This window comes from Pseudidiomarina terrestris (assembly GCF_030466405.1).
Taxonomy (GTDB): Bacteria; Pseudomonadota; Gammaproteobacteria; order Enterobacterales; family Alteromonadaceae; genus Pseudidiomarina; species Pseudidiomarina terrestris.
On sequence record NZ_JAGGJF010000006.1, the window covers coordinates 1 to 57,671 of the forward strand.

50 protein-coding genes and 1 other RNA gene (1 of these 51 running past the window's edge) are annotated in these 57,671 nt (G+C 51.1%); 15 read left to right on the forward strand and 36 right to left on the reverse strand.

Going from position 1 to position 57,671, the window contains the following annotated elements; genetic code table 11:
- Positions 1-335 precede the first annotated feature (335 nt).
- Positions 336-1,082 (forward strand): MauE/DoxX family redox-associated membrane protein, encoded by a 747-nt coding sequence (locus tag J6J34_RS10795; RefSeq protein WP_126785264.1) that lies wholly within the window; start codon positions 336-338, stop codon positions 1,080-1,082.
- Positions 1,083-1,108: 26 nt separating this feature from the next.
- Here the strand turns inward: J6J34_RS10795 and J6J34_RS10800 are convergent, their stop codons facing one another.
- From J6J34_RS10800 to J6J34_RS10840, 9 genes are all read right to left on the reverse strand, one after another.
- Complete coding sequence (locus J6J34_RS10800; RefSeq protein ID WP_301721949.1) at positions 1,109-2,419, reverse strand: APC family permease; 1,311 nt, start codon at positions 2,417-2,419, stop codon at positions 1,109-1,111.
- A gap of 21 nt (positions 2,420-2,440) precedes the next feature.
- Positions 2,441-2,875, reverse strand: a complete 435-nt coding sequence (locus J6J34_RS10805; RefSeq protein WP_006956244.1) for a YybH family protein — start codon at positions 2,873-2,875, stop codon at positions 2,441-2,443.
- A gap of 17 nt (positions 2,876-2,892) precedes the next feature.
- Complete coding sequence (locus J6J34_RS10810; protein WP_301774119.1) at positions 2,893-3,741, reverse strand: copper resistance D family protein; 849 nt, start codon at positions 3,739-3,741, stop codon at positions 2,893-2,895.
- Positions 3,738-4,088 carry a copper resistance CopC family protein gene (locus tag J6J34_RS10815; protein WP_011234483.1) on the reverse strand — a complete coding sequence of 117 codons (351 nt, stop codon included), beginning with the start codon at positions 4,086-4,088 and terminating at the stop codon, positions 3,738-3,740. Before J6J34_RS10815 ends, J6J34_RS10810 begins: the two co-directional genes overlap by 4 nt.
- A gap of 26 nt (positions 4,089-4,114) precedes the next feature.
- Positions 4,115-4,858 (reverse strand): copper resistance protein B, encoded by a 744-nt coding sequence (locus J6J34_RS10820; RefSeq protein ID WP_301774118.1) that lies wholly within the window; start codon positions 4,856-4,858, stop codon positions 4,115-4,117.
- A gap of 11 nt (positions 4,859-4,869) precedes the next feature.
- Positions 4,870-6,633 (reverse strand): copper resistance system multicopper oxidase, encoded by a 1,764-nt coding sequence (locus J6J34_RS10825; RefSeq protein WP_006956251.1) that lies wholly within the window; start codon positions 6,631-6,633, stop codon positions 4,870-4,872.
- Positions 6,623-6,841, reverse strand: coding sequence for a twin-arginine translocase TatA/TatE family subunit (gene tatA / locus J6J34_RS10830; protein WP_006956252.1), 219 nt, complete (start codon positions 6,839-6,841; stop codon positions 6,623-6,625). Before tatA ends, J6J34_RS10825 begins: the two co-directional genes overlap by 11 nt.
- Positions 6,842-6,843: 2 nt before the next feature.
- On the reverse strand, positions 6,844-7,335 hold the full coding sequence (locus tag J6J34_RS10835; RefSeq protein WP_301774117.1) for a DUF411 domain-containing protein: 492 nt from the start codon (positions 7,333-7,335) through the stop codon (positions 6,844-6,846).
- Positions 7,336-7,401: 66 nt separating this feature from the next.
- Positions 7,402-7,746 carry a hypothetical protein gene (locus tag J6J34_RS10840; RefSeq protein ID WP_301774115.1) on the reverse strand — a complete coding sequence of 115 codons (345 nt, stop codon included), beginning with the start codon at positions 7,744-7,746 and terminating at the stop codon, positions 7,402-7,404.
- A gap of 76 nt (positions 7,747-7,822) precedes the next feature.
- Between J6J34_RS10840 and J6J34_RS10845 the strand changes: the two genes are divergently transcribed.
- Positions 7,823-8,023 carry a hypothetical protein gene (locus J6J34_RS10845; RefSeq protein ID WP_173921192.1) on the forward strand — a complete coding sequence of 67 codons (201 nt, stop codon included), beginning with the start codon at positions 7,823-7,825 and terminating at the stop codon, positions 8,021-8,023.
- Positions 8,024-8,339: 316 nt separating this feature from the next.
- On the opposite strand, the gene J6J34_RS10850 is transcribed toward J6J34_RS10845, so the two are convergent.
- The 6 genes from J6J34_RS10850 to J6J34_RS10875 form a co-directional block, all read right to left on the reverse strand.
- Positions 8,340-9,563, reverse strand: a complete 1,224-nt coding sequence (locus tag J6J34_RS10850; RefSeq protein WP_105307756.1) for an integrase domain-containing protein — start codon at positions 9,561-9,563, stop codon at positions 8,340-8,342.
- A gap of 193 nt (positions 9,564-9,756) precedes the next feature.
- Positions 9,757-10,116, reverse strand: a transfer-messenger RNA (tmRNA) gene (gene ssrA, locus J6J34_RS10855).
- A gap of 90 nt (positions 10,117-10,206) precedes the next feature.
- On the reverse strand, positions 10,207-10,860 hold the full coding sequence (gene elbB, locus J6J34_RS10860; protein WP_301899024.1) for an isoprenoid biosynthesis glyoxalase ElbB: 654 nt from the start codon (positions 10,858-10,860) through the stop codon (positions 10,207-10,209).
- 55 nt (positions 10,861-10,915) lie between these two features.
- Positions 10,916-11,326 (reverse strand): VOC family protein, encoded by a 411-nt coding sequence (locus J6J34_RS10865; protein ID WP_301774112.1) that lies wholly within the window; start codon positions 11,324-11,326, stop codon positions 10,916-10,918.
- The gene (locus tag J6J34_RS10870; RefSeq protein WP_301774111.1) at positions 11,326-12,426 is read right to left on the reverse strand and encodes an oxidoreductase; all 1,101 of its coding nucleotides are present in this window, start codon (positions 12,424-12,426) and stop codon (positions 11,326-11,328) included. Before J6J34_RS10870 ends, J6J34_RS10865 begins: the two co-directional genes overlap by 1 nt.
- Before the next feature lie 153 nt (positions 12,427-12,579).
- Positions 12,580-13,722, reverse strand: a complete 1,143-nt coding sequence (locus J6J34_RS10875; protein WP_301899025.1) for a peptidase C39 family protein — start codon at positions 13,720-13,722, stop codon at positions 12,580-12,582.
- A gap of 115 nt (positions 13,723-13,837) precedes the next feature.
- Between J6J34_RS10875 and purM the strand changes: the two genes are divergently transcribed.
- Both purM and purN read left to right on the forward strand, forming a co-directional pair.
- Positions 13,838-14,884 (forward strand): phosphoribosylformylglycinamidine cyclo-ligase, encoded by a 1,047-nt coding sequence (purM, locus tag J6J34_RS10880; RefSeq protein WP_301721909.1) that lies wholly within the window; start codon positions 13,838-13,840, stop codon positions 14,882-14,884.
- Positions 14,881-15,519, forward strand: a complete 639-nt coding sequence (gene purN / locus J6J34_RS10885; protein WP_301899026.1) for a phosphoribosylglycinamide formyltransferase — start codon at positions 14,881-14,883, stop codon at positions 15,517-15,519. The genes purM and purN overlap by 4 nt, the downstream gene beginning before the upstream one ends.
- Here the strand turns inward: purN and J6J34_RS10890 are convergent.
- Positions 15,516-16,220 carry a DUF3108 domain-containing protein gene (locus J6J34_RS10890; RefSeq protein ID WP_301834771.1) on the reverse strand — a complete coding sequence of 235 codons (705 nt, stop codon included), beginning with the start codon at positions 16,218-16,220 and terminating at the stop codon, positions 15,516-15,518. The two genes, purN and J6J34_RS10890, sit on opposite strands and share 4 nt — an antisense overlap.
- 165 nt (positions 16,221-16,385) lie before the next feature.
- Between J6J34_RS10890 and fadE the strand changes: the two genes are divergently transcribed.
- Positions 16,386-18,842: an acyl-CoA dehydrogenase FadE gene (gene fadE, locus J6J34_RS10895; RefSeq protein ID WP_301899027.1), complete on the forward strand. Its 2,457-nt coding sequence runs from the start codon at positions 16,386-16,388 to the stop codon at positions 18,840-18,842.
- 74 nt (positions 18,843-18,916) lie between these two features.
- Here the strand turns inward: fadE and J6J34_RS10900 are convergent, their stop codons facing one another.
- A complete protein-coding gene (locus J6J34_RS10900) occupies positions 18,917-19,546 on the reverse strand; it encodes a peroxiredoxin (protein WP_301721905.1) in 630 nt (209 codons plus the stop codon).
- Positions 19,547-19,593: 47 nt separating this feature from the next.
- Complete coding sequence (locus J6J34_RS10905) at positions 19,594-20,490, reverse strand: MBL fold metallo-hydrolase (RefSeq protein ID WP_301899028.1); 897 nt, start codon at positions 20,488-20,490, stop codon at positions 19,594-19,596.
- A gap of 145 nt (positions 20,491-20,635) precedes the next feature.
- Between J6J34_RS10905 and J6J34_RS10910 the strand changes: the two genes are divergently transcribed.
- The gene (locus J6J34_RS10910; protein ID WP_301899029.1) at positions 20,636-22,198 is read left to right on the forward strand and encodes an AbgT family transporter; all 1,563 of its coding nucleotides are present in this window, start codon (positions 20,636-20,638) and stop codon (positions 22,196-22,198) included.
- Here J6J34_RS10910 and J6J34_RS10915 read toward each other — a convergent pair.
- The 3 genes from J6J34_RS10915 to J6J34_RS10925 are packed head-to-tail and all read right to left on the reverse strand — an operon-like array spanning position 22,195 to position 26,064.
- On the reverse strand, positions 22,195-23,385 hold the full coding sequence (locus J6J34_RS10915; RefSeq protein WP_301721902.1) for a multidrug effflux MFS transporter: 1,191 nt from the start codon (positions 23,383-23,385) through the stop codon (positions 22,195-22,197). The genes J6J34_RS10910 and J6J34_RS10915 overlap by 4 nt on opposite strands.
- Positions 23,382-25,130 carry a bifunctional metallophosphatase/5'-nucleotidase gene (locus tag J6J34_RS10920; protein ID WP_301834767.1) on the reverse strand — a complete coding sequence of 583 codons (1,749 nt, stop codon included), beginning with the start codon at positions 25,128-25,130 and terminating at the stop codon, positions 23,382-23,384. Before J6J34_RS10920 ends, J6J34_RS10915 begins: the two co-directional genes overlap by 4 nt.
- Position 25,131: 1 nt before the next feature.
- Positions 25,132-26,064, reverse strand: a complete 933-nt coding sequence (locus J6J34_RS10925; RefSeq protein WP_301899030.1) for an isopenicillin N synthase family dioxygenase — start codon at positions 26,062-26,064, stop codon at positions 25,132-25,134.
- Positions 26,065-26,234: 170 nt separating this feature from the next.
- Here J6J34_RS10925 and J6J34_RS10930 point away from each other — a divergent pair, with 170 nt between their 5' ends.
- Both J6J34_RS10930 and argE read left to right on the forward strand, forming a co-directional pair.
- Positions 26,235-26,825 (forward strand): hypothetical protein, encoded by a 591-nt coding sequence (locus J6J34_RS10930; RefSeq protein WP_301834764.1) that lies wholly within the window; start codon positions 26,235-26,237, stop codon positions 26,823-26,825.
- A 51-nt stretch (positions 26,826-26,876) separates the two neighbouring features.
- Positions 26,877-28,046: an acetylornithine deacetylase gene (argE, locus tag J6J34_RS10935; protein ID WP_301774098.1), complete on the forward strand. Its 1,170-nt coding sequence runs from the start codon at positions 26,877-26,879 to the stop codon at positions 28,044-28,046.
- A gap of 8 nt (positions 28,047-28,054) precedes the next feature.
- Here argE and rnhB read toward each other — a convergent pair whose 3' ends face one another.
- Positions 28,055-28,621 carry a ribonuclease HII gene (rnhB, locus tag J6J34_RS10940; RefSeq protein ID WP_301774097.1) on the reverse strand — a complete coding sequence of 189 codons (567 nt, stop codon included), beginning with the start codon at positions 28,619-28,621 and terminating at the stop codon, positions 28,055-28,057.
- A gap of 79 nt (positions 28,622-28,700) precedes the next feature.
- On the opposite strand from rnhB, the gene J6J34_RS10945 reads away from it, so the two are divergent.
- Both J6J34_RS10945 and J6J34_RS10950 read left to right on the forward strand, forming a co-directional pair.
- Positions 28,701-30,239: an AbgT family transporter gene (locus tag J6J34_RS10945; RefSeq protein WP_301774096.1), complete on the forward strand. Its 1,539-nt coding sequence runs from the start codon at positions 28,701-28,703 to the stop codon at positions 30,237-30,239.
- 3 nt (positions 30,240-30,242) lie between these two features.
- The gene (locus J6J34_RS10950) at positions 30,243-31,028 is read left to right on the forward strand and encodes an SDR family oxidoreductase (protein ID WP_301834760.1); all 786 of its coding nucleotides are present in this window, start codon (positions 30,243-30,245) and stop codon (positions 31,026-31,028) included.
- Here J6J34_RS10950 and J6J34_RS10955 read toward each other — a convergent pair.
- The 13 genes from J6J34_RS10955 to dnaE all read right to left on the reverse strand — a co-directional run bounded on the left by J6J34_RS10955 (position 31,025) and on the right by dnaE (position 50,974).
- Complete coding sequence (locus J6J34_RS10955; RefSeq protein ID WP_301721892.1) at positions 31,025-32,191, reverse strand: energy transducer TonB; 1,167 nt, start codon at positions 32,189-32,191, stop codon at positions 31,025-31,027. The genes J6J34_RS10950 and J6J34_RS10955 overlap by 4 nt on opposite strands.
- Before the next feature lie 116 nt (positions 32,192-32,307).
- On the reverse strand, positions 32,308-33,888 hold the full coding sequence (locus J6J34_RS10960; RefSeq protein ID WP_301834758.1) for a dihydrolipoyllysine-residue acetyltransferase: 1,581 nt from the start codon (positions 33,886-33,888) through the stop codon (positions 32,308-32,310).
- Positions 33,889-33,902: 14 nt separating this feature from the next.
- Entirely contained in the window at positions 33,903-34,880 is a 978-nt protein-coding gene (locus J6J34_RS10965) for an alpha-ketoacid dehydrogenase subunit beta (RefSeq protein ID WP_301721889.1), read from the reverse strand.
- Positions 34,880-36,079 (reverse strand): thiamine pyrophosphate-dependent dehydrogenase E1 component subunit alpha, encoded by a 1,200-nt coding sequence (locus J6J34_RS10970; RefSeq protein WP_301721887.1) that lies wholly within the window; start codon positions 36,077-36,079, stop codon positions 34,880-34,882. Before J6J34_RS10970 ends, J6J34_RS10965 begins: the two co-directional genes overlap by 1 nt.
- 86 nt (positions 36,080-36,165) lie before the next feature.
- Positions 36,166-37,203 carry a succinylglutamate desuccinylase gene (gene astE, locus J6J34_RS10975; protein ID WP_418055183.1) on the reverse strand — a complete coding sequence of 346 codons (1,038 nt, stop codon included), beginning with the start codon at positions 37,201-37,203 and terminating at the stop codon, positions 36,166-36,168.
- Positions 37,196-37,936, reverse strand: a complete 741-nt coding sequence (locus J6J34_RS10980) for a DUF599 domain-containing protein (RefSeq protein WP_301721883.1) — start codon at positions 37,934-37,936, stop codon at positions 37,196-37,198. The genes astE and J6J34_RS10980 overlap by 8 nt, the downstream gene beginning before the upstream one ends.
- Positions 37,937-38,033: 97 nt before the next feature.
- Positions 38,034-41,216 carry an efflux RND transporter permease subunit gene (locus J6J34_RS10985; RefSeq protein WP_418055182.1) on the reverse strand — a complete coding sequence of 1,061 codons (3,183 nt, stop codon included), beginning with the start codon at positions 41,214-41,216 and terminating at the stop codon, positions 38,034-38,036.
- Between the two features lie 17 nt (positions 41,217-41,233).
- On the reverse strand, positions 41,234-42,397 hold the full coding sequence (locus J6J34_RS10990) for an efflux RND transporter periplasmic adaptor subunit (RefSeq protein WP_301899031.1): 1,164 nt from the start codon (positions 42,395-42,397) through the stop codon (positions 41,234-41,236).
- 174 nt (positions 42,398-42,571) lie between these two features.
- Complete coding sequence (locus J6J34_RS10995) at positions 42,572-44,539, reverse strand: monovalent cation:proton antiporter-2 (CPA2) family protein (protein WP_301899032.1); 1,968 nt, start codon at positions 44,537-44,539, stop codon at positions 42,572-42,574.
- A complete protein-coding gene (locus J6J34_RS11000; RefSeq protein WP_301774090.1) occupies positions 44,536-45,435 on the reverse strand; it encodes a DMT family transporter in 900 nt (299 codons plus the stop codon). The genes J6J34_RS10995 and J6J34_RS11000 overlap by 4 nt, the downstream gene beginning before the upstream one ends.
- Positions 45,436-45,448: 13 nt before the next feature.
- Entirely contained in the window at positions 45,449-46,456 is a 1,008-nt protein-coding gene (gene tilS, locus J6J34_RS11005) for a tRNA lysidine(34) synthetase TilS (RefSeq protein WP_301899033.1), read from the reverse strand.
- Positions 46,457-46,462: 6 nt separating this feature from the next.
- Positions 46,463-47,419 carry an acetyl-CoA carboxylase carboxyl transferase subunit alpha gene (accA, locus tag J6J34_RS11010; RefSeq protein ID WP_301721874.1) on the reverse strand — a complete coding sequence of 319 codons (957 nt, stop codon included), beginning with the start codon at positions 47,417-47,419 and terminating at the stop codon, positions 46,463-46,465.
- 42 nt (positions 47,420-47,461) lie between these two features.
- On the reverse strand, positions 47,462-50,974 hold the full coding sequence (gene dnaE, locus J6J34_RS11015; protein ID WP_301721873.1) for a DNA polymerase III subunit alpha: 3,513 nt from the start codon (positions 50,972-50,974) through the stop codon (positions 47,462-47,464).
- Between the two features lie 182 nt (positions 50,975-51,156).
- Between dnaE and J6J34_RS11020 the strand changes: the two genes are divergently transcribed.
- From J6J34_RS11020 to J6J34_RS11040, 5 genes are all read left to right on the forward strand, one after another.
- Entirely contained in the window at positions 51,157-52,029 is an 873-nt protein-coding gene (locus J6J34_RS11020) for an SMP-30/gluconolactonase/LRE family protein (protein WP_301721872.1), read from the forward strand.
- Positions 52,030-52,063: 34 nt separating this feature from the next.
- Positions 52,064-53,476 (forward strand): serine hydrolase domain-containing protein, encoded by a 1,413-nt coding sequence (locus J6J34_RS11025; protein WP_301899034.1) that lies wholly within the window; start codon positions 52,064-52,066, stop codon positions 53,474-53,476.
- A gap of 13 nt (positions 53,477-53,489) precedes the next feature.
- Positions 53,490-54,179 carry a HEPN domain-containing protein gene (locus J6J34_RS11030; protein ID WP_301774085.1) on the forward strand — a complete coding sequence of 230 codons (690 nt, stop codon included), beginning with the start codon at positions 53,490-53,492 and terminating at the stop codon, positions 54,177-54,179.
- A complete protein-coding gene (locus J6J34_RS11035; RefSeq protein WP_301899035.1) occupies positions 54,176-54,781 on the forward strand; it encodes a YqiA/YcfP family alpha/beta fold hydrolase in 606 nt (201 codons plus the stop codon). The genes J6J34_RS11030 and J6J34_RS11035 overlap by 4 nt, the downstream gene beginning before the upstream one ends.
- A 72-nt stretch (positions 54,782-54,853) precedes the next feature.
- Positions 54,854-56,869 (forward strand): GGDEF domain-containing protein, encoded by a 2,016-nt coding sequence (locus J6J34_RS11040; protein ID WP_301899036.1) that lies wholly within the window; start codon positions 54,854-54,856, stop codon positions 56,867-56,869.
- Between the two features lie 57 nt (positions 56,870-56,926).
- On the opposite strand, the gene J6J34_RS11045 is transcribed toward J6J34_RS11040, so the two are convergent.
- A protein-coding gene (locus J6J34_RS11045; protein WP_301721864.1) for an NADP-dependent isocitrate dehydrogenase crosses the window boundary here: on the reverse strand, positions 56,927-57,671 show its end. The gene runs 1,481 nt beyond the window's last position; only the last 745 of its 2,226 coding nucleotides appear in the window; its start codon lies beyond the right edge, outside the window; it ends in the stop codon at positions 56,927-56,929.

Sequence of the window (57,671 nt, forward strand, 5' to 3'; positions counted from 1 at the left end):
ATGACTATAACAAGAGTCGACCTCATCGGGCTTTAAATAACCTGCCACCCTTGCAGTTCGTGGCATCCATTGAAAATTGAACAGCTCAATTCATTCAGGGAGTGGTTCTAATAATGGGGGCCTGTCATAAAACTGAAATTTCATCGATAAGATGGTGTTAGTTCAGGGGAAAGGTCACTAGAAAAGCAATAAAAAAAGTTGTCCACTTTTTTCAAAATAAAAATAATTTTTCATTTTTAATGAATTTTTACCCTCTTCTGATTATTGATGCTTTTAATCTTTTGCCGACTATAATGCGTACATGAATACATAACTTTTACGTAAGGAACTTGGCTATGAGTCAGTCAACTCAAAAAGCTACGCTTTACAGAATGTCAACGCCTGATCACCAGTGCCCTTTTGGGCTAAAAACCCGGCACTTACTTAAAGCCAATGGCTTCGAAGTAGACGACAATCTGTTAGAGAGTCGTCAAAAAACCGACAAATTCAAGGAAAAGCACGACGTCGATACCACTCCACAAGTGTTTATTGGTGATAAACGTATCGGTGGGTACGAGGAGGTTCGAGCCTTTCTTGGAAAGCCTCTTCCTGACCCTGACGCAACCAGTTACCGACCCGTTATTGCATTATTTACTATGACGGCACTCCTCTCTGTAGCCACGTCGTGGTTGTCTTTTGGTCGCGTATTTACCGTACAAACCATCGAGTGGTTCATCAGTTTCTCTATGGTGGTTCTGGCCTTGCTCAAACTCCAGGACGTAGAGAAGTTCTCTACCATGTTTCTCAATTACGATCTTCTCGCCAAAAAATGGGTGCCTTATGGCCGTATTTATCCCTATGCCGAAGGCTTGGCGGGTCTGTTAATGGCAGCCGAATTCGCCCATGTCATATCCATACCCGTCGCATTATTCATCGGCATCGTAGGCTCTATATCGGTGTTTAAAGCCGTTTATGTCGACAAACGCGAGCTAAAATGTGCCTGTGTCGGTGGCTCCAGTAATGTGCCGTTAGGCTTCATTTCGCTCACTGAAAACCTCATGATGGTCGCTATGGCTGTCTGGATGTTTTTTACAATGAACTAGAAAAAGAGCGCTATGCGCTCTTTTTCTTAACGCTTTTTACGTAAAAACAAAATCTCACCAGCGGCAATCAATGCCATACCGATAAGAGACGCCCAAATCACCAGCGGATCGCTCGTCCATTTCACCCATATAAAAGCGACTAAAACGATGACGTCTAGCGTGATTGCGCTGACAAGTATGTAAATATTGGCATTCACCTTTTGCCTTAGATGCCGTAATACGCCCCAGTGGATCGCAATGTCCATCACGATATAAAAAATAGCGCCCAGTGACGCAATTCGACTCAAATCGAAGAATGCCGCTAAGATCATAGCCATAACAATGGTGTAAACCAGCGTATGCTTCTGAATGGAACCTGGCATGCCAAAATGACTGTGTGGAACAAGCTTCATATTGGTCAACATGGCTAACATTCTTGAAACGGCAAACGCGCTGGCAATCACTCCTGATACCGTTGCTACAATTGCAAACGCAACCGTCACCCAGAGTCCAGTTTCACCGTAGACGGGTCTGGCTGCTTCAGCAAGCGCATAGTCTTTCGCTGTCACAATCTCATCAATCGACAAGCTCGAACCAACGGCCAGGGTGACTAGCACATATATTAGCGCGCAGATAACCAGCGAAATAATAATGGCACGCCCGACGTTCTTCTTAGGCTCAACAATTTCACCGCCACTATTCGTTATTGTTGTAAACCCTTTGTATGCAAGTATGCTTAAAGCAATACCCGCTAAAATACCGCCACCCGAAGCTTCTTCTGGAATAGCAGATATCGATTCAAACTGAATGCCTGAAGCCCACAAACCACCAGCGGCTAAAATCACCAATCCTAAAGCCTTCACAAAGGCCATAAAAAACGAGAACGTTTGAATAAACTGATTACTCAAAATATTGATAGAAAATGCGAAGAGCAGCAACCCAACCGCCAACAACGGAATAAGCCACTGCGCTTCAAAAGAAATTAACTGGCTTGTATAGGACGCAAATGTGCGAGCGACTAGACTTTCATTAATGACCATAGAAAAGTACATCAAGAGTGCGAATATCGCCGTCACACTTCCTTTTCCATAAGCTTTACTGAGGAACATCGCAATACCGCCCGCTGACGGATAGGCTTTCGCCAACTTAACGTAAGAGTAAGCGCTAAAGCCGGCAATGATACCGCCGCACACAAACGCCAGGACAAACCACTCTCTTGCCAGCTGAGCAACTTGTCCGGTCAGTGCAAAAATACCAGCGCCAATCATCACACCAGTCCCCAGCGACACCGCCCCCCAAAGACTCAGGCTGCTTTTCTGATAATCCTGATGTCCGTGTTCATGATCGTGTTCTGCCATAATCAGCTCCTGTGATTGAACTCAGTTGGACCAATGGATCCGGATAATTTTCCAGCCAGACTCAGTCGTATTTGATACGGTTACGGTTTCATTCATCGTTAAATCAACCTCACGCCCGTTATACTCCCCGGAAACGCTATACCGAGAAGTGATCACAGCAAGGCCATCGGCTTCTTGTACTGTCCTTTCAAGCAACTGTGAAGGAACCGCCTGGCTAAACTTAATATCTGACTTAAGGTGATGAGCACTGTACTCGGCCAAGGATCGTTCAACACCACCACCTTCAAAGATAAACACATCATTGGAAAGCACATCTTTAACGACTTCCGTGTCACCTTCAGTCAAAGCCGTTCGAAACCTATCAAGCACAACTGTCGGTTCAGATACTTCCTCGGCACTACTAGGCGCTGAAATAAACAGCACCGAAACCATAAAAACACTCATGAATAATTTCATTCTTATTATTCCTTACATTAACTAGGGGAAAACGCGCTGCTTAGCGCAGAGGCCAGGGTAAAAATAGTGACAGCCAATACCATTTCCGCCGTTATGGAGTTTTTGAGTCGCTTGGCGGCCGCGTTATCATTTAATTGCGGTACGAACTTTAATTTATGCAATGCGGCAACAAGGAGAATCAGCGCCACAAACACAAGTTTCGCTAGTAGTACCGTGTCATACGACGTAAGCGGCAGCTCTGGCATCCATCGCCCTGTTGCACTACGATACATAACCAAGCCCGCAATAAGGAGTATTGGAACCGCTGCAGACATATGCACACCAAAACGCTCCATAATGGCTTTCGCTTTAGCAAGCGGTACCGACGTTGCCAGCTTTCGCAATGAGTTAAGACTGCCGAACCAAACCCAAGCGACTAACAAGTGTGTTAAAAGCGCTAGCTTTCCCCACCAGACGGCGTCACTGCCGTGACCAATACTTAAAAAGCTCCATCCCATGAGTCCAATGGCGACAACATATAGCACCCACTTTATACGTTTTAGCTTAACAACGGAGTAAACAATCCAAGCAATAGCAACCGCTATCTGAAGTTGCATGAACAACCCAACAGGGCCGGTCCATATAAACTGCATGTAGGTCGTGTCAATCATGCCGGCAAAGCCTTCAGCAGCAAAACTACCGACTTTCAGAAAAAAATACAGAAGGCTTGCCAGTAATAGAAGCAACGCAACAAGGCTATTCTTTCGTTCAGACTGCTTTTTTAAACCGGACAAATAAACGATATAAGGCGAGGCGGTCATCACCGCGTTAAGCCAGAATATAAAGGCCAACGTTAAAACGCTGGCCACACTCCAAAGGGTCATCATTTCACCTCAAAGCTAAAATCACCCGATATTTTATGACTGTCCCCACCCATTGCCGTCCAATAAACCGTATAACCACCTGACGCCAAATTGTTTTTAACAGCAATTTCGTACGCTGCTTTGGGAGTCATGCTCATCGAAAAGTCCAGCGGATGCATTTTACCGTCATCTGAGTGCAGCATAATTTTAGCCAGACGAACATCACCGGAAAAATTCATCGTAATTTCCGTTGGTGACTCGGACAAAGTCGCACCGTCCTCCGGGCTACTGGATGTTAGGCCGACGTGAGCGCTGGCCCATGCACTAAAAAATAACGTGGTACCGAAGGCTAACTTAAGTATGTTTTTCATGTTGTTTCCTCTTTGTTTATTATCAATTAAAACCAAACTCTGGCCCCTAAGACCACGCCTGTTTCAGTCGTATCTTCACCCATACGTTTCAGCTGGTCCGCCGTGTTTCCTAACGCACCGTTCCAGTAAATACCGATATAAGGAGCAAATTCACGACTCACCTCGTGTCGATAACGCAAACCCACGCGCAAATTACTCAACCCGCTCTCCCGCTCATATTTGTCTGAATCTGTTAGGTTAGCTGTTAACTCAATACGAGGCTGCAAGTACGATGTTTGCGTTAACTGCCACTCATATTCAGTTTCGCTGACAAACTGGACATCACCTTCTTCGTTCACCATCAACGAGTTGTCCATTTCAAACCAATACGGAGCCAGCCCCATGAAGCTAACAACGGCATAATTTTCCATAGAGGCATCGGACGATAAGGAGCCTCGCGTACCAACACCGGCCTGAAACGACCAAAACGGAGACATCAGGTAGCCGTATAACAACTCAGCACTTTCCAAGTCAGTGGGCTCTCCGTCATCTTGAACGTTTTCACCTTCACTTTTGAAGACAACCCGGTGATAATCGCCGCCATACCAAGCCATCATGTCCCAGACAGCAAGGCTCTCCTCCTCATTGGTTCGCGTTAACTCCAACCGATCGAACAGCACTTGCCCGGTGTAATATTCTTTGACGGGCTCGGGCCAGTCCTCTTCCGCATGTCCCGCAACAGCGAATCCTGGCAGCAGCGCCGCACTCATTAATAATGATTTACCGTACATAATCGTCCTCCTTATGCGACATTGACCACACGGAACATACCCGCTTTCATGTGATACAACAGATGACAGTGGAAGGCCCAGCTCCCCGGCGCGTCCGCCGTTATTAATAACGACACCTTTTCACTGGGTTTGAGGCTAATCGTGTGCTTACGAGGACGGGGGTACTGTCCGTTTTCAAGTTCCATCCACATACCGTGTAAGTGTATGGGGTGATCCATCATCGTATCGTTTACCATCACCAACCTCAGTCGTTCTCCATGATGAAACTGAACTGGGCCATCCACCTCGGTAAACTTCTTCCCGTCGAAAGACCACATGTAACGCTCCATATTACCCGTTAAGTGCAGCTCTATCTGTCGCTCAGGCTCTCGCGTATCCGGCCATTCATGCGCGCCGATCAAGTCGGTATACACCAACACTTTATGATCAACGTCTTCCAATCCAATCCCGGGTTCATGCAAACGGCTTATCGGATTAGTAGCAATCATAGCCGCCCCGGCGCCATGTCCGGATTCACGGTGTTTGATTTTAATGTTTTCGACCGGGAGCTCTTTTTTGTGTGTCATTTTATGCGTCATATGGCTGTTATTGCCGCCCATATGCTTCATATTCATGCTATTGCCTTTCATATCACCAGACATTGCCATCGCTCCCATGCCCATAGCGGCCATGCCTCGCTCAGGAGCTTGCCGTAGTTCAGGCACTTCAGCCTCAAGACCAAGTTCTGGCGTTAATGTTCCTCTGACATAACCACTTCGATCAAAGCTCTCAGCATAAATAGTGTAAGGCTTGTTTTGCTTAGGCTGGACAATTACATCGTAGGTTTCCGCCACACCAATGCGGAACTCGTCAACTGGCACTGGCTTCACAGGCTGCCCGTCAGCGGCCACAACCGTCATCTCCAATCCAGGGATTCTCACGTCGAAGAAACTCATTGCCGAACCGTTAATGATACGAAGGCGTACTTTTTCACCAGGCTTAAACAATGCTGACCAGTTCATTGCTGAATCGCGACCATTCATCAGGTAGGTATAAGTACTGCCCGTCACATCCGCAATATCACGGGGGCTCATTCGCATTTGCCCCCACATTTCTCGTTGCTTCCAGGTTTTCTCTAACCCTTGCTGTCGCACGTCCTCGAAGGTCTCAAATATCGTACGTTTTTGATAGTTATAGTACCCCTCCGCAACTTTCAAGTTACGAAACACGGTATCCGGATCTTCGAATGTCCAGTCGCTGAGAATAATGGTATGTTCTCGATCAGCACCAATGTCTCCGTCTTTGGGTTCAATCACTAACGGCCCCAGGTGTCCCAGTTGCTCCTGCAAACCGGAATGGCTGTGATACCAATAAGTTCCGTTTTGCTCGACATCGTAGCGGTACTTGAACGTTCGTCCTGGCTTTATCCCTTCGAAAGATACGCCTGGCACACCATCCATGTTCTCGGGCAATATAATTCCGTGCCAGTGAATTGATGTGTCTTCCGACAACCGGTTAGTCACGTTTAACTTTGCTCGCTGCCCTTCTTTTAAACGAATCAAAGGGCCCGGCATTTGGCCATTGATGGTTATTGGTGTTCCTACTTTATTTCCCACGAGCAGTGGGGACTTTGCAATGGTGAGATCAATCTCATCGTTTGTCAGGATCTGATCTTTAAAACTGCGTCCCTGAGGAGCAGCCCAAGTTGGGGCTACTTTGGCGATTGCTAAAGCAGACGCCACAGTGAATGCAGATTTAATAAACTTTCGACGCCCTTTGTTAAACTCATTGCTCATTATGACGCTCCTCTTTTGAGGTTAAATTTTGATGACGTTGAATGTCCTTTTCCCTATCAGACGGTTCATCAGTGATCGATGATTTAAACCCTTTTATCGCACTACCAAGATCGGATCCCAGGGTTCGTAGCTTTTTGCTACCAAAAAGAAGAATGACAATAACCAGTAAAACTCCTAACTGAACCATACTCATGCCGCCAAATCCCATAGCTAAAGCCCTCCATTTGAGAGTGCTTGCTGCTGCTCTAAACTTGCTATCTGCTGATAAGGTGTAATTGAACCGTCCTTTTTGATTTCATAGACCGTATACGGTTGAAACCGAGTACCCATTTCCATACCAACAGACCCTACCGGCATGCCAGGAACAGTTAATCCAATGCCATTTTCTGACTTTTTCCCAGCTAAATAATGAGAAACCAATGTAGGAGGAACGTGCCCCTCAAAGACATAGCCATTACTAGAAATAGCGGTATGACAGGATTGGACCTCGGCACTAATACCGGAGTCACGTTTTCGTTGGGTCAGGTTGTTCGGATGTTGTACGGACACACTAAAGCTATCGGGTAAAGCTTGTAACCACTTTTCACAGCAACCGCAGTTGGGATCTTTTAGAACGGTTAGTTGCTGCTCGTCTACATCGGTTGCAGATACAGACACGGAAAACAGCATCGCCAAAACAGCGATATTGCGTTTGATAGACATAATTATTCACCGATTAATAAGTTTTAAGGAAACACGCCGAGCGTGTGTTAAATTTCTAGTAACTTATTAAGCGGTAATTATTGGGGGACGGAATAAATTAGACGCGTGTTTAGCACGAATAGAGGTGTCAACGGGTGCGTCGACTTTAGTAGAGAAGTTAACTGCAGCAGCATTAACCGAGGGAGACTGTCCGACAAACAAAACTGAGCCACCGGAGCAATGTCGAATGGTCGTGTCAGCACAGCACGAGTTGTGCTTTTGCTCTTCATGCTCACAATCGCTTGCGTCTGCTTCCTGCATCATGCTGTGCTGCATCTGCCCGTCATCATGGCAAGCGTGAGCGTCTGCCGTTTGCGAAAACGACATCGACACTAATATCACTGCCATTACTAACAGAATTCGAATCTGCACGAGCACCCTGCTTTTTTGCAATTTAATAAATTTCAGTTTAACGTCATTTAAACGCATGTCAAATAAGGAGCAGATAATGATGAATCACGAAATGTTCGCAGGTATGGGGTTCCTATGGATGCTGATCGTGGGGGCTATTTTCATTGTTCCTACCTGGCGTATCTGCCAACGAGTTGGCTACCCTGGTCCATTGGGTTTATTAATCGTCGTCCCTTTTGCAAACATAGTGCTTCTGTATTTTATTGCTTTTGGACCTTGGAAAAATGTTGATAAATAGCTAATTCAATTTAACCAAAGCAACACGTATGGCTTTTCATCTCTGATTAGGCGCACGAATGTATATGCCACTATACGTTCACAAGTTGCAGACACTTTAGCTATGTTCAACGTGTTAGCGAATATTGGGCATAGCCAAAAAGTTAAAAGATTCATTTGTGAAAAAGCTTTCAATCAAAAAACTAAAGCTGAAGTTTTAGTAACAAGGTAAGTAACACGCTTGAATCTTAATATTTTTTATCCACTATAAAACAATAAGTTATTAGATCTTATCGATTCCGCCTCTGGCAGCTAAAAAACAGCAGACACCTTCTAAGTTAAAAGCTGCCGGCATCTTTTCTAAAAGCCTCATCCAAATACCCCCCCCACCACTGCATCAATTCACGGCGACGCTCAAGGTAATCCGCACGGTTATAAGCACTTCGCACTTGGTTAGGATCACCATGCGCCAGCGCTGATTCGATCAGGTCAGGATCTTTGCCCTCCTCGTTCATAATGGTGCTGGCTAAAGCCCTCAAACCATGGCTAACGAGTTTATCCTGGTAACCCATACGTCTTAACGCCATATTGGCTGTTTGGCTGTTAATGGACGTTTGTGGCTTTCGCAGTGAGATAAATATATGTTCGTATTGATCGCTTACGCTCTTCATGTCCTCCAGCACCCTCAATGCCTGTTCACACAGTGGAACTGTGTGCTGGCGACGCTTTTTCATCCGTTCAGCCGGAATCAACCAATTAGCTTGGCCGTCATCAAGCCATTGGATCTCACTCCATTTAGCGCCAGCAGCCTCAGATGGCCTGGTCATTGTTAGTAACTGCCATTTAATAACCTGCCGAGTAATATACGTAACGTTGGTTTCATGGAGCTTTCTTAGGAAGTCAGGGAGCTCTTTTGCGGTAATTGTCGGTAAATGCTGCTTCTTGGGCTTCTTGAAAGCAGATTTGATGGCAGCGATTGGATTTCCAGTAATTAATTTTTTAATGACAGCGTAATTCATTATCTCGTTTAACCGCTGAATTACACGTTTAACGGTTTCCAACCGCCCTGTTTTCTCAACCGGTCGTAATACATCAATGACCGTTTGAGCACTTATCTGGCTAACCGGCGTTTCACCTAAACGGTTAAATACATGTAGCTCTAACGATCGCCAAATATCATCAGCGTAGTCAGCAGTCACCTCACTTTTTTTGACCTCGAACCATTCTTCAGCAACTTTTCTCAAAGTCGCGTTCTCTGAGTAGCGTTGTGCCGCTCTTTCTTCCTCTCTGGCAAGCTTAGGGTCTACCCCTTCAGCAACTTGGCTTCTAGCAGCTTCTGTGAGCTCACGGGCTTTTTTAAGGCTCATATCGGGGTAGCTACCCAGCCCCATATTCACGCGCTTCTTTGTCGTCGGGTGAATGTAATTGAAGTTCCAAAGCTTAGAACCATTCACTCTCACTCGCAGCTGTAAGCCTTTCCCATCGGACTTAACGTAGTCCTTGTCTTTAGGTTTGAGTTGTCTGACGGCTGTATCCGTGAGCCCAATAGTAGAGCGCGCCATAAGCATATCTCCCTTCGATGTATTCCAAAGAGTTTACCCAAAATCGCTTGGAATACAAATTGGAATACTAAAAACTCAGGCTGGGGCTGGTTTTCTTGGGATAAGCTGGGAAAGCAAACGCCTATGAAAACCTTATTTTACGTGGCTTATAAAGAAAAAAGGGGATGTCGTGAGACATCCCCTTTTATGGAATTGGTGGAGCTGGCGGGAGTTGAACCCGCGTCCGCAATACCTACATCCTCGGTACTACATGCTTAGTCTGTCATTTAGTTAATCACCAAGTCGCCGACAGACAGGCTACTTAAGGTGACGATCCCGATTGGTTTTAACGCTTTGGCTACGGGCGAAGCCTCCACGCGAGTCTACTTTGGGGTGAACCGACTGATCCTAGTCTCGCAGACAAAGCGCTAGGGGTCGGGCGTAGCGGGTTATTAAGCCGCTAGTGCGTAGTTGTCGTCGTTTGCAACTATTAGTTTGAGGCTTTTTACGAGGCCAGCCTCACCTCGGCATGCACCTTGGGTTTCGTGTATCCCGTCGAATCCAGATCAGCCCCAGGGTTTTCTTTCAAAATCGTGCTTACTATACATCAGACACCGCTTAAGCGCTAGAAGTTCCCTGCCTGAACAAGTAAATTTCGCGCGCCTCAGGTGGCCATATAAAGCACTTTCTCCACTAACTTGCTGATGCCCTGCTCGGCATCGACTAAGTTCTCGGCCAGCATGTACGCTGGCGTGGTGACCAAGCGGCGTGAGTCATCCGCGACGATATCATCAACCGGACATTCTACGTGAATTCCGCCCATTTTCTCAATGGCGTTAGCCACTTCCTTATCATTGCCGACGGTGACACGCACACCCTCACCGTAAATATGTGGCAGTAGTACTGGCGCGATGCATAAATAGCCTGCCGGTTTGTTGGCCTCGGCAAACGCTTTACCAATCGCCAGAACCTCGCCGTTTACTCGCATGTCTGCGCCGTTCTCAGCAAAATCACAGAAGTTTTTCGCGACGCCAAAACCGCCGGGTAGTATCAGCGCGTCAAACTCTGCAGCATCCAGCTCGCTGAGTGGCTTAACTTCGCCGCGCGCAATTCGCGCCGCTTCTGCCAATACGTTGCGCTTCTCACCGGTTTGCTCGCCGTTGAGATGATTCACGACCTGGATCTGTTCCATGTCAGGCGCGAAACACTGATAATCCGCTCCGTTTTTGCTGATGTGCAGCAAGGTCAGGACGGCCTCATTAATCTCAGCACCATCGAATACACCTGAACCTGAAAGTAAAACTGCTACTTTTTTCATGACTTATCCTTTGTTGCTTTGCTACCTGACGATATGGCGGCGCCAGGATCGATTTTCAAGCCCCGTGTTTAGGATTATAGACCACTTCCCACAGGTGACCGTCCGGGTCTGAGAAAACACCACCGTAGCCGCCCCAGAATAGCTTCCGCGGAGGTTTAACCACCGCTGCAGCAGGTAAGTCCGACATGATGGTATCAACTTCTTCAGCACTGGCAACATTATGAGCCAGCATCAGTGCTGTTGGATCCGGAGTGCCTTTGGTGACACCGCAGTCGTGCGCAATACTGTCGCGCTCCCAGAGGGCAAAGGTCAGCCCTCCGACCATTTTAAAGAACGCCACAGCACCCTGTTCATATTCAGCACCGACGATGCCCTCAGTCGGCAGACCTAGCACATCACGGTAAAACGCCACCGCTCGCTCCAGGTCGTCAACTCCCAGGGTGATGTAGCTAATCGCAGCTTGCATCAGCTATCCTGCTCTTCGCGCCAGCGGAACTCATTTTCAAGGTTGGCCAACGGTTGCAGCATGGCAAAATCCAATTCATCTGGCTTATCGCCATCTTTTACTTTTTCAACAAACTGCGGGTCGGCCAACGCCGCTTTACCAAGAGCAAGCACTGCACCTGGGTAATGGGCAGCCATTTTGGCGTAGTTGGTGTCATCGATACCGCCATTCACAACCAGTGGCACGCCAGCGTCGCGCACCACTTCTGCCAGTGAACGCGTACCATCTTTCAACGCTGGCCGGTTAGCGTGATTGTCGGTGGTATGAATGTAATCAATACCGGCGTCAGCCAGTGCCTGTACCAGCCAGGCAAAGCCTTCTTCGCCTTCGGGCCATTGGTAGTCCGGATCGGTAATGGTGATTTGTGACAGGCGGATACCCAGCACGAAGTCTTTCCCCGCCATCTCACGGGCGGCTTTGACTACTTCCAGCACGAACTGCGCGCGACGTTGCATGTCGCCGCCCCATTTATCATCGCGGGTATTGAAGTGAGTACTGAGAATTTCATGCAGCAGATAACCATTGGCACCATGCAGCTCAGCACCATCAAAGCCTGCTTCTTTAGCGTTACGGAGACCGTGTAAAAAGCCATTCAGAACACGCTCAAAATCGCTCTCATCCATGGCCTTAACGTCCTGCCATGACTCTTGGTCGCCATACAGACCAAGGGGTTTCCCCACCGGCTTTTGTTCAGTGATGCCAAGCGGAGCTTTACCAAAACTATTGTACTGTTGCTGTGCCCCAGCATGCATCAGCTGGGCAATGATTTTCGCGCCTTGCTCATGGACTTCGCGGATAATCGGCCGCCAGGATTCGCCCTGCAGCGCATCGGCCAGACCTGGCTGGTTCTCATAGCCTTGGCTGGCATCCTGATCGGGAAAGATCCCCTCGGTGATAATCAGCGCAAAACCACCCTCAGCGTAGCGCCGGTAATGTTTCAGCATCAGCTCGTTGGCGCGGCCATTGGATTGTGCACTGACCCGCGTCATCGGGGCCACTGCAAAACGGTTGGCTAGCTTCATGCCAGCAAATTCTATACTCGAAAACTCTGAATCAAACATAGCATCCTCAAATTAGGGAAAAATGATGTCAGGGATACGAGCGGTCTGTCCTTGTAGATCGAAATAGCTACTATTTCTGGTTTGAATGACGATTACCGCAACGCGCGTTTTCTAACAGTTACGGGTTTACGCTAAGGCAGTTAGCGCTTTTGATCAAGTCGCACGTGACAATACCAAGGCTGCTTTTTGCTTGCGGCGGCCGAAACCAAAGGCGCGCTTAAAGGTTGCTAACGGGATCGGCAGGTACTGTCGCTCGGCTGCGGATTGCCAGGGCAAAGCGTCCTGATCCGGGTCGTTGATGTAGACGTAATTTTCATCCGCTGCACAAATGACGACCCAATGTGGCGCTTTGCTTTCATCAAATACGTAAGTGCTGATGAGCGCGACCACCACGTGCCCGGCGGCAAGATCCGCGGCCAGTTGCGTGAGGCTGTAGTCTCCCACCAAAATCGGGACCTGAGCCGCTTTCAGGGCGGCAATATCGGTTTCCTGGATGCGCGCCATTATTTGCTTTTTCTCGGCGCTACGCACTGAGTCCATCAGCAGTGGCCCGCTGTGACTCACATGCAGTACCACCTGTAGGCCCCGCCGCAACGCAGCGCGCGCCAGCCCGTGAGGACCGCAGCCACCGTGTCCTGAGGTCATGAAAATGGTCGTCGCTTCACGCCAGATTTCAAGCTCTTCATGGTGTGGGTCCGCTGACGGAATATCATAAAACGCCATAGCCATCAGTAAACTGGCAGGGCCACAGGTAAAATCTGTGGTTTGCGTACGATACGGCACCAGGCGCTGGCCGCCGTTAGGTCCGGCGGACGGCTCGAAACGTGGTAACAGCTTTTGCAGAACCACGGCATCGCTATCGTCCTCATAGTATTCCGGACGGATCTCCATGTCGTAATAGCCAACACCATGATAAAGCGCCAGCGCCGGCTGGTTGTCGACCTTCATTTCCAGGCGCATAAACAGACAATGGCGGTCATCGGCGTCATTTTCAGCGGCGGCGAGTAATGCTTTACCGAAGCCACGGTTGCGAAACTCCGGCAAAACTGCCAGCGAATACAAACGGGCCAGCTGTGTGGCCTGCCGGTAAAGGACAATGTAGTAGCCCACCACCTGACCATCGAACAGCGCCACCTGAAAGTCACCTATCGCCTGATCGATAAAACGCTTGAAACTGCGGCGACTGATGCGATCGGTCGTGAAGCTGGCCTGCTCGATACGCTCGAGTGCGTCGAGATGATGCCGATTGGCCCGCACCAGGGATAATCCTTGTGCCGCGCCTTGAGAAGTAACCATGACAGTAGCGTCCTAACGCTGATGTGGGCGAATTGCGCGCTTATTATATCGCAGTATTGCCTTGAAAGTGGTAAACTGTCGCGCAAATTTTTAGCACCAGCTGAGGACCATTCTCGTGAGCGATCAAAAACCTTCTTTGAGTTACAAAGACGCCGGCGTTGATATTGATGCAGGTAATGCACTTGTTGACCGTATTAAAGGTGTCACTAAACGTACGAAACGCCCTGAAGTCATGGGCTCCATCGGTGGTTTTGGCGCGCTATGTGAGTTGCCTGGCAAGTACAAACAGCCCGTTTTAGTCTCCGGTACCGACGGTGTAGGCACCAAGCTGCGCCTGGCCATCGACCTGGGTAAACATGACACCGTGGGCATCGACCTGGTCGCCATGTGCGTTAATGACCTAATTGTACAAGGTGCTGAACCGCTGTTTTTCCTCGATTATTACGCCACCGGCAAGCTGGACGTTGATGTCGCTGCAGACGTTGTCACCGGCATTGGTGAAGGCTGTGTGCAGGCCGGTTGTGCGCTGATTGGTGGTGAAACCGCAGAAATGCCCGGAATGTATGAGCAAGGCGATTACGATATTGCTGGCTTCTGTGTCGGTGTGGTTGAAAAAGAAGAGATTATCGATGGCAGCAAAGTCGCGCCAGGTGATGCTCTTATCGCCCTCGCCTCAAGCGGTCCGCATTCAAATGGTTACTCGTTGATCCGTAAGATTATTGAAGTCAGCGAAGCCGATGTTCGCAGCGAAGAGCTCGACGGTAAGCTGCTCGCGGATCATCTGATGGCGCCTACCCGCATTTACGTGAAGTCAGTTCTTAAAGTGCTTGAATCCCATAGTGTGCACGCTATCTCTCACATCACCGGCGGCGGTTTCTGGGAGAATATTCCACGGGTACTACCGGACGATGCCAAAGCCGTTATCGACGATAGCAGCTGGGAGTGGCCAGTGGTGTTTAACTGGTTGCAGCACAACGGCAATGTGACCACCAAGGAAATGTACCGTACCTTTAACTGTGGTGTGGGTTTGATTATGGCCCTGCCACAATCACAAGCCGACGCTGTAGTTGAATTATTGCGCGAGCATGGCGAAGACGCCTGGGTTATCGGTCAGGTTGCCGCACGCGAAGGTGATGAAGCACAGGTTGAAATCGTCGAATGAAACGAATTGTCGTACTGATTAGCGGTTCAGGCACCAACATGCAGGCCATCGTTGATGCCTGCCAGGCCGATCGTATTGACGGCGAAGTTGTTGCTGTCATCAGCAACAAGGCAGACGTGGGCGGACTCGAGAAGGCCGCGAAAGCAGCTATTCCGACGGCGGTCTTGTCACATCGTGAATTCGACAGCCGTGAAGCCTACGATGAGGAGTTACTCAAACTTGTCGATAGTTTTGCCCCTGACGTAGTGGTGCTGGCCGGTTTTATGCGCATTTTGACACCGGCCTTCGCACAGCACTATCAGGGACGCATGCTCAATATTCATCCATCATTACTGCCTAAATACCGCGGCATCAACACCCATCAACGGGCGCTGGATAGCGGTGACACAGAACATGGTGTGTCGGTGCACTTCGTGACCGAAGAGCTTGATGGTGGCCCCGTGATCTTACAGGCCGTTGTGCCGGTTTTCCCGGAAGACACCGCTCTTGACCTGCAACAGCGGGTGCATAGCCAGGAACACCGTATTTACCCGCTAGTGGTGCAATGGCTGTGTTCCGAACGCTTAAAACTGACCGAAAAAGGCGCGATGCTCGACGGCGCCCTGCTCGGCGCGCAAGGTTACGCAGTCGATTAATTCAGCGTTTCCAGTACTAAGGTGGCGACTTCGTCACCTTCTTTGAGTTGCTCCATTTTCACCATCACATAGCCCAGTTCTGGCGCAAACCAGTAATGCGTTTCCCGTGTGCTCGACTTGCGCACCCGCGAAACTTTAAGTGCTTCCACCGTGCCAAAGGGTAGCGACAAAACTTCCAGCTCGCCGCGGCGGAAGCGCTGCTCGTCATACTCACCTTTGTCATCGACGATACGATAACTAAAATCGGTGTTCGAACTTTGTTGCAAATCGTAACGCAGCTGCTCGAGCATGCTGGCTTCATCCAGTAAGTTCGCGTACCAGTCGACCGGTAACGGCGTGCCGGATTCAGCTTCAAGCACTTGCTCATTCTGGCTGTCAAAACGCACATTCATGCTTTTATTGCTACCTGTGCCACTGCGTTTGAACCTAAAGGTAAGAGGCTCGATCCAACCGTCAACGAAAGTAAATGTCGAGTCATAACGGCGCACATCGGACAGGAACAAAAATGAAATTTCAGTCTCGTTCTGCAACACATAGGTGCCATCGTCACGCTGAGAGAGTTTACGCGTGGCTTCACCGTAGTTGGAACCACCCCGCTCAACCTCGTAGCGAGCATCGTAAACCGCTAATTCGGCACTAAAAACCGGCGTCATTAGCAAGCCAGCGAGAGGCGCTGCAAGCCACTTTACTACTGCATTCATGGTATCTCCTGACGAATCATCCCGGGCGAAAAACTGATCGCATTCACCACTCTGACCTTATACTACTTAAAAAGTGCAATATCCCTTGAAAGTCTGCCACAAATTGTCTAATCTCGGGGGATAACTTACTGGTCAGACCTCTAACCACAACGACGGAGTATCATTATGAGTGTCGCCTTATGGATTATCGCCACCTTGCTAGTGTTCGGTGGCCTACTGTATTACCGCACCTCGCTGCTGGTGACAAGCCTCGGCCTGGTGGGCATGTTTGCCATCGGCAGCCTGTTTGACATCGTTGGCCCAGTGCTTTGGGTGCTGCTGGCTATCGTATTGTTGCCTCTGAATATTACCCCGTTCCGCCGCAGCGTTTTGAGTAAAACCATGCTCACAATGTACCGCAAAGTGATGCCGGAGATTTCTGAAACAGAAAAAGACGCGATTGACGCCGGAACGACCTGGTTCGAAGGCGAGCTTTTCCGTGGCGCTCCAAACTGGAAAAACCTGCACAGCATTCAAAAGGCCGAGCTAACTGCTGAAGAGCAAGCCTTTCTTGACGGACCCGTTGAAGAAGTCTGTAAAATGCTCGACGATTGGGAAGTCACCCATGAGCTGGCAGATATGCCGGAAGAAGTTTGGCAGTATCTGAAAGACAACAAGTTCTTCGCCATGATCATCAAAAAGCAATATGGCGGTCTCGAGTTCTCTGCCTATGCGCAGTCCCGCGTACTGCAAAAACTTTCTGGCGTCAGCACAGTATTGGCTAGTACCGTTGGTGTGCCTAACTCTTTAGGTCCAGGTGAGCTATTGCAGCATTATGGTACTGAAGAGCAGAAAGATTATTACCTGCCACGTCTGGCTACGGGTGAGGAAGTGCCATGTTTTGCCCTGACCAGTCCGGAAGCAGGCTCTGACGCTGGTTCAATTCCAGATACAGGTATTGTCTGTAAAGGCGAGTGGGAAGGTAAAGAAGTCGTCGGTATCCGCCTCAACTTTAATAAGCGTTACATCACCCTGGCACCGGTTGCGACCGTGTTAGGTCTGGCCTTTAAAATGTATGACCCGGATCACCTGTTAGGCGACCGCGAATCGCTGGGTATCACCGCGGCACTTATCCCGCGTGATACCAAAGGTGTGGAGATCGGTCGTCGTCACTTCCCATTAAACGTGCCATTCCAGAATGGTCCGATTCGTGGTGAAGATGTATTCGTACCGCTGGATTTCATCATCGGTGGTGCTGAAATGGCCGGTAAAGGCTGGCGTATGCTGGTGGAATGTTTGTCAGTTGGTCGTGCAATCACCCTGCCCTCAAACAGCGCCGGTGGCGTGAAGTCTATTGCCCTGGCTACTGGCGCCTATGCTTACATCCGTCGTCAGTTCAAACTGCCGGTGGGTAAAATGGAAGGCGTACAGGAAGCTATGGCGCGGATCGGTGGTAACGCGTACCTGATGGACGCGGTCACCACGCTCTCGACCAAAGGTATCGACCTTGGTGAGAAACCATCGGTTATTTCTGCCATTGCTAAGTACCATATGACGGAAAAACTTCGTTCATGCATGGACGATGCCATGGATATCCATGGCGGTAAAGGCATCTGTCTGGGTCCAAATAATTACCTTGGTCGTGGTTATCAGGGCGTGCCTGTAGCGATTACCGTGGAAGGTGCCAATATTCTTACCCGGAGCTTAATGATCTACGGTCAGGGCGCGATTCGCTGCCATCCTTACGTACTGGAAGAGATGCTGGCGTCTGCTGAACACAACGCAGAAGGCCTGAAGCGTTTCGATAAGGCTATTTTTGGTCACATCGGTTTCGCCATGAGCAATTTCGTGCGCTCACTGGCATTAGGCCTGGGTGGTCATCACCTGAGCAGCACCCCTTACACCGACAGTACCAAGCAATACTACAAACAAATGAACCGCTTTAGCGCCAACCTGGCACTCTTGTCAGACGTTGCTATGGGAGTTCTTGGTGGCTCGCTGAAGCGCAAGCAGCGTATTTCTGCCCGTTTAGGCGATATGCTGAGTTACCTGTACATTGGCTCTGCGACCTTGAAACGCTTTGCTGATGAAGGCCGTCAGCACGATGATCTACCCTTGCTGCATTGGGCGATGCAAGACACCCTGTACAAGCTGCAGGAGTCACAGCTGGAACTACTGGATAACTTTGGTTTCATTGGTAAAACCATGCGTGTCATCATGTATCCGTTCGGCCGCTTTGTGAAACGTCCTTCGGACCGCTTAGACACCAAAGTTGCACGGATCCTGTTGCAGCCTAATGCAAGCCGCGAACGTCTTGGCAAGGGCCAATTCCTGGCGCCGGAAGGTCAGTTCGGTTCTCTGGAGCAAACCTTGCGTGACATTATCGAAGCAGAAGCACTGCACGATCGTGTTCAGCGTGCTGCGGATGAGCGCATTCCCTTTATCTTCCTTGACACAGTGGCTGCCAAAGGCAAAGAACTGGGCGTGTTAAGCGACGACGAAGTCGCCCTGCTGAAGCGTGCTGAAGAAGGCCGTCTGCGGGTCATCAACGTTGACGACTTTGCCCATGAAGATCTGATGGCAGGTAAAGCTGCCCGGGAATGGGCTTTGAAAAATCAGCAAAAAGACTCGGACGCTGCTTGATCTAAGCAGTAACTGAGGCTAATAAAAAACCGCAGCGATAGTCCGCTGCGGTTTTTTTTATGCCCTTTAGACCATCACTTCACGCTGGTATAGCGTAAGTAAGGCTTCACGGTTTTAAAGCCCTGCGGGAATTTCTTCTCCGCTTCTTCCATGGATACACTCGGTGGAATAATAACGTCACCGCCCAGCTCCCAATCAGCCGGAGTCGCTACGCCGTGTTTATCACCCGTTTGCAGCGCATCAATGACCCGCAGGATCTCTGCAAAGTTGCGACCAACACTCATTGGGTAGGTCATGGTTAAACGGATTTTTTGATTCGGATCGATAATAAAGACCGAGCGTACCGCCGCGGTCTCACTCTCCCCCGCATGAATCATCTCGTATAACTCTGCGACCTTTTTGTCTTTGTCAGCCACAATCGGGAAGGTCAGTGACGTGTTCTGGGTTTCATTCACATCATTAATCCAGCCCTTGTGCTCTTCCACTGTGTCCGTCGACAAACCTAAAGGCTTTACACCACGCTTGGCAAACTCTTCAGATAGCTGCGCCGTACGGCCCATTTCAGTGGTACATACTGGCGTGTAGTCGGCCGGGTGACTGAAGAAAAATACCCAGGAACCCTTGGCCCAGTCATGGAAGTTAATCTTGCCATCGGTGGTTTCAATATCGAAATTCGGTGCGATATCACCAATTCGTAATCCCATTATCTTTACCTCTTCTATGTGAACTTAAGTGTGCGAACTTCAATGCCTTAAAACTTATTTGCCGGAATCTTAAAATAACGGTGACCGTCAGCTTCTGGTTCAGGCAATTTTCCCGCGCGCAAGTTCACTTGCAACGCGTGCAACATGCGATCCGGCAAAGCCAAAGTGGCGTCACGTTCCTCACGTAGTTGGCGATAGTCAGCTTCGCTGACATCGCCAGCCAAATGAATATTGTTTTGCCGGTGCTCCGCGACCGTCGCTTCCCATTGCGGTTCGCGGCCGTCCTTACCGTAGTCATGGCCAACAAAGAGTCTGGTCGTGTCGGGTAAACTTAAAATACGCTGTAACGACTGCCATAAGTCCTGCGTCGACCCGCCAGGGAAATCGGCGCGTGAGGTGCCGCTGTCAGGGTACATCAGAGTATCATGGACAAAGGCAGCATCGCCTACGATATAAGTAATAGAGCCCAGCGTATGGCCTGGCGACAGCCATACCGAAACGTCCAGCTCTCCTAGCTTGAAGGTGTCACCTTCCGCAAATAAATAGTCAAAATCAGCCTTTGGGTTGAAAGCTTCCGGCAAATGGTAGTAGTCACGCCACAGCTCGGCGATATCAGTAACCTTCTCACCTATAGCATTCGGGGCGTTCGTCTGCTCTTTCAAGTACCAGGAGGCCATGAAATGATCGGCGTGAGGATGTGTATCCAACACCCAGGTGATCTTGAGATCATGCTCTTTGGCTAATGCTAAAATCTGATCAGCACTTTTAAAGTCGGTGCGGGCGGCACGCGGATCAAAATTCTGCACAGCGTCAATGACTGCGGCTTCGCCACTGCTCGGATCAGCCACCAGGTATTGGATGGAGCCTGTATCAGCTTCATAAATCCCCCACACATTCGGTGAACCTACACCTGTCGAGGCACTCTTGCGAACACAATTTTTCATACCACCTCCTTTATTTCGTGTTTTACTAAAGTAGTAGATCTGCCGGCATTGTTCAAGGGATACACTCAGGCATGAGCCTGCGTCGGTTTTCATGTACAATCACCGCTTCAAAAAATTTAGAAAACATCCAGAGGAGCAGCATGGCATGACGCAGGCCAATTCCACGACCGCAAAACGTGGCGCATTCACTCGATTTCTCGATACGGTTGAATGGCTCGGCAACTTACTTCCCCACCCGATCACCCTGTTTGCTTTATTCGCAGTCGCGATTATCTTCCTTAGTGGGCTTGCCAGTTATCTTGGTTTAAGTGCACAGGATCCGCGTCCAGGTGGTGAGGTCATCGAAGTTGTCAGCCTGCTCAATGCCGAAGGCTTGCAACGCGTGGTCACCGGACTGGTCACTAACTTCACCGGCTTCACGCCACTGGGAACCGTACTGGTTGCACTGCTTGGTGTAGGTATTGCTGAGCGCTCCGGGTTACTTTCCGCCGCCATGCGCGGCCTGGTCATGAATGCGCATCCGCGTGTGGTGACTTTAGCTGTGGTGTTTGCGGGCGTCATCTCAAATACCGCGTCTGAGCTTGGCTATGTGGTACTGGTGCCGTTGGCGGCAATGATCTTCCACTCTCTGGGCCGACATCCTCTGGCGGGGCTTGCTGCAGCATTCTCGGGTGTATCTGCCGGTTACAGCGCCAACCTGCTGATTGGCACCGTTGACCCTTTGCTTGCTGGTATCACCACAAAAGCAGCCAACCTCATCGATCCTGAATACTATGTTGGCCCCGAGGCGAACTGGTGGTTTATGATCATCTCCACGTTTCTGATTGCCGCGATGGGTACCTTTGTTACAGAAAAAATCGTTGAGCCCAAACTTGGCAAATACAACCCAGATGAAGCCAGTATTGACCTCAGCGATCAGAAAGTAGAAGCGCTGACTCCGGTCGAGAAAAAAGGTCTGAAAGGCGCTGGCTTAAGCTTCTTACTGCTTGGCATATTGCTGGCCCTGACCATAGTTCCCGAATGGGGCATCCTGCGCCATCCGGAAACCGGCGCAGTCGCAGGCTCACCTTTCCTTCGGGGAATTGTGGCCTTTATCTTCATTACCTTTGCTATACCCGGCTACGTTTATGGTCGCATCACCAAGGTCATGCGCAGCGATCGCGATGTCATCGATGCCATGTCGGACTCAATGAGCACTCTGGGGATGTATATCGTATTGGTCTTTTTTGCCGCGCAATTCGTTGCGTTTTTTGGCTGGACTAACTTCGGCAGCATTTTTGCCATCAAAGGCGCGCAATTCCTGCAGGAGGTTGGTCTCACTGGCCCGTCAGTGTTCCTCCTGTTTATTTTGATGTGTGCTTTCGTCAATCTGATGCTGGGCTCGGCGTCCGCGCAGTGGGCCATCACCGCCCCTATTTTTGTGCCCATGTTGATGCTGATTGGCTATGCACCGGAAGTCATTCAGGCGGCCTACCGTATTGGCGACTCAGTGACCAATATCATCACCCCAATGATGAGCTACTTTGGCCTGATTTTAGCGGTCGCGGCGCGCTATAAAAAAGATGTGGGGATCGGCACGCTTATCGCCACCATGTTGCCGTACAGTATTTTCTTCCTGGTCGGTTGGACCATCTTGTTCTTTGTTTGGGTGTTTGCCCTCGACATGCCGGTTGGCGTTGCCACACCGACCTTTTACACCCCGTCTTAGGATGGGGTGCGCAGGACGCGATACAAGAGGGTTGCGGTAAGACCGCAGGCACCGATCACGTAGAGCATACCAAGCGGGGTGATGTGACCCACCACATTCACCACCGCAGAAATAATACCCGCGATAAGAAACTGCAAACTGCCGGTGACCGCTGAGGCGGAGCCGGCCCTTTCCTGCTGTTCTGCTAAAGCACCAGCCATGGCATTGGGAAACACCATTCCCAATGTGCTGACATAGGCAAATACAATCATCAGCACCAGCCAGAAGTTGGCATTGAGGCTGGCAAAAACAATGGTCAGCAGCGAAATAAGCGCCAGCACTGGTAGTGATTTATTGAGGATTTTGCGGGCGTCGCGACGCCGCAACAGCCAGGCATTAAACTGCGCCATACCAATGATGCCGATAGCATTGAGGCCAAACAGCCAGCTATAGTGAGTCGGATCCAGCCCAAAGTGATCGATAAACACCAGCGGTGAACCGGTGATATAAGCAAACAGACCTGACTGTGCGATGCCCCCGGCGAGGGAGTAACGCAAAAAACCGCGATCTTTAAGTACGTCCCAGTAAATCGGCAGGCTGCGCCGCATCCGCACCGCACCGTTAAAGCTACGCGTTTCCGGCAGACGCACATGTACAATCGCCATACAGGCGACTGCCAGCGCAGCGACGATGACGAAAATGGCTTGCCAACCAAAGGCTTTAGTCACGTACGCGCCCGCCAGCGGCGCGAGGATCGGGGCGATGCCCATAACCAGAATAAGAAACGAGAAAACTTGCGCCGAGGCCTGAGGCGTATAGAGATCGCGCACCATTGCCCGGGCAATCACTAAGCCAGCACAGGAACCGATGGCCTGGAAGAAGCGCAATACGATAAGACTTTCGAGGTTAGGCGCATAGGCACAGGCCAGTGAGGAAACGATATAAATCACCAGACCAAAATAAAGTGGCGGTTTACGCCCCCATTTGTCAGATGCCGTGCCGTACAACAGCTGACCAATGAAAAGTCCCAGAAAAAATGAAGTCAGCGATAGCTCAACGCGGTTGGACTCAGTGCTGTAACTTGCGGCGATATCGCCAAAGGCGGGCAAATACATATCGATGGATAATGGCCCAAACATCGTGAGCAGGGCCAACACCACAACGGTTAAATCAAAGCGTGCTTTATCAGATACCGTCAGCTGCGTCATTCGTCCAACGACCGATAGCTTTGCGTGCTGTGTTCAGTCGGACGTTTGATCGTCTTGGTTTTGCTTGCCCAGTCGACGAACGACTGGGCATAGTTGATATAAGTATCCTGTACCCGCCCGTCAGCTTTGAGCTTGCTCAGTAAACGCCAGCCATCGGCTCCACCGGCTAAGAAGCTATTGGTAATCATGGTATAGGTTTGAGCCGGGTCCAGCGCTTGCCAGCCCTGCCCTCTACGAACCTGCAACTGGCTGATTCTTTGCCCGTCTTTGGCTTGCAAATCGACATCAAAGCGAATGCCCGCGCCATGGGGGTACCCGCCATCAGAGCCGGTGTCGGACAGCGCGTAACTCAAGGCCTGCTCGAGTACCTGCTTCAACTCAGCACCCGTGATCTGCACTTCCACCAGGGTATTGGCAAAGGGCAACAACCGATAAGCGTCGGCAATCGTAAAGGGGCCTGCATTGATATCAGCCCGCACACCACCGGCATTTTGCAGCGCAAAGTCGGCTTGCGGAGAGCTGGCAAGAAAAGCTTTAGCGACCACCGCATGGGCGTCCGATTGGCGGCCAATGCCGCAACCGGGCACAGTTGTCGGCCCCATTCGCTTCATACACAGTCGCGCCTTGACATCCGCAACTACCGTCTCAGTGAGCTCATCAAGGCTCGCCTGGTAGCCTGTCAGCAGCTCTTTTGCCGCCGGATTTTCAGCAACTGCAGTAAACTGAGGTAATGTTTTAATCGCTTGCGGTGCATTCTCTGCAACCAGCACATGCGCCTGTCCGCCGCATGCTGCCACGCGGTCACCGTTAAATGCTATCCGTAACTCGCCCACTACCTGGCTGTATTGCCAGGCCTGAGCGACACAAACCGGATCACCGTCTAGATTTGTGACCTGCATGGGATAAGGTCCCACGGTCGGCAGACCATAGTCGGCAAAGTCACCCATTAGAGTATGCGAATCACCGCCAACGATAAAATCAACACCGGGGAGTTGCTCCGCAATACGCAGATCGTTTTGCAGTTGAATGTGAGTCAACAATCCGATCTTCTCAATACCTTGCCGCTGCAACTCGGCAATATAAAACTTTGCGGTGGCCAGTTCATCGGCAAAGCGCGTGCTGGCATCAGGTTGCGAGGAGTTTTTTGTTTTTATGGCGATATCCAGACCGATAATGCCGACTTTTTCACCGGCCAACTGGAAAATCGCATAGGGCTTGAAGCTGTCCCAACGCGTCTTGGGCGTTAACGGCGATTTACCGACTTGCGGTTGAACATTAGCAGCCAGTACTTCGGTACGGCAGTTCGCCGTCATTGCCAGTGCATCCAGGAACGACTTGAGACCCGCATCACCGTTATCAAACTCATGATTACCTAGGGCAAAGGCATCAAAACATACCTCGTTCATCAAGGCCGCGTCAGCGGCACCGTTATAGACGGTGTAGAACAAGGTACCGGTGATGGCATCGCCAGCGTGCAACGCCAGCACATTGGGCTGTGCTGCGCGGATCGCATTGATTTGCGTCACCACGCGCGCAAAACCGCCGGTTTCTATGCTGTACTCTTTGCCTTCAACTTGCAGCGCCGTGCTCTGGTGCGGTAATAAATTCGAATGATGGTCGTTAACATGAGCAACAGTGAGTTCAAATTCGGGGGCTTGCGCTGCCGGCGACTGCGCACAACCTGCCACTAGCAGAGATGTTGTCAGCAGTGCACCACCTAAGACCCACCGTTGCCATTGATTCATATTACTTCACCAAACCAATTTCACGCAGACGTTCCATCAGATAATCATCTGACGAAATTGCCTCCCATCGTTTTGGATTTTCATCGCTGATACAACTGGCCAGGGGATCAATCACCACATCCGGATTAAAATGCAGGAAGAACGGAATTGAGTAACGCGATTTGTGGCTATAGGGTGCCGACGGGTTGACCACACGGTGAGTCGTGGAAGGCAGCACACCATTGGTCATGCGTTGCAGCATGTCGCCAACGTTACAGATAATAGCACCTTCAATGATCGTCACCGGAATCCAGCTGCCATCTTTTGCCAGTACTTCCAAGCCTGGCTCACGGGAGCCGACCAGCAGGGTGAGTACATTGATATCTTCATGAGCTCCGGCACGCACCGATGGGGTTCCTTCATCCACAATCGGCGGGTAGTGCAACGGCCGTAGAATTGAATTTCCCAGATTCACTTTATCATTAAAGAAATCGCGCGGTTGCTTCAAATAAACCGCCAACGCTTCTAACACACGCAGGCCCAATGCATCGAGCGCACTGTAAAGACGCAGCAGCTTGGTTTTGAACTCAGGGAGTTCAGCAGGCCAGACATTTGGAGTTAACTGTTTGAACGGTGGCTCACCTTCGATCTCACGACCTACATGCCAGAATTCTTTTAAATCCACGTGCTTCGCATCTTTTGCAATCTCAGTACCGAAGGGTGTGTAACCTCGTGCACCGCCACCACCAGGGATATGATATTGCTTTTTAACAGCTTCAGGTAAGGCAAACAGATCGCGACAGGCATCCAGTGCCTCTTCAATCAACTGTTGGTCAACGCCATGCTTAGTTAAGGCAACAAAACCATTAGTTTCATACCCTTCGCCAACGTGCTGCGCAAAGGCCTCAAAGTTCTGGTCGTAGAGGCTCATATCAATGTGTGGAATAGATTTCATCGGTACCCTTTGGAAACAGTTAAAAACAACGGTTTATAGTAATTTTTTTACCCGCCAAAGACAATGAAAACCGGCGAAAACCTAGAGGTAAATCTTGTGTAAGGGACCTTTCTAAACTGCCATCCTATGACCACACTTAAAGAGACATTCACGTAACGAAGGTGTTGAATATGAAAACCTTAACTAAACTTGTAGGTTGTAGTGCCATTGTCAGCGCATTCGCGATGCTGACTGCGCCGACGCTGGCCCAGTCTCAGGACAGCAGTCCCTTCAAAGCTCCCCAAACCCGACAAGCGTTTAACTTTATCAGTCTCGGTGTGGCTGACCATGACGCGGACGATAACAGTATCATCCTGGAAGGCAGTTATGAATTTAATGCACCATGGTTTGTTAGTGGTTACTTGCGTGACGGTGACGATGGTCCGTTTGGTGACGGCCGCGACGCGCAAGGGTTGAAGTTTGGTCGTTATTTGTGGCTTAACCATAATCTGGTCGCTGATTTCTCAGGTCGTCTGGGACAGGTTGATTTTGGCCCGGAAGACAGCGCTTACTGGGGCGTTGAAGGTAACCTGCGCACCCGCATTGACCGTTTTGAACTCTACGCTGGCCTCGGCTGGGTTGATTACATGGATGCTGGTAGCGACAGTCAGTACCAGTTCGGTAGCCGCTTTTATCTTACCCCGGAGTTTGCCGTAGGGGCGCGCTATCAGGATAGCGAATTTGGCGATGGTCTGCGCATCGATGTAAGTTATCACTTCTAACAAAATCAGGTATGCTGTGCTGCATAAGCTATCGTTATCGGAGTTCTTCTTATGTCACAGCTGCCTGCCTTTCTTACGCTTTACCGCGAACTTGTTGCTACCCCTAGCGTGTCCTGTCTGGACCCACATTGGGATACCAGCAATAAAGCCGTTATCGATAAGCTTGCCGGCTGGTTATCGAGCTTAGGTTTTTCTGTCAGTATCAACGAGCTAACGCGCCAGCGCGGCAAGTTTAATCTGCTGGCCAAATTCGTTCCGGCCGGCAGTGATGGCCGCGGCGGTCTGCTGCTGGCCGGCCATACCGACACCGTGCCCTGGGACGAAGGGCGCTGGACCCGGGATCCCTTCCAGCTTACCGAAGCCGATGGCAAGCTTTACGGACTTGGCAGCGCCGATATGAAAGGCTTCTTTGCCTTTGTGCTTGAAGCCCTGCGCGGATTAGATCTGGGCGACCTCACTAAACCTGTTTATGTACTGGCCACCGCAGACGAAGAAACCACCATGGCCGGTGCCCGCGAGCTGGCCGCGTTCGGCGAGCTAAGCCCGGACTACGCCATTATCGGTGAACCGACTTCGATGACCCCGGTGACCATGCACAAAGGTCACCTGACCGAAGGCATTCGGGTAACGGGTAAAAGTGGCCACAGTTCAAATCCGGGGGCGGGACTCAACGCTATTGAGGTGATGCACGATGTTATTTCCGGCTTGCGGGAACTGCAGCGCGACTTCCAGAAACGCTACCATGACCAGCATTTCGCCGTCCCCTATCCAACCCTGAACTTTGGCAATATCCACGGTGGTGACGCGGCTAATCGCATCTGTGCCTGCTGTGAGATGCACGTTGATCTGCGGCCATTGCCGGGAATGCAGATGGACGAGTTGTACGGTCTCATCGATGACAAATTAAAGCCTTTGCAACAGCAGTTCCCACAGGCTATTTGCCTCGAGCATCTGCATGAAGCTATTCCTGGCTATCGCTGCGATCCGGACTCTGCCATTGTGCAACTCGTGCAAGAGATCACGGGGAACTGCGCTGAACCGGCCAACTACTGTACCGAAGCACCTTTCGTGCAGGAGCTGGGCTGCCAGACCATTGTCATGGGGCCCGGTTCCATTGCTCAGGCACATCAACCTGACGAGTTTATCCGACTCGATGAAATTGCTCCGGCACAACAGCAGTTACGTACCATTATCAGCCGCGTCTGCCTGAAGACCGCTTAGGCTACTGCTTAGTCAATCTCGCCCAGTACCCGGCGCACCGGCTTAAAGCTACGCCGGTGGATGGGGCATGCGCCAAAGCGCTGGAGCAGTTCCAGATGCCCGGGGGTGGGATAGGCTTTGTGTCTGGCAAAGTCGTAATCAGGATAGTGTGCATGCCAAAGCAGCATCTGTCGATCACGTTCCACCTTGGCTAGAATGGAGGCTGCACCGATACACTCGTGCAGCCCATCACCACCGATGATAGCTTCACCTGGCACGATTAACTTCGGCAACCGATTGCCATCAACCAAGACCTTTTCCGGTGTCACGCCCAGCCCTTCAACCGCGCGTTGCATCGCCAGTAACGACGCTTGCAAAATATTAATGGCATCTATTTCATCGGCATCGCATTGCGCGATCGACCAATACAATGCCTTCTCTTTAATTTCCTGGCTCAATGCTTCGCGTTTCTTTTCCGATAGCTTTTTCGAGTCATTGATACCCAGGATCGGGCGTCTCGGATCAAGGATAACGGCCGCTGCAACTACAGGGCCTGCGATAGGTCCCCGCCCTGCTTCATCTGTTCCGCAAATCATAGTGTCTCTTGTGCTTCTTCGGTGATGGGGTATGATACTTTCGTCCGACGAATAATAACAATACTTAAAGGGGTTTCTCATGTCTGAATCATCCTCGTTGCTCAACCGCATGCTCGACAAAGTCGAGAAGGTCGGCAACAAACTTCCTGATCCAGCCGTCATGTTTTTTGGCTTGCTGATCATTGTTTGGGTCTTCAGCTTCCTGCTTTCCGGCGTACAATTTGATGCGGTGCATCCCTTAACAGGTGAAAACGTTGAAGTCACAAACCTGTTAAGCGGAGCGGCGATGGCAGACTTTCTTGCCAACATGGTCGGCACCTTTATGGGCTTCGCGCCCTTAGGTGTGGTGCTGGTCGCTATGCTCGGTGTCGGTGTTGCCGAACGCAGCGGCTTTATTAATGTTGCCATCAAGCTGATGCTTAACGTGACGCCCAAGCTCCTGCTGACACCTGTGCTGATCCTGATTGCTATTGTCAGCCATACTGCGGTCGATGCCGGCTATGTTCTGGTGATCCCGCTGGGCGGTGTGATTTTCTATGCTGCAGGCCGTCACCCGCTGGCGGGTATTGCCGCTGCCTTTGCCGGGGTCTCGGGTGGTTTCAGTGCTAACTTTGTACCCTCGGCCGTTGATCCGCTGTTACAAGGTTTTACCGAGTCTGCTGCCAAAATTCTCGATCCAGCGATACAGTTAAACCCCTTGAACAACTATTACTTCACCGCGATGTCGTCGATTATTGTGGTCGCCGTCGGCTGGTACCTGACCGACCGTGTGATTGAACCGCGCCTGAGCAAGACTCCGATTGATGGTGATCAGGAAGACATGCCAGCGCTTGACGATGTCACACCACGCGATCGTAAAGCGTTTTATGCCGGTGTTCTGACCATGGTCGTTGGCCTCGCTGCACTGTACTTCGCTGCAACCGCTGAAAATACGCCGCTTGCCGATCCTACAGGTGAGCTGGCCTCCTTTGCAGCGCCGCTGATGCAGATGATTGTGCCGTTAATTTTCCTGCTGTTCATTCTGCCCGGTATCGTACACGGCTATATCTCTGGCAACTTCAGCAACTCCCAGGACGTCATCGGTGCGATGACAAAGTCGATGGAAGGCATGGCCTACTACATGGTTATGGCGTTCTTCTGTGCCTTATTTATTAAGGCCTTTGGCGACTCTAACCTGGGTATCTTATTGTCCATCAAAGGCGCGACCTTCCTTAGCTCGCTCGAGCTGTCCGGCGGCGTGACCATGGTTGGCATAATTTTCCTGGTCGCCTTTATTAACTTGTTTGTCGGCTCAGCGTCCGCCAAGTGGGCGTTGATTTCACCGATTTTCGTGCCGATGCTGATGCAACTTGGTTATTCACCTGACTTAACTCAGGCGGCCTACCGTGTCGGTGACTCCACCAGTAACATCATTACGCCGTTGCTGCCCTACTTCCCGCTGGTTGTGCTCTACTGTCAGCGTTATGTGAAAGATACCGGTATCGGCTCTCTGGTTGCCTTAATGCTGCCCTTTACTGTGAGTCTGCTGGTACTTTGGTCAGCATTTTTGATCGTTTACTGGATGCTCGGTATTCCGCTTGGTATTCAGGCGAATTACATGTACCCAGCGGCGGGTTAAGCCATGACTTACTTTCAGGGCAAAACTGTCTGGCTCACCGGTGCCTCTTCAGGCATCGGTTTAGCCATGGCGCAACAACTGGCTGAGGCGGGAGCTCATCTTATCCTGACCTCACGCCGCGCTGAAGTCCTGGAGCAGGTGCGCACAGCGCTCGCTCATCCTGATCGGCATCGGGTGCTGGCACTCGATTTGAGTCAACCTGAAGCTGCTGCCAGCGAAGCGCAGCAGCAACTCGGTGACCAGGTCATTGATGTTTTGATCAATAACGCCGGCATTTCGCAACGTTCACTGATTCTCGAAACCGACATGCAGGTGTACCGGCAACTGATGGAAATCGACTACTTTGCTGTGATTGCCCTGACCAAGCTGGTGCTGCCACGCATGGTTGAACGGCGCAGCGGCCATATTGTGACGGTATCATCAGTCGCAGGTAAGGTAGGTACCAAATTGCGGAGTGGCTACAATGGCGCCAAATTCGGTGTCATTGGCTTTATGGATTCATTACGGGCAGAAACCGCCGAATATGGGCTTAGTGTCACCTCTATCCTACCCGGTTTTATCAATACTCAGGTTGCGCACAACTCGCTGACCGGTGATGGCTCAGCTTTAGGTGAAGCCGATCCGGATAATGCCGGAGGCATCAGTGCGGAACAATGTGCGCGACGTTCACTGCAAGCGATAGCCGCGCAAAAAGCTGAGGTCGTGGTCGGCTCGGGCCTATCTAAGCTAGCGCCGTTTTTACAGCGCTTCGCTCCAGGTCTGGTAAGGCGGATGATAGCTAAGCGTTAGTCTTTTTGCAGGGCGAAATCGAGCTGCACTTCAACATTCTTGCGTACCACCGGATTCCCATTTTCGTATGCCGGCACATACAGCCAGCCAGCAACAGCATCGCGGGCGGACTGACCGAACGCGGCACTGGTTTCTGATACGATGCGAATATTCTGCGGCCGCCCGTTGCGGCCGACATCGTAAATCAGCTCAACGGAGCCTTCACGACCCGCCTGCGCTTCTGCTGCAGGAAACTCTGGGGTGACCCGAAACAAAGCTTCCTCAACCAAACCGCCACCGAGTTCATTATTCATTTGACCCAGTCGGGTCAGCGCTGCGGTCACTTTCTCGTATTCATCCAAGCGTCCGTAGAAGCTTACCAGACGGTAATAGGCCGCCAACTGCAACTGAATCACTGCCGACTTACCTGCAGCATCAGCAGAAACCACTCGTTCAAGCTTATCGATCGCTGCTTTAAGCCGATCATTGCCAGCGTCTTCCATCGCGGCGTAAAAGGCGGTTTTAATGGTACTTGGGTGATCTTCACCAAGTTGCTCTCTACTGTCCTGGTAAAGTGACGTCCAGAGGTTCGGTCGACTTTGGTTCAGTCTTAATAACTGCTCGGCCATGGCTGTCTTCACTGCCAGGACAAAGGTCGGATTCTCGGTTTTACGGGCACTAAAAATTTCGGCAAACTTCAGCTCATAGTCAGAAATTCTTTCTTCGTTCACCTCTGGCATGGTCTCCAATGCCAGCAATAAAGGATCTAACAGTTCAATCGCCGACGACCCGTACTCATCCTCAAAAACTCTTACCACCAAGGCTGCCAGCGCATGTTGCTGTTCACCTACCCGTTGTGCGGCATCCAACAGCAATAAGTGGTTCAGCGCCAGATTGGCGGTATTAATATGGTCCGCGCCGAAATACTCACGTCCACGCATGTAAGACGCAAATGCTAACTGTTGTAACTCGCTTTTCGGAGTGTTTGGGTCTGCCTCAGCCTGCTGGAAGGCTTGGTACACTTCCTGAAAATTTTGTTTAGCTGATTCCTGCACTACAGGTGCAGCATGGACTGCTGAACTGACCGAGGCACTCATTACTGCAAGGCCAAGAAGTGTTGCCGAAAGCAAAGGACGAAGACGAGAGACTTTGCGATGGGCTGGGATTAAACGGCTATCAGACATACACCTTGATACTCTTGTTATTGTTATGTTTAAAGGATACTAACCCGAGACTCGGCCGGGATCAAAAAAACCCGCACGAATGCGGGTTTTTTAGTCAGTTCTTGCAGCTCAGAAAACTAGACCATGTGCACCAGCATTGAGGTTGGATCCTCAAGAAATTCCTGCCAGCGCTTGTTGAAGCGGGCAATAGTGCCGCCATCAATAATGCGATGATCTCCAGACCAGCTCACCGTCATCAGTTTGCGTGCGACCACGTTGCCATTAGCGTCAAACCGCGGCAGCTCCTGCACTTTGCCTAAGGCGACAATCGCAGCCTCAGGTTTGTTGATGATCGGGGTCGCTACTGTGCCGCCAATTACCCCAATGTTCGAGATAGAAATGGTGCCACCTTTCATGTCTTCCTGCGCAACACGGCCTTCGCGAGCAGATTGCGTCAGACGTGTGACTTCATTGGCCACGTCGATCAGGCTCTTATTCTGCACTTGCTTCACATTTGGCACCAGCAGCCCGATCTTAGTATCAACCGCCATGCCAATATTGTGATCATCAAAATAAGTGATCTCGGTGCAGTCATCGTTGACCTGCGCATTCATGATCGGGAATTCCTTCAGGGCCAGCGACAGCGCCTTGATGAAGAACGGCATCATGGTGATGCGAACACCTTCATCTTTGTAGCGCTCTTTCAGCTGTTTCTGCAGCGCCATCACCGCAGTCAGATCAAATTCATCTGCATAGGTAAAGTGCGGAATGGTGCTGACCGATTCCGTCATGGCTTTGGCCATCGCAGCTTTTACGCCCCGAATTGCCTCAGTTCGCTTACCACCTGCAGGCTTGCTGGTAGAGGTCGTTGCGGCCTGAGCGTCTGCGGCTTGGCTCTGCGCCGCGGCAGCACCGCTGACGTGCTGTTCCACGTCTTCTTTCATGACGCGGCCTTTCGCACCGGAACCTGAAACCTTACTGATGTCCACATCAAGCTCACGGGCGCGACGACGCACCGCAGGGCTGGCAATAGCCTTACCCTGACGAGCAGCAACCGGAGCTTCTGCCTGTCCTTGTTGAGCGGTGCTGGTTGCGGTTGACGCGGCGGCAGCTGGCTGAGCAGAAGAGTCTGACTCTGACGACCCATCGCCGGCAACGCGCACCGCAAAAAGAGGCTCGTGCACTTTGGCAATGTCGCCCTGCTTGTAATAAAGCTTTTCCACCACGCCATGTTCTTTCGCTGGAATCTGCACCAGAGCTTTGTCCGTCATGACATCGACAACGGGCTGGTCTTCTTCAATGGTATCGCCTTCCTGGACTTGCCACTCGACGATTTCACATTCAACAATGCCTTCACCGATATCCGGCAGAATGAAATCAGTCACTGAAGAGCCGGCACTCGATGACTCGGCTGTTGCAGTGGATTGCGGCTGTTCCTCGGCCTTAGCAGCAGGTGCAGCGGCTTCTTCGTCGCTGTCATCTGCCGATTCGACCGCAAACAGCGGCTCATGTACTTTGGCGATGTCACCCTGTTGGTGATAAAGCTTGGTCACGACCCCATCATCTTTGGCTGGGATCTGTACCAGCGCCTTGTCTGTCATAACATCGACAACGGGCTGATCTTCTTTGATGGTGTCGCCTTCTTTGACCAACCACTCGACGATTTCACACTCAACGATACCTTCGCCGATATCCGGTAAAATAAAATCTTTACTCATAAGTCCCGGCCCTCTTAATAGGTCATCGAAGCTTTAATGGCTTCGTAGACTTTCAGGTGATCGACGAAATATTCTTTTTCGTGACACAGTGGATAAGGTGTATCCAGGCCACATACACGGGCAATTGGCGACTCCAGGTACAAGAAACATTTGTCCTGCACTGTAGCAGCTACTTCGCTTGCGAAACCGCTGGTCAGAGGCGCTTCCTGGGTCACCACGAGGCGGCCCGTCTTCATCACTGATTTTGCCACGGTTTCGGCATCCCACGGCAGCAGGCTTACGAGGTCAATAATCTCGCAATCGATGCCGTCTTCGGCCGCTTTATCGGCAGCTTTTTCGGCCATTTCGACCTGCGCGCCCCAGGCAACAATCGTCAGATCCTTACCTTCACGCACAACGTCTGCCTTACCAAGCTCAAGACTGTACTCTTCCTCAGGCACCTCACCGGTAGAGGCACGGTACAGGCGCTTAGGCTCCATAAATAATACTGGGTTTGGATCAAAGATTGCGCTCAGCAACAAACCTTTGGCCATATACGGGTTGCGCGGCATGACAATTTTCAGACCCGGGGTATGCGCAAAATAAGCTTCCGGGGATTGCGAATGATAATGTCCGCCTGCGATGCCACCGCCATAAGGTGTGCGAATCGTCAGACCGCCAACATTAAACTCGTTACCGGAACGGTAGCGGAATTTAGCGGACTCGTTTACGATTTGGTCAAACGCAGGAAAAATGTAATCACCGAACTGAATCTCAGCAATCGCATAACTGCCTTGTGAGGCCAGACCGTTAGCAAAACCCAGAATACCCTGCTCGACCAGTGGCGTATTAAAGTTACGATGACGCCCGTATTTTTCTGTCAGTCCGGAGGTTGCCCGGAACACGCCACCAAAAGAGCCGGTGTCTTCACCAAAACTATAGACTTTCTCACTTTTTGCCATCGCGATATCAAGTGCGCTATTGATGGCCTGTAATAAATTCATCTTCGCCATTACTTCTCTCCCCCATCAATGCGTGACGCTGTTTTCGGGTACGCTTCAGGGTACTTACGAATATGCGCTTTCAATTGCTCGAGCTGCTCTTTGAGCTGCTGAGGCGGGGTGTCATAAACGTCATTGATAAGCTCATCAATATGTGGCGCAGGCACTTTCTCGGCCTTTTTCAGTGCCGCGAGTACTGCCGCTTTCTTTTCGGCAAAGATCTCTTCGGCGTCTTTTTCCGTGAGCCATTTCTTCTTAATCAAGTAGGTCTGGAAGCGTGCCAGCGGGTCTTTAGCACGCCATGCATCTTCTTCGTCACGAGTACGGTACCCGGTTGGATCATCCGAAGTTGAATGACCCGCCATACGATACGACATGCCCTCAATCAGCACCGGCTCGTTGTCTTCCACAGCAAGCTTGCGCGCCATTTGCGTCGCCTGGTAGACAGCGAGAATGTCGTTGCCGTCAACACGAATGGTCTTCATACCATAAGCCACACCGCGCGGAGCAATACCATCGCCGGCATACTGTTCACCCTGTGACGGGGTCGAGATAGCGTAACCATTGTTACGACAGAAGAATATCGCCGGTACTTTGTAGACCGCAGCCATATTCAGTGCCGCGTGGAAGTCACCTTCCGAGGCTGCGCCTTCACCAAAGTAACAAATCGTACAGGTGCCCGACTTGTCCATTTTCTGGCCAAAGGCATAGCCGGTAGCTTGTGGGATTTGCGTCGCCAATGGCGAGGCAATGGTCATAAAGTTAAGTTCTGCGGAGCCGTAGTGCACTGGCATCTGACGACCTTTGCCCAGGTCGCGCTCGTTTGAGAACAACTGATCCATGAACTGCTCAACAGTAAAACCGCGATAAGCTAAAGCGCCTTGTTCACGGTATTGACCCATGATCATGTCACCGTCATCAAGCGCCGCCGCTGAACCTATACTTGCGGCCTCTTCACCAAGCGAAGACAAATAGAAACTGATGCGGCCCTGTCGTTGTGCAGCGATCATGCGCTCATCGAGGATACGAATGAACTGCATGGTATCGAACATCTTCAGTGCCAGCTCTTTATCGAGCTCAGGTACCTGAGCACCCTTTTGCACAGTGCCGTCCTCTTTGAGGATTTGAAGCATTGGAATCTTTAACGCTGAACCGTCGATAAACTTCGGTTCGGTCACGATTTCAAGCTGGTGTTGTTTATCCTTTGCCATAACTTTCTCGTTCTCAGAAAAATTGCGCTCACTTTACCTTTACGTCAACTGACATGCAAATAGGTGAGCGTGCTCATAGTATAAAATCAGACCAGTTGCAGCCGTTCCAGCGGAATATCAACGACCGTTAACAGTGCCCTCTGGCCCAGCGCTACATTAGCGTTGGGGAAAATAATACGCTCGCCAGCCTGCTCGACCCGATACTCTTTGCTGCCATCAGTGGCAAGCAACTGCCCCTGCTTGAACGGCGTGAAATTCGCCACATCATCCGGGAAATATAATTTGAAATCCTCAACTGTACGGTTAATTGTACGGCATACATCAAAAACTTTGGTGCGTTGCGGATCAAACTCGGGCAGGTCCAGCTCAGCTTCACAAATCAGTTTAGTGAACATCTTCTCGGCTGCTGCAAACTTACTACGATCGTTCTCGCCAAAGGGTTTTACTTTACCCAGCTCAACCGTAAAGGCATCGGCCCGGTGGGTACGGACACTGTAATAACTAAAGGTTGTCGTCGGTGCCTGATTTAACAGGATGGTAGTGACCCCACATTCAGCCAAAAAGGTAAGCTGGTCTTTTTTATAAGGGCCGCCATGGGTAAATGGGTAGACGCCAAACTTCTCGTACTGAGAATCGCGAATGGCAGTATGCAAATCGTAATGGTAGCGACGCCGCTCGCCGCTTGGAGCATCGTCAAAGAACGCACTGACGTAATGCTCAATGTTCGCCGCGCGCTTATGTTCAGGACTGTGCCCTTTTTCATGAGCACCGCTAAATAAGCGGTTCATGTTCATATCAACAAAGCGTTTGTTGATGGCAATGGCTGCTGGGTTAGCAATCAAAAACAGGGTGCGTTGCACGGGTTTAATCGAGCCACGCATGATGCCATGGATCATATCGCGAACGATCTCAATGGGTGCGGTTTCGTCACCGTGTACAGCACAGGAATACACCACATCTTTGCTGCCAGGTTCGCTCGGTTCAATCACCACCACGCCGTAATCCTGAAAGATAATCTGGCCGCCGTCATAGGCTAAGGTTTGATTCAGTAGCTGCACGTCATCGGTCAACTGCTCACCGCCGTAGCCTGAAACCGTCCACTCGAGTACATCAACATCATTCAACTTCACGTTCCAACTCCTGTTGTTTTATCCGTCCTGGTTCCAGCCCTTTGGTCGCTAGCAGTGCCCGCAGCACTCTTGAGCGGTATTCCCGTCGATACAGTACCGATACGACCACCACCGTCGAAGCAACAAACAACACCGGATGCAGAAACCAGCATAGAAATGCCAGCGCAAAGTAATAGGCCCGTAAACCATTATTGTATTCATGTCCGGCCTGATCAAATACCTTCGCCGCCTGCCGGGCAAAGGTATCACGCTGCTCGTCAGAAAAATCGGTGCTGCGATACTGCGGTGCAGCGCCTAGCAATACCGAAACAAAACCAAACTGGCGTATCGCCCAGGTGAATTTGAAAAATGCGAAAACAAAGATAAGCGCCAGACACGCAAGTTTAAATTGCACTTTGTCCGAAGAGGTTGCTGCAGTGAAGGGCAAAGACTCCAGCACAATGACCACCTTATCCGCTGACGCTAATAAGGTGAGCACACCCGCTAACACCAGCACGGTTGATGAGGCAAAAAAGGTCACCACTCGCTCGACATTACCCAAAAGCGCCGCATCAGCGATCTGGTGCTCTTTGCGCGTCAAGGTCATCATCCAGTCAATTCGTAACTGGCGTAAAATATGGGACAAGCTATAGGTGGTGCGGGCACGAATTCTGGCAAATTGGGTGTAGAAAACCCAAACTGAAACAAAAAATGCCAGAGTTACAATATCGAGTGTCGTTAAACTCATGCTATTGACCTTGCGCTGACAGCATTAGTGGAAGTCGCAACGGCCTGCAAAGCAACGCTGCGACTTCGTTCATCATTGTAAGGTCTCTAGTTTACCATTATGTGACGGCATTGTCCGAGTCGGATTTTGGTGCTGGCTTTTCAGCCAGACCGTACCAGGACAGCATGGTTTTCACGCCGCGCTTGGTATCATCGAGGATGAGATACAAACATGGAATCAGCAACAAGGTGATGACGGTCGCAAATAAAATACCAAACGCCAGCGATATCGCCATCGGTATAACCATCTTCGCTTGCAGACTCTTCTCTAACACGATCGGTAACAGGCCAAAGAAAGTGGTTAAGCTGGTCAGGATAATCGCCCGGAAACGCGCCGCCCCGGCATCCTGTACCGCGGTCCGTAACGCGACCCCTTCTTTGCGTGCCTGGTTGACGTAGTCCACCATGACCAGAGAGTCATTTACCACAACACCGGCCAGGGCGATGATACCAAACAAACTCAGGATCGAAATTGGCATCCCCAATATCCAGTGGCCGACGACTGCACCTATCATTCCGAACGGAATCACCGACATAATGATCAGCGGTTGGCTGTAAGACTTCAATGGAATTGCCATTAGCGCATAAATCGCAAACAACGCCAGCATAAAACCGATCGCCAATGAGCTGGTCGCTTCCGCCTCATCCTGAGACGCGCCCTCGAGCTGGAAACTCACTGACGGGTATTGGTCCAATATCGGCTGAATGTGGTTCTCGCGAACCTGCTGCACGACTTCAAACGGTTCAATCCGGTCCTTATCCACCCGCGCCCGCACATTTACTGACCGCTCGCGGTCAATACGGGTGATGGTGTTGTAGCCTTTGGCGAACCGAATCTCTGCCAATTCAGTAAAGGGAATGAGATCGCCGTTTGCCGTGCGCAGTTTCATATCTTCAAGGTTACCCACGGACTGACGCTCTTCCAGCGGGTAACGCACCATGACCCGAACTTCTTCATCACCGCGTTGTATACGCTGTGCCTCAGCACCGTAGAAGGCGTAGCGAACCTGATTAGCAAGATCACTTAAGGTAATGCCCATGGCCGTAGCCAGAGGCTTCAGCTCCAGGATGATCTCATCATTACCTGCGCCAAAGGTATCCTCAATATCGAACACACCATCGAATTGGCCTAAGGCTTCCTTAATCTGTTTCGCGGCTGCTGAAAGTTGGCCAAGATCATCGCCGGCCAACTGGAACTCGACATCAAAGCCGCCTCCACCGCCGATGCTACCCTGGAAGTTAATAGCTTTCACGCCGGCAATTTCAGGTGTGGCTTCGCGCCAACGATTAATAATGGCAAAGCCATCAATGTCGCGCTCCTCACCTTTGGCTAACTCGCTCATCACCATGCCGTTGGTGGTGCCACTTAACCATGTCGTGGTATGACGAACGACATCTTCACCCTGTTCCTCTTTAACGTCCTCATTTACTTTCATCAACGAGGCCGTCAATGTCTCCAGCGCATTGATGGTTGCTTCTTCCGACGAGCCTGGCTGCATTTCGATGCTGGTACGAATGAAGTCGCTTGGGATATTGGGGAAAAATACCCAGCGCACAACGCCGCCGCTGATCAAGCCGATCATCAAAATAAACATGGCGATGAACGACGCCAAAGTGGTATAGCGATAGTGCAGACACTTTTTCAGGAAAGGACGATAGTAACGCTCAACAAATACCCGCAGACTATCCGATATTTTATTCCGGACACGTTGAAAAGCATTCTGTTTTTCATTGCCGGATTTACTGAATTTCATCGCCGCAATGTGCGCTGGAAGAATTAATTTCGACTCCACCAGTGAGAAGGCAAGACAGAGAATAACCACTATCGCAATGGACTCCCAAATTGCCCCCATACCACCATCCACCATCAGCATGGGGATGAACGCAACCATAGTGGTCAGAACCCCGAAGGTTGCTGGGATGGCAACTTTTTTGGCGCCCCGCACCACGTTATCAGTGGTTTTGCCGTATTTCTCAATTTCAGAGTAGGCACTTTCCCCGATGACGATGGCGTCATCGACCACAATACCGAGTACCAGTATGAAGCCAAACAGACTGATCATGTTGATGGAAATATCAAACATCGGCAGTGGCATCAGGGCAATGGTTCCCAGGAAGCAGATAGGAATACCGATCATGACCCAAAATGCCAAGCGCAGCTGCAAAAAGAGCGACAGCATCAGAAATACCAGCAAACCACCGTAGATCATATTGTCCGTCATCAGATCCAGACGGCCCTGCAGGTAATATGAGGAGTCTCCCCAATGGGCGACTTTAATTTCCGGCGGCAATTCTTTCTGTTTGCGATCGATATAATTACGCACCACTTCAGCCACGGCCAGGTCATTCTGATCGCCCACAGAATTGACTTTAACAAAGGTCGCGGGCTTGCCATCAAAGCGCGTAAACCGTCGACGCTCAATAAATTCATCTTTCACCTGAGCGATGTCGCCAAGGGTCAGGCGGGTACCATCGGGTCGGTTAATGAGAACAATATTCTCGTATTCCTCACCAAAGTAAGCCTGATTATTGGCACGCAACAAAATGTCGCCGTTAGGCGTCCGGATAGAGCCGCCGGCAACGTCGATGGAGGTCCCGCGAACCGCATTTACAACCTGCTGGAAGGTCAGGTTATAGCGCTGCAGATCCTGCTCTGAGATCTCAATTGAGATCTGATAGTCCCGGGCACCGACAACCTCTACTTTGGTTACCCCACCTATCGATTTCAGGTCGTCTCGGATCGACTTCGCCAGTTCCTTCTGGCTGCGCTCAGTCATATCACCGTAAACACTTATCCAAATGACTTCACGTTGCGGGCGCACCCGATAAATATTTGGGTTCTCAATTTGCTGTGGGAAGTTCGGGATCGCGTCCACGAGCATTTTTACTTCGTCCATGACCACCTGCGGGTCATAGCCACTTTCTACTTCAACGGAAACAGAGCCTCCGCCTTCCCGTGCTGTTGACACAATACGCTCAACGCCATCGACGTCTTCGAGTGCGTCTTCAATGAGCACCAGAACACCCTGCTCCACTTCTTGTGGCGCAGCGCCCGGGAACGGAACCTGAATACTGATGTTATTCAGTTCGATTTCAGGAAACATCTGTTTGCGAACTTGCGACACCATAAAAATACCCGTGATGATGATTAACAACATCAGCAGGTTAGCGGCGACACGGTTATTCGCCCACCAGGCGATGAGACCCGTCTCTTTGTTTGGCTCAGGAGCTTGATTTGGCATTGGCATGGTTTTCGTCCTTACTCGTCAGCTGAGCTATCAGAAGACGCACTGTTCACTGCGTTCGACTCATTGGAGTCACCTGAACCTTCCATTTGCTCGGGTAAGGGGTCGCTGGGTAAACGTACTTTCATACTCGGCAGTGCATTACTGAGCTGCGTCAATACTACGGTATCGCCTGGGTTCAGTCCCTCGCTCACGATGACCTGATTCTCTTCAGCACGCAGCACCTCAACATGAGTACGCTGCAAGCGACGGTCCTCGCCGACTAACCAGACATTGCCATCTGCGGTGAGTGCGTAACGCGGGATCCGGTAGACGTTCTCGACGAAAATCCCTTCGATCTCAAGCGCCACAAACCGACCGAAGCGCAAGATATGCTCATGACTCTGGCCGTTGCGATTATAAGGGTCGCGCACCTCAACCACACCGTAGATAACGCGGCTTGAACTATCGAGTACGCCTTCACTGCGCACCAGTTTCCCTTGCCAGAAATAGTTCTGTCCTGCCACTTGCGAGGTCAAACGCACCTCAGGAAAATCTGCGGTCTGCCCTGCTTCCGGAAGGTTAAGATAGGCCAGATCGCGGTCGCTCAGTGGCACCCGTACTTCGGCGACTTCAGTCCCCATCATCTGGGCAATCTGACTACCCACATTCACGTACTGCCCTAAATCAACGCCTTTGCTTTGTAAAACACCATCGAAAGGCGCACGTACGATAGTGCGATCCAGATCCCGTTGCGCTTTAGCAACAGCGGCTTCCGCGGATTGCATGGCGGCTACAGCGCTGGCGACCTGAGGTTTACGTAAACCTAAGTCTGGAATCTCGCCTAATTGCAGAGACTCCCATTCTTCCCGAGCCACTTCCGCACGTGCACTTTCTTCCGCTAAAGCCGCCTTTGCCTGAGCCAGATTGGCTTTAGCATTTTGCAGCGCAACTTCATAGTCGCGACTGTCAATTTTTAACAACATGTCGCCTTTTTTGAAAAAGCCACCGTTGTGGAAGTTCGTTGCCGTTTCAATCACCTGCCCACTGACCTGAGCAATCAGGTTGGTGGTCTGCTTGGGCATCACATTCCCCTGCCCACTTACCAGCAGGTTGATGCTCTCTGGTTCCGCCTGTTGTACCTCCACCAGCACCGCAGGACGTTCCTTTGCCCGCATCGGCAGTTGGGGTCGCAGCATGCTCAACGCCATAACTAAGGCTACAGCGACAAGAATTATAATAGGCGGCAAGAGCGCACGTTTTTTGAAAGTCATCGAGATCATTCCGGTTTAACATGAAGATGGCGCATAGTATGCGCCATCTATGAGGGATTATTAAGACAGATTATGTTGCGAGTTGTAACAACTGAAACATTAACCGTTCAGTAAGTAACTTTCACCGGCCTCAATCGCCCGTGGTCCGCCAGCTAGCAGCACGACGTCGCCTTTTTGCAGTTTAAAATCGCCGTGCACTTCGCTGAACTCATCACTGCCACGACGCACAGATTTCACCTGAATGGCTAGCTCATCCAGGCCAAGTTGGGCAAGCTCCTTGCCACAGGCATAGGCGTTGTCGGACAACTGCACAGCGTGTAAGAACTGCAACCGATCGATTTTTTCCGGATCCATATCCGTGGTTTCGCCCGGATAGAAGCCATGCATATCGCCGTAATGGGAACGCCGCGCCTGATCCAGCCGGGCCAGAATACGGCGGATTGGAATGCCAGTACGGCTTAAGATCTGAGACACTAACATGAGGCTTGCCTCTAAGGTGTCCGGAACCACCTGGGTCGCCCCGGCGTTCATCATGTCTTCCAGGCGCAAATCATCCCGCGAGCGTACAATGACCTCGGCGTGTTCGTTGATCTCACGAATGGCTTTCAGTACTTCCAGAGCTTTTTGATCTTCAGCAAAGGTGATGATAATCAGCTCTACCTGGTCGGCATGTACCGCTTTCAGAATATCGCGGCGGGCGCCATCACCAAAAAATACATTGGCACCACCGGCAATAGCCTCCTGCACTCGCTTACTATCGTGATCAATAGCCAGATGCGGAATTTGTTCGTTGGTCAGGAAGCGACTGACGGTTTGTCCTACCCGCCCAAAGCCAAGCACCAGTACCCGCTTCGGCTCAGAGACGTCAGGTTGTTGAATATCGTCAGCGGCGGTCGTTTTAACTTTTCTCAGCAAGGGTTTAACCAGCTCACGGCAGCGTTGAATAATAACCGGTGTTACTGCCATACCCAGCACACCAACCCCGACCAGGAGCGAGGCGATATCCTGCGGCAGGAGCGCAAAAGAAAGTGCGAGCGAGACCAATACAAAACCAAACTCGCCCATTTGGAACAGCATCAGGCCGGCGCCCCAGGCATCTTCTTCGCGTTCATCCATAAAGCCTGCCAGAGCGCGGATGACCAGCATTTTGATTAAGCCAATGAGGACCACACCCAGCGCAATCCAGTGCAGGTTGTTTAAAAACACCATCAGGTTCAGCTGCATGCCGACGGTAATAAAAAACAAGCCCATCAAAATGTCCCGAAACGGACGAATATCCGCCTCGAGCTGGTGTTTATACTTACTCTCGCCTAGCATCATGCCCGCCAGAAATGCGCCTAAGGCCATCGACAGTCCGAATAAATGGGTCATGCCCCCTGCCACCAGCGCCACCAGCAAGGTGGCGAGAACAAAAAGTTCATCGGTGCGCAGTCGAGCGATCTCGCGGAAGATATGCGGCAGTACCCATTTTCCGATCGCCATCAACAGCACCACTACGCCAGCGCCTTTCAGGAGCGCAATACCAAGACTCTCCCAAATACTTACTTCAACCGAAGTGCTGGCCAGTAACGGGATAATAATCAGCATCGGGACCACGGCAATATCCTGGAACAATAGGACAGCAACCGTGGCCTGGCCTTTACGGGTCGTTAACTGAGAAGACTCGCCAAGTTGTTTGATGACGACAGCGGTAGAACTCAGCGCTAAGGTACCACCGATCACCATCGCCGCGATCCAGTCAGCAGTGAACAGATAGGCCAAACCGGCAAAGAGCAAGGAACAGATCACCACTTGCCCGGCGCCAAGACCAAATACCAGGCGCCGCATAGCAATCATTTTTGGCAATGAGAACTCAAGCCCCAGTGAGAACAGTAGCAGCACCACACCCAGTTCGGCGATAAAGTGGTATTCATCAGGATCTTTAATCCAGGCGGTAACATCAGGACCGGCGACAATCCCGGCGACCAGGTAGGCTAAAATTGCCGGTAATTTGATCCGCCGAAAGGCCCAGACTAAAACTACGGCAATGGCGAGTAATAATAAGACGTCTGCGAAAGCTCCGTTCACGTTGATTTCCTCTGAAGATAGAGACCTAAACAAATCAAGCTTAAGCCGATAACCGTGCTCACTTGGATAACTTCGCCAAGTATAGAGTAAATAAGTAACAGACTGATGAATGGGCTAAGAAAAATCAACATTGACAGCTGCGAAGTTTTCTCGGCCGTGCGCATTGCCGTTAACCACAGCAGAAAGGTCACGCCCATCTCAAACATGCCCACATAGCCCGCCGCCAACCATGCCCGCCACTCGGTCCAGGGCAACGGCCGTGGGTCGAGCGCCACTGCTACCGCCAGGGCGATGGTACCGAAAGCAAAACACCAGAACATCGCTGGAATGGGGGCATCAGTATTTTTAGTGTTGATCAGCCAGTAGCTTGCCCAAAGTAGCGTACTTAACAGCGCTAAGCCAATTCCCAGCCAATTGGTTTGGGAAAAGTCCCAGTGCCCGCCAGTTGCGATCAGCACCACACCGGCATAAGCCACCACCATAGCTACCAACTCCCGTAAGCTAAGCCGTTGCTGCAACATGGGCACGGCTAGCAATGCCATGGTAATCGCCCAGGTATAATTGATCGCCTGCGCCTGCTGCGCCGGTAATTGATCATAGGCTGCGAAAAGCACCCAATAGTAGATAAAAGGATTGAGCAGCCCTTGCAGACAATAAAACAGCCAACGCTGCCGCCCCAGCGCCATGGTCTCCCGGAAGCGGCCCTGCCACATGAGTAACAGGAAAAAAATCAGGGTACTGATCAGGGCTCCTAAGAACAGCAAATGCAGAGGGGATAGATAGGTCAGCGCAATTTTAAAGGCGGTCGCCACCGTTGACCATAGCCCTACCGCAGCTATCCCAAAGGCCAAGGCACGCTTTTGATTTTTTACAAGCGGAGCTGGACCAGCTGTCATAGTGAGCTCCTCGCTAAACGGCCGGGCGTTGTTCCAGGACAAGGTGGCGTGACGGTGTACGCTTCACGATGAAGTCGCCCCAGGCAACTTGCGGGCGTTTGTCATTTTGCGTATGAATCATCTGCAGCCGCAGTTGTTCCAGCTGCGCGTAAGATGGCATGCCAGCGCCCTGTTGCTCCAGCCATGCCCGTAGCAGTGCTCGCTGGCTGGCGGCGGAGTGAGACCGTAAAGGGTCAACGGCTAAGGCGCCAGCAGCATCCACATAGCTCGTTAACTGGTCTTGCAGTAACTCATCCAGTACCTGTTGCTGTTCAGCGCATAGGCGCGCGCTGCGCAGCACTGCATCGCCGAACTGCGGCCAGCGCTGCTCGAGTTTCGGCACGACCTCATGACGTAAGTAGTTGCGATCAATAGCAGTATCGAAATTGGTCTCATCCTCGATCCAATGCAGCTGATGCTGCCTGGCGTAGGCATAGATTTGCGCTTTACTAACCCCCAGTAGCGGCCTTAGCCAGCGTTGCTGAGCTTTTTGCTGCGTTCCTGGCCGCGAGCTCAGCTGTGCCATTGCCGCCAGACCTTTTGGACCAGCGCCTCGTTTAAGCTGGAGTAAAAACGTCTCAATTTGATCATTGCGATGCTGACCCAGCAGAAATACCGCATCATCACTGGCCAGCTCGCTCAGACGCTGGTAGCGAGCGTCCCGCCCTGCAGCCTCTTTACTGATACGTGAGCCCTGGCTGACCCGAAGCTGTTCACAATACATGGGGAAATTTCGCCGCTGGCAATCCTCCACCAGACTTTGCGCCCAGGCCCCTGATGAAGGGTGAAATTGATGATCAAGATGAATGGCTAAATAACTGAACTGAGGGTGTTCAGTGCGCCAGCGATCAAGTAAATCGAGAATGGTCTGCGAATCTGCGCCACCGCCTAAGCAAGCGATCAGCTGTTGCTGAGGGTGCAGCTCTACCTCTTGCAGAGCTGCACAAAATTGCGGATATAAGTCGTTTGCCTCAGCACTCACAAGGGACTAACAATAACCAAATGACATGAGCTTCTGATAGCGTTGCTCAAGTAAAGCAGTGCGATCCAGGCCTTTCAGTTCACCTAAATCTTTGAGCAGGCGTTGTTTCAGCCGTTGCGCCATTTCCTCAGCGTCGCGATGCGCGCCACCCAGAGGTTCTTCGATGATCGCATCGATCAGGCCCAGCTCGAGGCTGCGACCAGCAGTCACCCCCATAGCTTCAGCAGCAATCGGGGCTTTGTCCGCGCTTTTCCAGAGAATTGAGGCGCAGCCTTCTGGCGAGATCACTGAGTACGTTGAGTACTGCAACATGTTCACCCGGTCGCCGACGCCAATGGCCAGAGCTCCACCTGAACCACCTTCACCAATAACGGTACAGACGATCGGCACATTCAAACGCGCCATCACTTTCAGGTTTCGTGCAATAGCTTCAGATTGCCCACGCTCTTCTGCACCAATTCCCGGATAGGCCCCGGGGGTGTCGATAAAGGTGATGATAGGCATTTTGAAGCGTTCAGCCATTTCCATCAGGCGCATGGCTTTGCGATAACCTTCAGGCTTGGGCATACCAAAGTTACGACGAATCTTTTCTTTCGTCTCACGACCTTTCTGATGGCCGATAATCATTACCGGCTGACCATCAAGGCGGGCAGTCCCGCCGACAATGGCGCGGTCGTTCGCAAACGCGCGGTCACCGGCCAGCTCATCAAAGTCCGTAAAGATGGACTGGATATAATCAAGCGTGTAAGGGCGCATCGGATGACGCGCCATCTGGGCAACCTGCCAGGCGCCGAGATCGCCGAAAATTTTCTCGATTAATTGCTCGCGCTTTTCCTGTAGCTTGGCAATCTCTTCTTCAATAGAAATATCAAAGTCACCCTTTGCACCAACGGCTTTTAGTTCTTCGATTTGTGCTTGCAGTTCTGCAATGGGTTTTTCGAACTCTAAAAATTGCAAATTCATTTGGACTCCCGTGAGCAACATCGCCTCGATGCGTGTTGCAAATCAAAATTCTAGCGCAATATGTTTCGCACCTAGCTGCTGTTCCAGTTCGTATAACAGCTCGTCTTCCGGTGTAATATACCATTCTGTCGCGGCCTGATAGCTCGCACTTACGTCTGGGCGCTGATAATCAAATACCAATGGGCAAGCGCCGCCGCGATACGCTTCCAGAGTTGCAACCAGGCGCTTAAACCCGGGCCCTTCCAGGTGCTCTGGGCGTAACCTTAAGCGCAATCCCTTAGCGTACTGTTCGCGCATGCCGGTAATTGTCATAACTTCTCTGGCGGTCATTGTATTGCCACCAGAGTAATCATCAAAGCTGACCTCTCCTTTTATGACCAAAATTCTGTCTTTGGCCAGAAATTCTTCATAGGATTCGTAATCTTGTGCGAAAAAGCGTACATCAAAACGTGCTGTTTTGTCATCTAAGGTCACAATAGCCCAGCGCGCGCCTTTTTTATTCACCATCACCCGCATATCTATCACCAGCCCCGCGATGGTGGTCATCTGATCGCGGCCCGTAGGTCTTACATCGGCCAGATTGCAGGGCACATAATTACGCAGCTCTTTACGGAATCTGTTGATCGGGTGTCCGGTTAAGTATAGTCCAAGCGTCTCCCGTTCGCCGTCAAGCCATATCGCTTCCGGCCATTCGGCCACTTGTTCAAACTCATGCTCGATGGCATCCGTTTCAGCAGCGGTGGTTAACACACCGAACAGGTCGGACTGGCCAATGGCTTCGGCACGGGCGTGCTGCTCGGCCTGGCGCATGGCCTTTTCCAGAGTTGCCATCAAAGCTGCGCGATGCGGTCCCAATGAATCCATTGCGCCGGCACGGATAAGCTTCTCCATAACCCGGCGATTCAGACGCTTCAGATCGACCCGACAGCAAAAATCAAATAAGTCGGTAAAAGCGCCGCCCTCGTTACGAGCTGCCAGAATAGCTTCGATCGGCGCTTCCCCGACACCTTTAATGGCGCCAATGCCATAAACCACATGACCTTGCTCATCGACGGTAAATTTATATTGACCAACATTCACATCTGGCGGCAACAACTTCAGCCCCAGCTGCTCGCACTCATCGACCAGAGTCACAATTTTGTCAGTATTGTCCATATCCGCGGACATCACTGCCGCCATGAATTCTGCCGGGTAATGGGTTTTCATCCACAGGGTCTGATAGGACACCAGGGCATAGGCCGCGGAGTGTGACTTGTTAAAGCCGTAGCCCGCAAACTTCTCTACCAGGTCAAAGATCTTCATCGCCAGATCAGGGTCGATGCCGGTGTTCTTGGCACCTTCGGCAAATACCGCCCGTTGCTTGGCCATTTCTTCCGGTTTTTTCTTACCCATGGCGCGCCGCAACAAATCAGCACCACCGAGGGAGTAACCAGCCAGAACCTGCGCAATCTGCATGACCTGTTCCTGGTAGAGAATAACCCCGTAAGTAGGCTCCAGGATCGGCTCCAGCCACTCGTGCTGATAATCTTTGTCCGGGTAGGAAATTGGCTCGCGACCGTGCTTCCGGTCGATGAAGTTGTCGACCATTCCGGACTGCAGTGGTCCCGGGCGAAACAGCGCCACTAATGCGATAATGTCTTCAAAGCTGTCGGGCAGCATTTTCTTGATCAACTGTTTCATGCCGCTTGATTCAAGCTGAAACACTGCTGTGGTCTGCGCCTTTTTCAGCAGCTTAAAGCAGGCCGGATCGTCAAGCGGTATCTTATCGATGACGATGGCGTGCTCGCCACGCTTCGCACGCTGAGCATTGACCATGTCGAGTGCCCACTGAATGATGGTCAGCGTACGTAAGCCAAGAAAGTCGAATTTCACCAGACCCGCAGCTTCAACGTCGTTCTTATCAAACTGCGTGACCGGTTGCTTGCCCTCTTCGTCGCAATACAAAGGCGAGAAATCAGTAATTTTCTTTGGTGCAATCACCACGCCACCGGCGTGCTTGCCAGCGTTACGGGTGACGCCTTCCAGAATGCGGGCCATATCGATGAGATCGCGGACATCTTCGTCCTGATCGTAAACCTCGACCAGGCGCGGCTCGACGTCAAAGGCCTTGGCCAGCGTCATGCCCGGATCGCCGGGAACCAGCTTGGTAATTTTATCGACGAAGCCATAGGGATGGCCCAGCACCCGCCCCACGTCCCGGATCGAAGCTTTCGCTGCCATGGTGCCGAAGGTGATGATTTGCGATACGGCCTCGCGCCCATACAAATCGGCGACGTGATCGATCACCTCATCGCGACGGTCCATACAAAAGTCGATGTCAAAGTCGGGCATTGAGACCCGTTCCGGGTTAAGGAAACGTTCGAAGAGCAAATCGAGCTCTAACGGATCCAGGTCCGTGATCTTCAGCGCGTAAGCGACCAACGAGCCCGCACCTGAACCACGCCCCGGCCCGACCGGAATATTATTGTCTTTCGACCACTGAATAAACTCCATGACAATCAGGAAGTAGCCGGGAAAGCCCATCTGATTAATCACGTCGAGTTCTATTTTTAAGCGTTCATCATAAGATTTGCGCTGTTCCAGACGTTCGCTTTCGTCGGGAAACAGCTGCACTAAGCGCTGCTCAAGACCCTCTTGTGATTTCTTCACCAGGAAGTCTTCCGGCGTCATACCGCCAGTCGGAAATTCCGGCAGCACATATTCGTCCAGAGTAATGGTGACATTGCAGCGCTTAGCAATTTCGACAGTATTGGCCAGCGCCTCCGGCAGATCGGCGAACAACTCGGCCATTTCTTCCGGGCTCTTAAGGTATTGTTCCTGAGTGTATTTTTTAGGGCGGCGCTTGTCATCAAGGGTATAGCCATCGGCCACAGCGACCCTGACTTCGTGCGCGTGAAAATCTTCCTGCTTTAAAAAGACCACTTCATTAGTGGCGACAACGGGCACGTTCTGCGCGGCGGCCAAGGCTACTGCAGCATGCAGGTAATCATCTTCCTGGGGACGGCCAGTACGTAGCAGCTCAAGATAAAAGCGATCAGGAAAATGCTGTTGATAAAAAGCCAGCTCGGTTTCAGCTTCAGCAAAGCGGTTCTGCAGTAACTTACGACCGACATCCCCTTCCCTGCCGCCACTTAATAACAGTAAGCCTTCCGCGTGTTCCGCTAACCATTCTTTGTTCACACAGGGACGGCCCTGCCGATGCCCCGCCAGATAACCGCGGCTAATCAACTGGGTCAGTTGCTGATAACCGGCATTGTTCATGGCTAATGCCGTCAGCCGAAAAGGCTGCTCCTGACTGTCGGCAGTCCACCCCTCGGGTAGCACCCAGAGATCACAGCCGACGATGGGCTTGAGTCCTTTACTGTGGGTGGTTCGGTAAAACCGGACCAGACCACACATATTCATTTGATCCGTCACCGCCAGTGCTGGCATGCCTTTTGCAGCTGTGGCCTCGCAAATCGGTCCGACTTTTGCCAGGCCATCGATCATCGAGAAGTCGCTGTGAACGCGTAAATGAATAAACTGGGGAGCTGAAGTTTGCACTGGTTCTGTCATGCGCCTTTATCATTGTCGGAAAGTCGAACATCAACTCCTATTGTGCCGTATGCGTTGCGCTATGTCATTCTTCAGATTCTGATTCCCCGGAAAAACCTCCAAGCCTTGATTTATTGCTGGAAAAATGAGCTTATAGGAAACATGAAATTTACCTGTTGAAGGTCTCAATTGGAGCAAACGTCATGTTAAAACGCCCGATTTACTCGTCTTTGTTGGTGTTCAGTCTGCTTATTCCCGGGGTTTCTGTTGCGGCAGATGATGCGCATGAAATCGAAACCATCAGTACTGGCCACCGCTTTACCGAGGGCCCGCTTTGGTATAATAACCAACTCTGGTTCTCCGATATTCCAAATACTACCGTTTATACATGGAGTCCCGACGGCACTACAGAAGTTGCCGTCCGCCCCTCAGGCCAAGCCAACGGTCTGGCTTTAGATAACGACCAGCGTTTACTCATGGCGCAACATAGCACTCGGCGCATCGCACGGCTGAATGACGATGGCAGCCAAACTGCATTAGCCAGCTCCTATCAGGGCAATCGGCTGAATAGTCCCAATGATCTTACCGTTGCCGCCGATGGCAGTATTTACTTTACCGATCCGCCCTTTGCCATTGCCGAAGAAGACAACGAGCTTGGCTTCGCTGGCGTCTTCAAAATCTCCGCAACAGGCGAACTCAGCTTGTTAGATGATGCGCTGGAATTGCCGAATGGGATTGCCTTAAGCCCCGATCAAACCACGCTCTATGTTAACGATGCCTATCAATGGATAATTTATGCCTACGACCTGGGGCCCAACGGAGTATCCAACAAACGCACTTTTGCCCGGCTTGAAGGCACGTATGATCAGGGTATGGATGGCATCAGCGTGGCCAGCGACGGTACGCTCTATGTTGCCGGCCCAGAGGGAATTTACACCTACGCAGCCGACGGTGAACTATTGGAAATCATTGAGTTACCTGATTTTACGTCGAACGTTGCTGTGGTTGAGACCGACAGCCGTGTTCTCTACGTGACCAATCAGACTGAGGTGCTTAGAATTAAACTCAACAAGTAAACAACCAAGGTTCAGTAACCTAACAGGAAAGTCTATGCGAAAGTCAGCTTTATTCAATCGTCTTGCCGTGCTGCCACTGGCATTGATCAGTGTTTTTGCGCAGGCCGCGGAAGAAACAGAAGCCACCCTCAATGCCTATGCTGCTGGCTACGTTGCAGGCTTTACCTGTAGCGCGACCTTTAATGGCAATAAGAATGCTGAGCAAATCCGGGAACATGAGTTAGGTGGCATATATCCACTGATTGCAGAGCGGGTAGAACAGTTGACGGCTGAGGTAAACCAGCAACATAAATGGGTCCGGGTTAAATACGATAATGGCGCCCGTGAACGCATTTCAGTGTGGCGGCCTAAGCTGGGTTGTGTTGACCTTCCCGTCGGCGCAACTCTTGAGGCAGAGCGACATTTGGCGAACCCGTTTGCCACATCGCCTACGCCAGCACTGGATAGCGGCGCGCCCTGGCAGCTGGATGAAACTCCATTAACGGAAGCGCAGCAGCAAGCTCTTGCCGCTGTGGTTGAGCAAGCTTTTAGCAAGCATTACGGCGCCGGCGCCCGCACCTCAGCAGTCATTGTTGCCACTCCTGAACATCTGCTCGCGGAGCGCTATTTAGAAGGATTCACACCGGAGACAGCGCAGCGAACCTGGTCCGTTGCCAAAAGTATTGGCGCCAGTGTTATCGGTGCCGCGGCCTATCAACGCTTACTGGAAGTTAGTGAGCCCGCAGCATTAGCGAACTGGTCTCACCCAGCAGATCCACGCGCTGCAATTACACTAGAGAATTTACTGCATATGGCCTCGGGCCTGGATAGCAATCAAGCGGGAAATCGCACCGACCGAGTCTATATGGGCGGCGGTCTGGTCAGTGATACCGCCACTGAGACCGCGCTTGAGGTCACCCCCGGAGAGCGCTGGAAATACGCCAATAACGACACTATGCTAGCGCTGCGTACCCTGCGCGAACGCTTTGCAACCCTTGACGATTATCTGCGCTTTCCATTTGTTGCGCTGCTGGACAAAATCGGTATGCAGCACACCTACCTTGAAACGGATTGGCAAGGTGACTTTATTCTCTCCTCGCAAGTCTGGACCACGGCGCGTGATTTAGCTCGTCTTGGTGTACTTCATCTGAATAACGGTGTCTGGCATGGTGAGCAATTGCTGCCGGAAGACTGGCTGGCTTACATTAGTAGTGAAGCTCCAGCACAACCGCCCACAGGAAGCCCAGGCTATGGCGCGCAGTGGTGGTTATACAACGAACGTTTTCCCGAGCTGCCTGATGATACTATTGCAGCGCGCGGGAATCGCGGCCAGTTTCTGGTCATTATCCCAAGTCGGAATCTGATTGTGGTTCGCCGTGGTTACGATTTCGCAGGACAAGCTGGATTTAACGAACACGATTTCACCCGCGACGTACTTCGTGCATTAGCAACTAAAACGGCTCAGTAACAAGGAGTTCAGCATGGATGAGTGGAAGGTTCCGAACCAGCTGACTCACACGATGCTTAAAGCATTTCAACGCAAACAAAGGGAGACCTGGTCTAAAGGTCTCTCCTTGCGAGTGCATCGTGCCTTAAGCTGGTTAGACCGCGCCGAGCAGGAGCGCCACAGCAAGGATTTAGACGCGGAGTTTTTGTTTCTTTGGATTGGTTTTAATGCAGCTTACGCCAGTGAGTACAGCCAGGACAGCCGACTCAATCAGCGTGATGCCTACGCCGCTTTTTTCGAACGCATCCTTACCTATGATCAAAGCCAGCAGCTGTATGCCATGATTTGGGAACACTATCCCAATAAGATTCGTACCCTGATGAACAATCCCTATGTATTTCAGCCGTTCTGGGACAGCGCCACCGGCCGTAGTGAGCCCGATGCCTGGAAAGCTTCATTTGATTCTGCCAAGCGTGCTGGACACAAGGCCTTAGCAGAACGTGATGTGGTCACTAGTCTAAGTATTATCATGGATCGCCTGTACACCTTGCGCAATCAGCTCGTGCATGGGGGAGCGACCTGGAATGGGCAGCTGAACCGGGATCAGTTGCGTGATGGCTGCGGCATTTTAGCTCATTTGCTGCCCATGATTATTCAGTTGATGATGTTTAATGGTAATGACCTATGGGGCGATGCTGCCTATTTCATGGACCAGCAATCATGACAACACCGGTCATTATATTTATTCACGGCTTTGGGTCCAATGGCTACGGTAGTAAAGCACAGGCGATGCGCGAGTACTGCCAGCAGCACTCTATCCCTTACAGTGCGCCATCGCTCTCGCATATTCCCGACCTGGCGTTACAAACCTTGCGTGAGCTTATCGAGCAATTGCAGCGGGTCTCCGGTGAACGGAGCCTGTGCCTGATGGGCTCATCACTGGGTGGCTTTTATGCTCAGGTGCTGGCGCTTGAGTATGAATTACCGGTGGTACTTATCAATCCATCTATGCATGCCGGTCGCTCGTTGCGACGGGCACTGGGAACAGCCATCAATTATTATGATGACAGCCCTTACCAGTGGCGGGAAAGTTATGTCGACATGCTCGATAAACTTGAACCTTCCTATCCTTTGTCTTTCAGCAAAGAGCAATGCTGGTTACTGGCGCAAACCGCTGATGAGCTGCTCGATTACCGTGAAGCAGTACAAGCTCTCCCACAAGCAAAACATACGATTGAGCCCGGTGGCGACCATGGCTTCCAGGGCTTTGCCAGTCACATCCCTGAAATCGTATCTTTTTTCAGGTACGCAATTACATCTACCTGAGCTGTGCAAATTCTAGACACCCTCAGTTTTTCCCGTTATTGTTCAGACTAAAGCCTTAGACAGTAAGCCCTTATGAATCGCCGTTCGATTTACGCAAAGTCCTGTATTGCCATTTCCAGCCTGCTACTGGTCGTCTTTTCGTTGCCATTGTCGGCCTCGAACCTGCCTAGCTTTTTCGATTTTAATGAAAAAAATGCGCGCGCACAGACGCCGGCCCGTGATCTGGCATTAGAAGCCCAATTGGATGCGTTAATGGACGCTGATTTCGTGCCCTCAGACACTCAGGCGCTAGATGAGCTGCTACGCGACGTAGATGTAAACACGCCCATTGAAACCTTTGTACGTGCTCAGGGCTATCAGATTCTTCGGCTTGCCATGCAAGACAATTTAACGGCCGCGTTGGTTATTGCCGAAGAAGTTGAACAACTGGCCACGGCCGCTGACAATCTTAACGCGATCGCCGAAATTAATGTGATCATCGCCGAGGCTCATGTCGCAAACGAGAAGTTCGATAAAGCATCGACTCGCGTCGAGCGCATTCTTGAGTTGCTGCCCAGGGTCAGCAATGTCCGGATAAGGTTTCATGCCAATCATTTAGTTGCTCGTATTTTACAAAACAACAATGACACCTCTGATGCTCTCGAATATTTGCTCGCTGCACAGGCCCTTTTACCATTAACTGAAGCTCAGGGACAACAACGCCGGCGCCACTTCCTTAGCCTCCACCTTGCGCGTATACAGGCCAATCTCGGCCGCTGGGCGGCTTCTATGGCAACTGCTGAGAACGCGATTGAAGACACCAGACGTACCGGTATCCGCACCCACCTGCCTGACCTTTACCTGGTCCGGGCGTACTCGAAACAATATCAGAACGGTCCATCCCAAAGTATTGTCGACGCTTTTCTGGAAGCCGCGCAGGTCGCCCGTGACATGGGTAATGCCCGGGTCGAGATGCTGTCGTACAACAATGCGGGTGCCACCAAGCTGCACCTGAATGAACTCAACGATGCAACACAGTATCTGCAGCAAGGCCTGGTCATCGCAAGGCGCATTGGCAATATCAATGAGCGCTCAGTAACCGAGTTTAATTTAGGCTACATCAAGGTCTTGCAGGAACAGTACGATGCAGGCATTACTGAGATGTTGGCTGCCGCTGAAGTGTTTAATGGATTCGCGTTAAAGCGTGAGCAAGCGATACTGCTCACCCATATAGCCAGAGCCTACGAACTGGCCGGGCGCTATCAGGAACAGGCGGAAACGCTGAAAAAACAAGCGGCACTTCGTCAAGAAGTCGCCGAAACTCAGCGTGAACAGCAGATTAATGAGTTACAAGTTCGTTACGAAGCTGCCGAAAAGTCCTACGAGATCAAGTTACTGGAACAACAGGCCGAGCTGCAACGTCAGGAGCTCGCCAGCCAGGAACGCAAGCAGGATTTCGTTGTCCTTGCCGGGGCTTTTATGTTGGTTTTGCTGATAGTTTTCGCCGGTGTTTATCGTAAGACCAGAAAGCTAAACTTACTGCTTAACAAAGCCAACGCGGAGCTGCAAGAGCAATCATTACGTGATCCTTTGACAGGTTTACATAACCGGCGTGCTATTTACGATCGCCTGTTACGTGACGAGCAACGTATCTATACGGGAAACCACGCAGTGTTTATCCTTGATATCGATCACTTTAAAACCATTAACGATAAATACGGGCATTCGATCGGTGACGAAGTGTTAATAGAGTTTGGGCGTCGACTCAAACAGGCGACACGTAGCAGTGATATGGCAATTCGCTGGGGCGGCGAAGAATTCCTGCTTATCCTCGAAAATGTGCAAACCGAGCAGGTGATGCAGGTGGCGCGTAAGCTATTGACTGAGATCGGTGAAAAACCATTCCATACCAGCGCCGGGCGGCTGCATATCACGCTAAGTGGTGGCTGCACCGTCATGACCAGTGCCAAAGAGCAGATGCCTCCGAACTGGGATGACACGGTTCGACTCGTTGACGAGCTGCTTTATCAAGCCAAGAATGAAGGGCGTAATCGAATCCGCTATCAACCTGATTCCGGCCCCCGTGAAACTATTTATTTGCGCCCATAAAAAAAACCGCGCGAGTTACCTCGGCGCGGTTTTTTATAAGGTTTCATCGACCTATTTTTAAAGGTTTTCTAAAGCTGCGTTCAGGGTTGCTGATGGACGCATGGCTGCCGAAACTAATTTACCATCTGGCTGATAGTAACCACCAATCTCGACACTGTTCCCCTGCACTGCGTTCAGCTCGTTAACAATGGTACCTTCATTTTCGCTCATAAAGGTTGCCAGCTTGTTCATACGGGCTGCCAGGTCTTTGTCTTTGGTCTGCTCAGCAAGCGCTTCTGCCCAGTACAGCCCCAAATAAAAGTGGCTGCCGCGGTTGTCAATTTCACCTAATTTACGTGCGGGTGACTTATCGTTTTCCAGGAATTTGGCTGTGGCCTTGTCCAGTGCATCAGCAAGGATCTGAGCACGCTGATTGTCTGTACGTTGTGCCAGGTGCTCTAACGATGCCGCCAGGGCCAGGAATTCACCTAATGAATCCCAACGCAGGTAGTTCTCTTCGACAAACTGTTGCACGTGTTTCGGTGCAGAACCACCAGCACCCGTTTCGAATAAACCACCACCGTTCATCAGCGGCACGATAGACAGCATTTTTGCTGAGGTACCCAGTTCAAGAATCGGGAACAAATCAGTCAGGTAATCACGCAGTACGTTACCGGTGACCGAAATCGTGTCTTCACCCGCTTTCAGTCGCTGCAAGGTATGACGGGTCGCGTCAACCGGTGACATGATTTGCAGATCAAGACCATCGGTATCGTGATCCTGCAGATAAGTGTTCACCTTTTTGATTAATTCAGCGTCATGG

What these genes read in the sequence shown, in the direction of transcription:
- J6J34_RS10845 (WP_173921192.1), top strand. Translation starts at nt 7,823, where the DNA reads ATGATGAATCACGAAATGTTCGCAGGTATGGGGTTCCTATGGATGCTG.
- J6J34_RS10870 (WP_301774111.1), bottom strand. Translation starts at nt 12,426, where the DNA reads ATGTTTGATTCAGAGTTTTCGAGTATAGAATTTGCTGGCATGAAGCTA.
- J6J34_RS10835 (WP_301774117.1), bottom strand. Translation starts at nt 7,335, where the DNA reads ATGTCTATCAAACGCAATATCGCTGTTTTGGCGATGCTGTTTTCCGTG.
- J6J34_RS10955 (WP_301721892.1), bottom strand. Translation starts at nt 32,191, where the DNA reads ATGTCTGATAGCCGTTTAATCCCAGCCCATCGCAAAGTCTCTCGTCTT.
- purN (WP_301899026.1), top strand. Translation starts at nt 14,881, where the DNA reads ATGAAACGAATTGTCGTACTGATTAGCGGTTCAGGCACCAACATGCAG.
- J6J34_RS10820 (WP_301774118.1), bottom strand. Translation starts at nt 4,858, where the DNA reads ATGTACGGTAAATCATTATTAATGAGTGCGGCGCTGCTGCCAGGATTC.
- J6J34_RS10945 (WP_301774096.1), top strand. Translation starts at nt 28,701, where the DNA reads ATGTCTGAATCATCCTCGTTGCTCAACCGCATGCTCGACAAAGTCGAG.
- J6J34_RS10965 (WP_301721889.1), bottom strand. Translation starts at nt 34,880, where the DNA reads ATGGCGAAGATGAATTTATTACAGGCCATCAATAGCGCACTTGATATC.
- J6J34_RS11025 (WP_301899034.1), top strand. Translation starts at nt 52,064, where the DNA reads ATGCGAAAGTCAGCTTTATTCAATCGTCTTGCCGTGCTGCCACTGGCA.
- J6J34_RS10865 (WP_301774112.1), bottom strand. Translation starts at nt 11,326, where the DNA reads ATGCAAGCTGCGATTAGCTACATCACCCTGGGAGTTGACGACCTGGAG.
- J6J34_RS10850 (WP_105307756.1), bottom strand. Translation starts at nt 9,563, where the DNA reads ATGGCGCGCTCTACTATTGGGCTCACGGATACAGCCGTCAGACAACTC.
- J6J34_RS11020 (WP_301721872.1), top strand. Translation starts at nt 51,157, where the DNA reads ATGTTAAAACGCCCGATTTACTCGTCTTTGTTGGTGTTCAGTCTGCTT.
- fadE (WP_301899027.1), top strand. Translation starts at nt 16,386, where the DNA reads ATGAGTGTCGCCTTATGGATTATCGCCACCTTGCTAGTGTTCGGTGGC.
- elbB (WP_301899024.1), bottom strand. Translation starts at nt 10,860, where the DNA reads ATGAAAAAAGTAGCAGTTTTACTTTCAGGTTCAGGTGTATTCGATGGT.
- J6J34_RS10890 (WP_301834771.1), bottom strand. Translation starts at nt 16,220, where the DNA reads ATGAATGCAGTAGTAAAGTGGCTTGCAGCGCCTCTCGCTGGCTTGCTA.
- J6J34_RS10905 (WP_301899028.1), bottom strand. Translation starts at nt 20,490, where the DNA reads ATGAAAAATTGTGTTCGCAAGAGTGCCTCGACAGGTGTAGGTTCACCG.
- J6J34_RS10900 (WP_301721905.1), bottom strand. Translation starts at nt 19,546, where the DNA reads ATGGGATTACGAATTGGTGATATCGCACCGAATTTCGATATTGAAACC.
- J6J34_RS11030 (WP_301774085.1), top strand. Translation starts at nt 53,490, where the DNA reads ATGGATGAGTGGAAGGTTCCGAACCAGCTGACTCACACGATGCTTAAA.
- J6J34_RS10930 (WP_301834764.1), top strand. Translation starts at nt 26,235, where the DNA reads ATGAAAACCTTAACTAAACTTGTAGGTTGTAGTGCCATTGTCAGCGCA.
- J6J34_RS10970 (WP_301721887.1), bottom strand. Translation starts at nt 36,079, where the DNA reads ATGGCAAAGGATAAACAACACCAGCTTGAAATCGTGACCGAACCGAAG.
- J6J34_RS10815 (WP_011234483.1), bottom strand. Translation starts at nt 4,088, where the DNA reads ATGAAAAACATACTTAAGTTAGCCTTCGGTACCACGTTATTTTTTAGT.
- tatA (WP_006956252.1), bottom strand. Translation starts at nt 6,841, where the DNA reads ATGGGATTTGGCGGCATGAGTATGGTTCAGTTAGGAGTTTTACTGGTT.
- dnaE (WP_301721873.1), bottom strand. Translation starts at nt 50,974, where the DNA reads ATGACAGAACCAGTGCAAACTTCAGCTCCCCAGTTTATTCATTTACGC.
- J6J34_RS10980 (WP_301721883.1), bottom strand. Translation starts at nt 37,936, where the DNA reads ATGAGTTTAACGACACTCGATATTGTAACTCTGGCATTTTTTGTTTCA.
- J6J34_RS10810 (WP_301774119.1), bottom strand. Translation starts at nt 3,741, where the DNA reads ATGATGACCCTTTGGAGTGTGGCCAGCGTTTTAACGTTGGCCTTTATA.
- argE (WP_301774098.1), top strand. Translation starts at nt 26,877, where the DNA reads ATGTCACAGCTGCCTGCCTTTCTTACGCTTTACCGCGAACTTGTTGCT.
- J6J34_RS10825 (WP_006956251.1), bottom strand. Translation starts at nt 6,633, where the DNA reads ATGAGCAATGAGTTTAACAAAGGGCGTCGAAAGTTTATTAAATCTGCA.
- J6J34_RS10915 (WP_301721902.1), bottom strand. Translation starts at nt 23,385, where the DNA reads ATGACGCAGCTGACGGTATCTGATAAAGCACGCTTTGATTTAACCGTT.
- J6J34_RS11035 (WP_301899035.1), top strand. Translation starts at nt 54,176, where the DNA reads ATGACAACACCGGTCATTATATTTATTCACGGCTTTGGGTCCAATGGC.
- J6J34_RS10925 (WP_301899030.1), bottom strand. Translation starts at nt 26,064, where the DNA reads ATGAAATCTATTCCACACATTGATATGAGCCTCTACGACCAGAACTTT.
- J6J34_RS10800 (WP_301721949.1), bottom strand. Translation starts at nt 2,419, where the DNA reads ATGGCAGAACACGATCATGAACACGGACATCAGGATTATCAGAAAAGC.
- J6J34_RS10990 (WP_301899031.1), bottom strand. Translation starts at nt 42,397, where the DNA reads ATGCTGCGACCCCAACTGCCGATGCGGGCAAAGGAACGTCCTGCGGTG.
- J6J34_RS11000 (WP_301774090.1), bottom strand. Translation starts at nt 45,435, where the DNA reads ATGACAGCTGGTCCAGCTCCGCTTGTAAAAAATCAAAAGCGTGCCTTG.
- J6J34_RS10805 (WP_006956244.1), bottom strand. Translation starts at nt 2,875, where the DNA reads ATGAAATTATTCATGAGTGTTTTTATGGTTTCGGTGCTGTTTATTTCA.
- J6J34_RS10920 (WP_301834767.1), bottom strand. Translation starts at nt 25,130, where the DNA reads ATGAATCAATGGCAACGGTGGGTCTTAGGTGGTGCACTGCTGACAACA.
- J6J34_RS11040 (WP_301899036.1), top strand. Translation starts at nt 54,854, where the DNA reads ATGAATCGCCGTTCGATTTACGCAAAGTCCTGTATTGCCATTTCCAGC.
- J6J34_RS10910 (WP_301899029.1), top strand. Translation starts at nt 20,636, where the DNA reads ATGACGCAGGCCAATTCCACGACCGCAAAACGTGGCGCATTCACTCGA.
- J6J34_RS10960 (WP_301834758.1), bottom strand. Translation starts at nt 33,888, where the DNA reads ATGAGTAAAGATTTTATTTTACCGGATATCGGCGAAGGTATCGTTGAG.
- J6J34_RS10875 (WP_301899025.1), bottom strand. Translation starts at nt 13,722, where the DNA reads ATGGTTACTTCTCAAGGCGCGGCACAAGGATTATCCCTGGTGCGGGCC.
- accA (WP_301721874.1), bottom strand. Translation starts at nt 47,419, where the DNA reads ATGAATTTGCAATTTTTAGAGTTCGAAAAACCCATTGCAGAACTGCAA.
- J6J34_RS10950 (WP_301834760.1), top strand. Translation starts at nt 30,243, where the DNA reads ATGACTTACTTTCAGGGCAAAACTGTCTGGCTCACCGGTGCCTCTTCA.
- J6J34_RS10795 (WP_126785264.1), top strand. Translation starts at nt 336, where the DNA reads ATGAGTCAGTCAACTCAAAAAGCTACGCTTTACAGAATGTCAACGCCT.
- J6J34_RS10985 (WP_418055182.1), bottom strand. Translation starts at nt 41,216, where the DNA reads ATGCCAAATCAAGCTCCTGAGCCAAACAAAGAGACGGGTCTCATCGCC.
- rnhB (WP_301774097.1), bottom strand. Translation starts at nt 28,621, where the DNA reads ATGATTTGCGGAACAGATGAAGCAGGGCGGGGACCTATCGCAGGCCCT.